The 52,097-nt window shown below is 49.9% G+C and carries 51 protein-coding genes and 1 pseudogene; 28 read left to right on the top strand and 24 right to left on the bottom strand.

From position 1 onward, the window contains the following. Positions 1–109 precede the first annotated feature (109 nt). The 3 genes from tnpA to IE064_RS05925 all read right to left on the bottom strand — a co-directional run bounded on the left by tnpA (position 110) and on the right by IE064_RS05925 (position 2,205). Complete coding sequence (gene tnpA / locus IE064_RS05935) at positions 110–568, bottom strand: IS200/IS605 family transposase (protein WP_189617047.1); 459 nt, start codon at positions 566–568, stop codon at positions 110–112. 187 nt (positions 569–755) lie between these two features. Beyond that, positions 756–1,334, bottom strand: a complete 579-nt coding sequence (gene nfuA, locus IE064_RS05930) for a Fe-S biogenesis protein NfuA (RefSeq protein WP_133038961.1) — start codon at positions 1,332–1,334, stop codon at positions 756–758. A gap of 142 nt (positions 1,335–1,476) precedes the next feature. After that, on the bottom strand, positions 1,477–2,205 hold the full coding sequence (locus IE064_RS05925) for a ComF family protein (RefSeq protein WP_229799871.1): 729 nt from the start codon (positions 2,203–2,205) through the stop codon (positions 1,477–1,479). Positions 2,206–2,229: 24 nt separating this feature from the next. Between IE064_RS05925 and bioH the strand changes: the two genes are divergently transcribed. Both bioH and IE064_RS05915 read left to right on the top strand, forming a co-directional pair. Beyond that, positions 2,230–3,015: a pimeloyl-ACP methyl ester esterase BioH gene (gene bioH, locus IE064_RS05920; protein WP_189617046.1), complete on the top strand. Its 786-nt coding sequence runs from the start codon at positions 2,230–2,232 to the stop codon at positions 3,013–3,015. 37 nt (positions 3,016–3,052) lie between these two features. After that, positions 3,053–3,553 carry a hypothetical protein gene (locus IE064_RS05915; RefSeq protein ID WP_133038963.1) on the top strand — a complete coding sequence of 167 codons (501 nt, stop codon included), beginning with the start codon at positions 3,053–3,055 and terminating at the stop codon, positions 3,551–3,553. 22 nt (positions 3,554–3,575) lie between these two features. On the opposite strand, the pseudogene IE064_RS05910 reads toward IE064_RS05915, so the two are convergent. The 3 genes and pseudogenes from IE064_RS05910 to glnK all read right to left on the bottom strand — a co-directional run. After that, positions 3,576–3,671, bottom strand: a pseudogene (locus IE064_RS05910) (transposase); the annotation flags it as partial. A gap of 189 nt (positions 3,672–3,860) precedes the next feature. Further along, the gene (amtB, locus tag IE064_RS05905; RefSeq protein ID WP_133039787.1) at positions 3,861–5,108 is read right to left on the bottom strand and encodes an ammonium transporter AmtB; all 1,248 of its coding nucleotides are present in this window, start codon (positions 5,106–5,108) and stop codon (positions 3,861–3,863) included. An 11-nt stretch (positions 5,109–5,119) separates the two neighbouring features. Next, entirely contained in the window at positions 5,120–5,458 is a 339-nt protein-coding gene (gene glnK, locus IE064_RS05900) for a P-II family nitrogen regulator (RefSeq protein WP_133039788.1), read from the bottom strand. Positions 5,459–5,712: 254 nt separating this feature from the next. On the opposite strand from glnK, the gene IE064_RS05895 reads away from it, so the two are divergent. Then, the gene (locus IE064_RS05895) at positions 5,713–6,255 is read left to right on the top strand and encodes a hydrolase (protein ID WP_189617045.1); all 543 of its coding nucleotides are present in this window, start codon (positions 5,713–5,715) and stop codon (positions 6,253–6,255) included. A gap of 52 nt (positions 6,256–6,307) precedes the next feature. On the opposite strand, the gene nrfA is transcribed toward IE064_RS05895, so the two are convergent. After that, positions 6,308–7,711, bottom strand: a complete 1,404-nt coding sequence (nrfA, locus tag IE064_RS05890) for an ammonia-forming cytochrome c nitrite reductase (RefSeq protein ID WP_189617044.1) — start codon at positions 7,709–7,711, stop codon at positions 6,308–6,310. Between the two features lie 314 nt (positions 7,712–8,025). Here nrfA and narQ point away from each other — a divergent pair, with 314 nt between their 5' ends. Beyond that, complete coding sequence (gene narQ / locus IE064_RS05885) at positions 8,026–9,732, top strand: nitrate/nitrite two-component system sensor histidine kinase NarQ (RefSeq protein WP_189617043.1); 1,707 nt, start codon at positions 8,026–8,028, stop codon at positions 9,730–9,732. After that, positions 9,725–10,351 (top strand): response regulator, encoded by a 627-nt coding sequence (locus IE064_RS05880; protein WP_189617042.1) that lies wholly within the window; start codon positions 9,725–9,727, stop codon positions 10,349–10,351. Before narQ ends, IE064_RS05880 begins: the two co-directional genes overlap by 8 nt. Before the next feature lie 56 nt (positions 10,352–10,407). Here the strand turns inward: IE064_RS05880 and IE064_RS05875 are convergent, their stop codons facing one another. Next, positions 10,408–10,782: a YacL family protein gene (locus IE064_RS05875; RefSeq protein WP_189617041.1), complete on the bottom strand. Its 375-nt coding sequence runs from the start codon at positions 10,780–10,782 to the stop codon at positions 10,408–10,410. Between the two features lie 141 nt (positions 10,783–10,923). On the opposite strand from IE064_RS05875, the gene IE064_RS05870 reads away from it, so the two are divergent. Next, positions 10,924–11,892, top strand: coding sequence for a zinc transporter ZntB (locus IE064_RS05870; protein ID WP_189617040.1), 969 nt, complete (start codon positions 10,924–10,926; stop codon positions 11,890–11,892). 72 nt (positions 11,893–11,964) lie between these two features. Here the strand turns inward: IE064_RS05870 and fkpA are convergent, their stop codons facing one another. Further along, on the bottom strand, positions 11,965–12,741 hold the full coding sequence (fkpA, locus tag IE064_RS05865) for an FKBP-type peptidyl-prolyl cis-trans isomerase (protein ID WP_189617039.1): 777 nt from the start codon (positions 12,739–12,741) through the stop codon (positions 11,965–11,967). A 227-nt stretch (positions 12,742–12,968) separates the two neighbouring features. Here fkpA and IE064_RS05860 point away from each other — a divergent pair, with 227 nt between their 5' ends. The 7 genes from IE064_RS05860 (at position 12,969) to IE064_RS05830 (ending at position 19,667) form a co-directional block, all read left to right on the top strand. After that, positions 12,969–13,886: a WD40 repeat domain-containing protein gene (locus IE064_RS05860; protein ID WP_189617038.1), complete on the top strand. Its 918-nt coding sequence runs from the start codon at positions 12,969–12,971 to the stop codon at positions 13,884–13,886. 3 nt (positions 13,887–13,889) lie between these two features. Beyond that, on the top strand, positions 13,890–14,102 hold the full coding sequence (locus IE064_RS05855; protein WP_133039797.1) for a SlyX family protein: 213 nt from the start codon (positions 13,890–13,892) through the stop codon (positions 14,100–14,102). A gap of 39 nt (positions 14,103–14,141) precedes the next feature. Next, a complete protein-coding gene (def, locus tag IE064_RS05850) occupies positions 14,142–14,627 on the top strand; it encodes a peptide deformylase (RefSeq protein ID WP_189617037.1) in 486 nt (161 codons plus the stop codon). Then, positions 14,624–15,985, top strand: a complete 1,362-nt coding sequence (locus IE064_RS05845; RefSeq protein WP_189617036.1) for a COG3014 family protein — start codon at positions 14,624–14,626, stop codon at positions 15,983–15,985. The genes def and IE064_RS05845 overlap by 4 nt, the downstream gene beginning before the upstream one ends. Positions 15,986–16,007: 22 nt before the next feature. Next, positions 16,008–16,601, top strand: a complete 594-nt coding sequence (gene lpoB / locus IE064_RS05840) for a penicillin-binding protein activator LpoB (RefSeq protein ID WP_133039800.1) — start codon at positions 16,008–16,010, stop codon at positions 16,599–16,601. Between the two features lie 157 nt (positions 16,602–16,758). Continuing rightward, on the top strand, positions 16,759–19,398 hold the full coding sequence (pepN, locus tag IE064_RS05835; protein WP_189617060.1) for an aminopeptidase N: 2,640 nt from the start codon (positions 16,759–16,761) through the stop codon (positions 19,396–19,398). Positions 19,399–19,457: 59 nt separating this feature from the next. Beyond that, the gene (locus IE064_RS05830; RefSeq protein ID WP_133039801.1) at positions 19,458–19,667 is read left to right on the top strand and encodes a Z-ring associated ZapG family protein; all 210 of its coding nucleotides are present in this window, start codon (positions 19,458–19,460) and stop codon (positions 19,665–19,667) included. Positions 19,668–19,716: 49 nt separating this feature from the next. Here IE064_RS05830 and IE064_RS05825 read toward each other — a convergent pair whose 3' ends face one another. Continuing rightward, positions 19,717–20,283, bottom strand: coding sequence for a phosphoribosyltransferase (locus tag IE064_RS05825; protein WP_133039802.1), 567 nt, complete (start codon positions 20,281–20,283; stop codon positions 19,717–19,719). Between the two features lie 298 nt (positions 20,284–20,581). Here IE064_RS05825 and nfsB point away from each other — a divergent pair, with 298 nt between their 5' ends. The 3 genes from nfsB to IE064_RS05810 all read left to right on the top strand — a co-directional run bounded on the left by nfsB (position 20,582) and on the right by IE064_RS05810 (position 22,850). Next, a complete protein-coding gene (gene nfsB, locus IE064_RS05820) occupies positions 20,582–21,235 on the top strand; it encodes an oxygen-insensitive NAD(P)H nitroreductase (protein WP_189617035.1) in 654 nt (217 codons plus the stop codon). 116 nt (positions 21,236–21,351) lie between these two features. Continuing rightward, on the top strand, positions 21,352–22,002 hold the full coding sequence (locus IE064_RS05815; RefSeq protein ID WP_189617034.1) for a DNA-J related domain-containing protein: 651 nt from the start codon (positions 21,352–21,354) through the stop codon (positions 22,000–22,002). Positions 22,003–22,127: 125 nt separating this feature from the next. Next, on the top strand, positions 22,128–22,850 hold the full coding sequence (locus IE064_RS05810; RefSeq protein WP_189617033.1) for a DsbA family protein: 723 nt from the start codon (positions 22,128–22,130) through the stop codon (positions 22,848–22,850). Between the two features lie 70 nt (positions 22,851–22,920). Here the strand turns inward: IE064_RS05810 and mrcB are convergent, their stop codons facing one another. Beyond that, positions 22,921–25,239: a penicillin-binding protein 1B gene (gene mrcB / locus IE064_RS05805; protein ID WP_189617032.1), complete on the bottom strand. Its 2,319-nt coding sequence runs from the start codon at positions 25,237–25,239 to the stop codon at positions 22,921–22,923. A 12-nt stretch (positions 25,240–25,251) separates the two neighbouring features. Continuing rightward, positions 25,252–27,792: an ATP-dependent helicase HrpB gene (gene hrpB, locus IE064_RS05800; protein WP_189617031.1), complete on the bottom strand. Its 2,541-nt coding sequence runs from the start codon at positions 27,790–27,792 to the stop codon at positions 25,252–25,254. 129 nt (positions 27,793–27,921) lie between these two features. Between hrpB and thpR the strand changes: the two genes are divergently transcribed. Next, positions 27,922–28,446, top strand: coding sequence for an RNA 2',3'-cyclic phosphodiesterase (thpR, locus tag IE064_RS05795; protein ID WP_189617030.1), 525 nt, complete (start codon positions 27,922–27,924; stop codon positions 28,444–28,446). A gap of 9 nt (positions 28,447–28,455) precedes the next feature. Here thpR and IE064_RS05790 read toward each other — a convergent pair whose 3' ends face one another. Together IE064_RS05790 and pepB are read right to left on the bottom strand one after the other, a co-directional pair. Continuing rightward, positions 28,456–28,917: a GNAT family N-acetyltransferase gene (locus IE064_RS05790; protein WP_165900151.1), complete on the bottom strand. Its 462-nt coding sequence runs from the start codon at positions 28,915–28,917 to the stop codon at positions 28,456–28,458. 73 nt (positions 28,918–28,990) lie between these two features. Beyond that, positions 28,991–30,268 (bottom strand): aminopeptidase PepB, encoded by a 1,278-nt coding sequence (gene pepB / locus IE064_RS05785; RefSeq protein WP_189617029.1) that lies wholly within the window; start codon positions 30,266–30,268, stop codon positions 28,991–28,993. Between the two features lie 174 nt (positions 30,269–30,442). On the opposite strand from pepB, the gene sfsA reads away from it, so the two are divergent. The 8 genes from sfsA to IE064_RS05745 all read left to right on the top strand — a co-directional run bounded on the left by sfsA (position 30,443) and on the right by IE064_RS05745 (position 37,074). Beyond that, positions 30,443–31,159 (top strand): DNA/RNA nuclease SfsA, encoded by a 717-nt coding sequence (sfsA, locus tag IE064_RS05780; RefSeq protein ID WP_189617028.1) that lies wholly within the window; start codon positions 30,443–30,445, stop codon positions 31,157–31,159. Positions 31,160–31,314: 155 nt separating this feature from the next. Continuing rightward, positions 31,315–31,758 (top strand): RNA polymerase-binding protein DksA, encoded by a 444-nt coding sequence (gene dksA / locus IE064_RS05775; RefSeq protein WP_133039812.1) that lies wholly within the window; start codon positions 31,315–31,317, stop codon positions 31,756–31,758. Between the two features lie 60 nt (positions 31,759–31,818). After that, the gene (gene gluQRS / locus IE064_RS05770; RefSeq protein ID WP_189617027.1) at positions 31,819–32,697 is read left to right on the top strand and encodes a tRNA glutamyl-Q(34) synthetase GluQRS; all 879 of its coding nucleotides are present in this window, start codon (positions 31,819–31,821) and stop codon (positions 32,695–32,697) included. A gap of 186 nt (positions 32,698–32,883) precedes the next feature. Then, the gene (pcnB, locus tag IE064_RS05765; protein WP_189617059.1) at positions 32,884–34,197 is read left to right on the top strand and encodes a polynucleotide adenylyltransferase PcnB; all 1,314 of its coding nucleotides are present in this window, start codon (positions 32,884–32,886) and stop codon (positions 34,195–34,197) included. 1 nt (position 34,198) lies between these two features. Next, complete coding sequence (folK, locus tag IE064_RS05760) at positions 34,199–34,684, top strand: 2-amino-4-hydroxy-6-hydroxymethyldihydropteridine diphosphokinase (RefSeq protein ID WP_189617026.1); 486 nt, start codon at positions 34,199–34,201, stop codon at positions 34,682–34,684. Positions 34,685–34,762: 78 nt separating this feature from the next. After that, entirely contained in the window at positions 34,763–35,557 is a 795-nt protein-coding gene (panB, locus tag IE064_RS05755; RefSeq protein WP_189617025.1) for a 3-methyl-2-oxobutanoate hydroxymethyltransferase, read from the top strand. Positions 35,558–35,580: 23 nt separating this feature from the next. After that, the gene (gene panC / locus IE064_RS05750; protein WP_189617024.1) at positions 35,581–36,426 is read left to right on the top strand and encodes a pantoate--beta-alanine ligase; all 846 of its coding nucleotides are present in this window, start codon (positions 35,581–35,583) and stop codon (positions 36,424–36,426) included. Between the two features lie 147 nt (positions 36,427–36,573). After that, positions 36,574–37,074 carry a DUF4124 domain-containing protein gene (locus IE064_RS05745; protein ID WP_133039817.1) on the top strand — a complete coding sequence of 167 codons (501 nt, stop codon included), beginning with the start codon at positions 36,574–36,576 and terminating at the stop codon, positions 37,072–37,074. A gap of 23 nt (positions 37,075–37,097) precedes the next feature. Here the strand turns inward: IE064_RS05745 and IE064_RS05740 are convergent, their stop codons facing one another. The 5 genes from IE064_RS05740 to mpl form a co-directional block, all read right to left on the bottom strand. Continuing rightward, positions 37,098–37,868, bottom strand: a complete 771-nt coding sequence (locus tag IE064_RS05740) for an ABC transporter permease (protein WP_133039818.1) — start codon at positions 37,866–37,868, stop codon at positions 37,098–37,100. Continuing rightward, complete coding sequence (locus tag IE064_RS05735) at positions 37,865–38,800, bottom strand: ABC transporter ATP-binding protein (protein WP_189617023.1); 936 nt, start codon at positions 38,798–38,800, stop codon at positions 37,865–37,867. Before IE064_RS05735 ends, IE064_RS05740 begins: the two co-directional genes overlap by 4 nt. An 81-nt stretch (positions 38,801–38,881) precedes the next feature. Beyond that, entirely contained in the window at positions 38,882–39,412 is a 531-nt protein-coding gene (hpt, locus tag IE064_RS05730) for a hypoxanthine phosphoribosyltransferase (protein ID WP_189617022.1), read from the bottom strand. 7 nt (positions 39,413–39,419) lie between these two features. Beyond that, on the bottom strand, positions 39,420–40,046 hold the full coding sequence (locus IE064_RS05725) for a flavin prenyltransferase UbiX (RefSeq protein ID WP_189617021.1): 627 nt from the start codon (positions 40,044–40,046) through the stop codon (positions 39,420–39,422). Then, positions 40,043–41,428: a UDP-N-acetylmuramate:L-alanyl-gamma-D-glutamyl-meso-diaminopimelate ligase gene (mpl, locus tag IE064_RS05720; protein ID WP_189617020.1), complete on the bottom strand. Its 1,386-nt coding sequence runs from the start codon at positions 41,426–41,428 to the stop codon at positions 40,043–40,045. Before mpl ends, IE064_RS05725 begins: the two co-directional genes overlap by 4 nt. Positions 41,429–41,693: 265 nt before the next feature. On the opposite strand from mpl, the gene IE064_RS05715 reads away from it, so the two are divergent. Continuing rightward, positions 41,694–43,025: a Na+/H+ antiporter NhaC family protein gene (locus IE064_RS05715; RefSeq protein ID WP_189617019.1), complete on the top strand. Its 1,332-nt coding sequence runs from the start codon at positions 41,694–41,696 to the stop codon at positions 43,023–43,025. Between the two features lie 65 nt (positions 43,026–43,090). Here the strand turns inward: IE064_RS05715 and fba are convergent, their stop codons facing one another. The 4 genes from fba to tkt form a co-directional block, all read right to left on the bottom strand. Then, positions 43,091–44,158, bottom strand: a complete 1,068-nt coding sequence (fba, locus tag IE064_RS05710) for a class II fructose-bisphosphate aldolase (RefSeq protein WP_133039824.1) — start codon at positions 44,156–44,158, stop codon at positions 43,091–43,093. A gap of 109 nt (positions 44,159–44,267) precedes the next feature. Then, positions 44,268–45,443: a phosphoglycerate kinase gene (locus tag IE064_RS05705; RefSeq protein ID WP_189617018.1), complete on the bottom strand. Its 1,176-nt coding sequence runs from the start codon at positions 45,441–45,443 to the stop codon at positions 44,268–44,270. 69 nt (positions 45,444–45,512) lie between these two features. Next, positions 45,513–46,526, bottom strand: a complete 1,014-nt coding sequence (epd, locus tag IE064_RS05700) for an erythrose-4-phosphate dehydrogenase (protein WP_189617017.1) — start codon at positions 46,524–46,526, stop codon at positions 45,513–45,515. A gap of 114 nt (positions 46,527–46,640) precedes the next feature. Beyond that, positions 46,641–48,635 carry a transketolase gene (tkt, locus tag IE064_RS05695; protein WP_189617016.1) on the bottom strand — a complete coding sequence of 665 codons (1,995 nt, stop codon included), beginning with the start codon at positions 48,633–48,635 and terminating at the stop codon, positions 46,641–46,643. Between the two features lie 583 nt (positions 48,636–49,218). On the opposite strand from tkt, the gene metK reads away from it, so the two are divergent. After that, a complete protein-coding gene (gene metK, locus IE064_RS05690; protein ID WP_189617015.1) occupies positions 49,219–50,370 on the top strand; it encodes a methionine adenosyltransferase in 1,152 nt (383 codons plus the stop codon). A gap of 51 nt (positions 50,371–50,421) precedes the next feature. Here metK and IE064_RS05685 read toward each other — a convergent pair whose 3' ends face one another. Continuing rightward, positions 50,422–50,772: a hypothetical protein gene (locus IE064_RS05685; protein WP_133039829.1), complete on the bottom strand. Its 351-nt coding sequence runs from the start codon at positions 50,770–50,772 to the stop codon at positions 50,422–50,424. Between the two features lie 323 nt (positions 50,773–51,095). Here IE064_RS05685 and IE064_RS05680 point away from each other — a divergent pair, with 323 nt between their 5' ends. After that, on the top strand, positions 51,096–52,040 hold the full coding sequence (locus IE064_RS05680) for a GGDEF domain-containing protein (RefSeq protein WP_133039830.1): 945 nt from the start codon (positions 51,096–51,098) through the stop codon (positions 52,038–52,040). Positions 52,041–52,097: the final 57 nt, after the last annotated feature.

Genomic DNA, 52,097 nt, shown 5'->3' with positions numbered 1-52,097 from the left:
AAAAAAATATCCTCCGGCATAGCCGGAGGTTTTTCATATGCGCCTATAAGGCTCTCCTACCAGCAGCGCCCTAGCAGGCGCATCGCGATCTGACATTTGCATAAAGCGATTACTTACGGCCCGTAAACGGGCTTCCTGCATACGGTATTGAGAGTTGTTCTCCCAATTTATCCTGCTCTAACTGGTGTTTTATATAGCTTTGTATTTTCGAAGTATTTTTTCCTACCGTATCTACATAATACCCTCGGCACCAAAACTCTCGATTTCGATATTTGAACTTCAAGTCTCCAAACTGCTCGTAAAGCATCAGGCTACTCTTACCTTTCAGATACCCCATAAAACCTGAAACGCTCATTTTCGGCGGTATTTCAACAAGCATATGGATATGATCTATACAGCACTCCGCTTCCAGAATATTCAAACTTTTCCATTCACATAGCTTTCTTAATATTCCACCAACTGACCTTCGTTTTTCTCCATAAAACGCCTGCCTTCGGTATTTTGGAGCAAATACTATGTGATATTTACAGTTCCATCGCGTGTGCGCTAAGCTCTTTTCGTCCTCCATTGGGACCCCCTTTCAATTTTGTTTAACCCTTGTAGTTGCCAGACCGCAAGCCGTTTTAACAAATTGAAAGGGGTTTTATAACTGACTCATAGCTGAAAGCTTAACGGAACCCCCAGCCTAGCTGGGGGTTTTCACTGCTACAAAAAAAATGGTGCCATCAGGCACCATTCTCCACTAAACCCAACGTTTACTGGTATGAGTGTGAGCCGTGTTGATGTTCAGTCACATCCTGAACCCCAGTCAACTCGCCAGGGAAACGTTCCAGCATCTGAGTTTCGATACCATCTTTCAGGGTAACATCGACCATAGAACATCCATTACAACCACCGCCGAATTGCAACACTGCAATACCATCATCGGTGATCTCCACCAGCATGATATGACCACCATGGCTGGCTAATTGTGGATTGATTTCAGATTGGATCAGATATTCCACCCGATCACGTAGCGGCGCATCGTCTGCCACTTTACGCATCTTAGCATTTGGCGCTTTCAGCGTTAACTGCGAACCGAGCTGATCGGTCACTAGGTCGATACTGGCATCTTCCAAAAATGGTGCGCTTTTTTCATCCACCATGGCTTTAAAACCGTTGAACTCCAGTTCAATATCATCGCTTTCAATCGCGTCTGGTGGGCAGTAAGACACGCCACACTCAGCCTGGGCGGTACCAGGGCTGATAACAAATACGCGGATGTTGGTACCTTGCGGTTGGTCAGCCAACAGTTTGACAAAGTGGGCCTGTGCTGATTCGGAAATACTAATCATGAAAAACCTGCTCCGTCAGGATAAACCTGAGTGAATTGGTAAGAATTAGGCTAATGATACTCCTGATAACGTTAGCTTTGTAGTCCCTTTAATCTCAGGTTTCATTTTTCCCATTGAGCTTTGAACTATCCTGACATCTTGATCACATTCCAGGAGCTTCTGCCCGAGCCAGACACCATACCTGCAGATCTGGCGTCCAGGGGGATAGTGTCCGGGCGATTTCATCAACAGTGGTGCCTGTAGTGACCACATCATCAATTAAGGCAATACGTTGATAAGGCAGTGCCGCTTTCAGTACAAAAGCGCCGCGCAGATTACGCCGGCGCGCTTGACCATCCAGTCCAGCCTGCGGCACGGTTGCCACCACTCGCTGCAACAGACTATCGTCCACCGGCAACTGTAGTTGTTGTCCCAGCATACTGGCAATCATCCACGCTTGATTGAAGCCTCGTTCGCGTATTCTTTGCGGATGCAAAGGCACCGGTAGTAGCACTTGGGGTAACGCAATAATGTTATGGGAAACCAACGTTGATACGCTATGTGCCAAAGCCCGTACCAGGGGTGGTAATGCAGTAAATTGCGCCTGATATTTTATCCTGGGAATTAAAGGACCCAGCAGTGAGTGGTAACTCGCTGGCGCGACCACGGGTATGGGCTGCGATGTTAAGCAACCGCCGCAATAACGTTGTAACGTTTGCAGTGGTCGGCCACACCCGAGACAAACTGGGCAGGAATAAAGACAGGCTTGCAGACAAGTTTTACAGATACCGGACCCAGGCGGACACAGCTGTTGATGACACAACAGACAACGATTAGGTAAACTGGCGATCAATGCTCGGCATCCTGCCACTAATGAGTCAAAGATATTCACTGTGTTGTATTCAGGCCGTAAATCATGACATCTTCCTTGTTTTATCACGTTTCTGGAGACGGCCAGCCACTGGTTTGGCTGCATGGTTGGGGCGTCAATGGCAGTATTTTTCTGCCTACAGTAGCGCAACTTCCCCAGTATAGAAGCTACTGTGTTGATCTGCCGGGTTTTGGTGATAGCCAACCGCAGCCGGGAACCCTGGACGACTGGGCAGAGCGGTTGTTCGAGCAGCTGCCAACCAACGCTATTTGGCTCGGTTGGTCGCTCGGCGGGCTGGTCGCCACCCGTATAGCTCAGCGTTGGCCACAACAAGTACGCGGTTTGGTCACCATTGCATCCTCCCCACGCTTTATGGCGCAAGCAACACCGCCTTGGCCAGGTATCGCTGCAGCAGTAATGCAGCAGTTTGCTGAGCAATTACGTCAGGATTTACAACAGACTGTAGAAAGATTCCTAGCACTGCAGGCCATGGGCAGTGCCAGTGCCCGGGATGATATTCGCCATATTAAAGAGTTGGTTTTATCAAAGCCGCAGCCCGATGCCTTGGCCTTGGCTCAGGGATTAAACATGCTGCAACAGGTTGACTTGCGCAGCGATCTATCACTGATAACGCTGCCGTGGCTAAGACTTTGGGGGAAACTTGACGGTTTAGTGCCGAGAAAAATAGCAACCCTGTTGCCGCAAACCCCACAATCGCAGGATATCATCTTACTCAAGGCGTCTCATGCACCTTTCATTTCGCATTCTGAGGATTTTTTAGACAATTTGCGTAGTTGGCTGCAAATAAAGGGGTTTAATTCTGGACAATAGTTGCCTACAATTTGTGCAGTAACCGAAAGGACTTGCCATGCAACTTGTTTCTAACTACCCACAAGTTCCACTTGCCACCAGCAACCCTGCGACTGATGCCGCTAGAGTTGAGGGGCAGCAACGGCCTCCGGTTATTCCACCACAGCAACCGGCGAAGGGCCATGAAGAACGCGCCTTTAACCCGCAGAATGAACGTACGGCCGATACCGCCCAGCAAAATGCGCGTTTAGCCTCACAAGTGCATGAGCGGCAACAGCAATCTAACCAGCAGCAACAGCAACAAAACTCTCAAGAACAGAAACAGCAAGGCAAATCCTTGTTTGCCGCCATGCTGGTTAAGCCCGCATTAGATAGAAAAGATATTCGTAACGCGGTAAATACACCAACGGCTCAGGCAGCCCAACAACAGGATAAGCAGCAACATCCCCTGCCAGGACAATCCGATGACTTCTACCGTGATCTCGGCAGTCGCATCGGTGACTATTACCGGCAGCAGACATCGCCAGCATCCGCCGCAAGCCTTGACGCAAAAGCCTAGCTAACTATAAATAAACCGGGGNTTCTCCATAAAACGCCTGCCTTCGGTATTTTGGAGCAAATACTATGTGATATTTACAGTTCCATCGCGTGTGCGCTAAGCTCTTTTCGTCCTCCATTGGGACCCCCTTTCAATTTTGTTTAACCCTTGCAGTTGCCAGACCGCAAGCCGTTTTAACAAATTGAAAGGGGTTTTATAACTGACTCATAGCTGAAAGCTTAACGGAACCCCCAGCCTAGCTGGGGGTTTTCACTGCTACAAAAAAACAGGGTCAAAACTGACCCTGTTTCATTATACACCCAAGTTATTAGGCGTTTTTGACAGTCACAAACTCTGGGTAGGCATCTACGCCACAATCTACGGCATCCACACCGTTGTATTCTTCTTCTTCACTCACACGGATACCCATAGTGGCCTTCAGAATCACCCAAACCACTAGAGACGTGACGAATACCCAACCGAAAATACAAACGGCCCCCAGAGCCTGGGCACCGAAGGTCGCATCAGCGTTGGATACCGGCACCATCATGACCCCAAACAAGCCACATACACCATGGACTGAAGTAGCACCTACTGGGTCGTCGATCTTGATACGATCGAAGAACACGATAGAGAACACGACCAGTGCACCAGCAACCAAACCTATGATACCGGCCATGACTAATGATGGGCTGAGCGGATCAGCTGTAATCGCCACTAGGCCAGCTAAAGCACCGTTGAGGATCATGGTCAGATCGGCCTTGCCCCACACCATCTTACAGACGATCAATGCGGCAACGGCCCCAAATGCTGCTGCTGAGTTAGTGTTCACAAACACCTTACCTACGGCGCTGGCATCCGCCATGCTGGATATTGCCAATTGTGAACCACCGTTAAATCCAAACCATCCCATCCACAGAATGATAGTACCTAAGGTCGCTAACGGCAGGTTACATCCAGGAATGGGGGTAACCGAACCATCTGCGGCAAACTTGCCTTTACGAGCACCTAACAGTAATACCCCTGCTAATGCCGCGGAAGCCCCGGCTAAATGCACAATACCGGAACCAGCAAAGTCAGAGAAGCCAGCGGCTTTAAGGAAGCCACCACCCCAGGTCCAGTAGCCTTCAACAGGATAGATAAACGCCGTCATCACTACACTGAAAGCCAGAAATGCCCACAGTTTCATACGTTCAGCAACGGCTCCAGAGACAATAGACATAGCAGTTGCTACAAACACGACCTGGAAAAAGAAATCGGATTCAAGCGAGTGCGATGCATCAGCAGCTTGAGTACCAATCAGTCCACCGAAACTAGGTAACCAGCCACCTTCGCTATTATCAACGTACATAATGTAGTAACCCACCAGTAGATAAGTCACACAGGAAATGGCATACAGCACAACGTTCTTAGTCAGAATTTCTGTGGTATTTTTTGCTCTGACTAGACCGGCTTCAAGCATCGCAAACCCCGCGGCCATCCACATCACCAGTGCACCGGAAATCAGCAGATAAAACGTATCCAGTGCAAAGCGCAACTCTGATACAGAAGTCCCCAACTTGGTTAATTCTTCCATTATTTTCCCCCTTAAAGCGCTTCGTTATCAGTTTCGCCAGTACGGATACGGATAACCTGTTCCAGATCAGTGACAAAGATCTTACCGTCACCAATCTTACCGGTGTGAGCCGCATTGGTAATGGCCTCAAGCAGGTGGTCAAGATTCTCGTCCTTGGTGGCAATTTCCAGTTTCACTTTTGGTAAAAAGTCCACCTGATACTCCGCTCCACGATAAAGCTCTGTATGACCTTTCTGACGACCAAACCCTTTCACTTCAGTGACAGTCATACCTTCGATGCCAATGCCCGCAATCGCCTCGCGGACATCATCAAGCTTAAATGGCTTGATGATTGCGCTGACTAATTTCATCCAGACCTCCCAAATCGCCGTTATATGTGTGTGATATTGCTTGGTACAATTCAATCATTAGGCCAAGATGTTAAATTTTTGTTTTATAATAACTTAACTAAAAAACGTTGCGTTATTGCATGGTGAAATGCACCAAAATGGTTCAATGGTTCCATGCCTGCACAATTTTGAAGCGCCAGAGTCGACTTTGGCCTTATTGGTAACACTCCTAGAACAGGTTAATTTGTCAGGGATTATTCGCGATGGAGGGAGTTATGTTGCAAAGCACAGAAACCATTCTGGTGATTGTGGATGTGCAGGGTAAGCTTGCGCGCATCATGTCGCAGACAGAACAGCTACACCAGCGTTTGCAGGTCTTGGCGCAAGCCATGCCGCTGTTTGATATTCCAGTCTTATGGCTAGAGCAACTACCGGACAAGCTTGGACACACCAGTCCTGAACTAGCAACGCTTTTGCAAGCGTACACTCAGCCGATTGCTAAACAGCATTTCAGTGGCTGGCAGTGTGATAGTTTTCGGCAGCAGTTGCAGGCAAGTGGCCGTCGTCAAGTGTTGCTGGCGGGGATCGAAACACATATCTGTGTCTATCAGACTTGTTGTGATTTGCTGAATGAAGGGTTAGAGGTGCACGTTATCGCCGACGCAGTAGACTCACGTCATCAGGAAAATCGTGTACTTGGGCTGCAGATGATGCAACAACGCGGCGCTTGGCTAACACAAACAGAGTCGTTATTGTTTGAACTGCAACAGCAGGCCTCTGGCGAGCGTTTCCGGCAGTTGCTGTCACTGATCAAGTAACGGCATAAAAAAGTCCCCGCAACCGCAGGGACTTTGACTTCACCTTAAGTTCTTACTTGTAAGTCGCTTCGCGTTTTTTCGCTTCGGCATCCCATACAGGTAACACTTCTTTCTTAAATGCTTCTTTCTCAGACACCAGCTTAGTCATATCCAAGCCAACGGCAGCTTGGGCTTTGGCTTTGGTTGAAATATCTGGGATCGCAACCGGTTGTTTAACCCCTTTAGCCGATAACAACTGTGCTAGTTTGATACGAGCATTACCGGCGATTTCGACGGCAGACCCGAGAATACGCAATGCTTCAGTTGGGTTGTGCGCATATACACCATGAGATGCAATGGCATAATCCCAACGCCACTGTGCATGGCGGATATCGGTCAGGATCGGTTTCATCTCATCGGCAGAAGTGCCTGCTGCCCAAGCGGCACCGGCTTCAAAGTGAGCATGCACCAACTGCTCTTCGGCTCTCGCTTTCAGCTCTTTCACTTTTTGCTTACCTGCTTCGTATTGCCCCAGCATGGTTTCTTTGCTGGCACTATGGCAACGAGCACAAGTTTCTTCAAAACGATCAAATGGATTGCCGACTTTATGATCAGTAAAGCGTTTGCCTTCAGCATTGGTCACTTTCGGCATATGGCAATCTACACAGGTGACATTGTTTTGGCCGTGAACACTCAGAGACCAAGTTTCATAACCTGGGTGCTGCGCTTTCAGCATCGGGGTTTTAGAAATTTTGTTAGTCCAGTCGGCAAAATCCAGCTTGTCATAATAGGCTTCCATCTTTTCAACGGTCACGCCATCATCCCACGGAAACTTAACAAACCCTTTACGTCCGTCAACTTTCTCAAAGTAATATTCCACATGACACTGACCACACACCATAGATTGCTTGTCGGCATGCGAGGCTTTATCGAATGGCTTGCCGATTGTCTCGAAAGCGCGCTCAGCAAATGGGCGGCTCACCCGCAGTTTTGGTGACCCTTTTTCGTGGCAGTCTGAACAACCAATAGTGTTAGTAATCTCTGCCCCACCTTTAAACCATTTTCCAGTAAAGTAACCAGATTCGCCCTGCTCTTCGATCATTCTGGGAACGTCTGGACTTTTACAGCTCCAACAGGCCATTGGCATCGGGCCGTCATCGGCACTGCGAGGCGCACCAGTACGCAAGGTGTTGCGCACGTCAGTAACAGCATACATATGCCCCCGTGGCGCGTTGTAATCTTTGGCAAAACCGTAACCTGCCCATAAGATCACCAGATTAGGATCTGCTGCCAGCAAATCCGTGTTTTCAGTGCTCTTGGCGGTATCATGCCAGCTATTGTATTGCTTACTGAATTTATCTTTGTAGATATCGCTGCGTGGCTCAGTTTTATCACTGGCGAAAGCGCCTGCAGCCATGGCAGAAGCAGCAACCAGTACACCGAGTGCAACAGCTTTTTTGCTGAAATTGTTCACCATCTCATCTCCGAGTCATTTTATTGTATGGGCTAAAACCACGACATTTACAGGGTGAAATTAGCCACAAAAAGCTTCCTTCAAAATACCTCTAAGGGGATATTGGGGAGCAAATATGCGCCAGATCAAAATGTGAAGGCGATGTTGGTCACATTTTTAAGCTTTTGTTAAGTAACTTTATTAAACGCTAAAATAGCCACATGTTATGTAGCACTCTTTTTATGGATTTACCAAATTGCTCTGTTAAGCTTTTGCCATTCGTAGTTGCTGAAACGCTTATATTTTTTACGTAATCAGCTGATGTTGGAGTGAACCTGATGAAACGCGGTAGCCTTACCACCTCCATCTTCGGTCTGATGTTGCTGTTGATTCTGCTGTCCAGCGGTCTTGCAACATTTGCCATTATTAATCTGAGTTACAGTTTGGGGGATGCTAAAGCTATAAACGCCTCAGGTTCCTTGCGCATGCAAAGTTACCGTTTGCTGTTCTATGCCAATTCTGGCAGTGAGCAGGCTGATGCAAAAATCCGCGAATTTGAAGCAACGCTTTATTCCGATGCACTCAAGCGTTCCATGGACTGGTCATCTCCCAAGGCGTTGAAACAGCAATACCAATTGGTGATCCGTAAGTGGCAGGTGATGAAAGCTTATGTGCAACAAGAAAACTCCCGGGACTATGCCGCGTCAGTGAAAGATTTTGTCGACACCATCGACATGCTGGTTTCTGAGATGGAGCACCACGCCGCATTCAAACTGCGCCTGCTGGTGATCAGCCAAGTTATCGGCCTTGGTCTGATGCTGGTGATTGCATTTATCACTGTGCGTTTTATGCGTCGTAAAGTGGCAACACCGTTGCGACAGATGATGGAATCTGCCAACACCATTGCCAAAGGAGATTTTAATGTCACGCTGCCGGAGACTGAATACATTGAGCTAAGTGCCTTATCGGAGGCGCTGCATTATACCGTGAAGGAGTTGGCTGCCCTGTACGGAGGATTAGAATCACAGGTGCAGGAAAAAACGCTGGCACTGACCAAAGCCAACAATGAACTGACATTTCTCTACGACAACCTGATTATGTTGAACTCAGGTAAGCTCAATATAGAGCTGATGCGAAAATCACTCATTAAGTTGAGAAACTATGAACAACTCTGTCATTTACGCCTGATTATTCAACAAGATGATGAAGATATGGACATCATCTCTGCGGATGATGAATGGCCACAAGACAAACCCGCCACCCGCTTTGAAGTGAAGTTTGAAGGCAAGCAGTTGGGTTATCTGGAAGTGGTATCGCCAAGAGCGTTAAACACGGCGCTGTTTGAGAATTTTGCCATCATGCTGGCACGTTCCATCATTATCCATAACGCCAGTGAAGAGCGGCAGCAATTGGCATTGCTTGAAGAACGTGCAGTCATCGCCCGCGAACTTCATGACTCACTCGGACAACTGTTGTCATTTTTGAAGATCCAGATCAGCCTGTTGCGCAAAAGTCTCGATGCCAGTTGCCGCACCGATAAAGTCGATAAACAGCTGAATGAACTCAATGACGGCGTCAGCACCGCCTATGTGCAGTTGCGCGAACTGCTATCAACTTTTCGGCTGACGGTTAAGGAACCCAACCTGCGCAACGCCTTGGAAGCGATGTTAGAGCAGTTACGCTCACAAACAACCACACAGATTGTCTTGGACTACAAACTCCCCTCGCACTTGCTCGCTGCACATCAGCATATTCATATTCTGCAACTGACGAGAGAAGCCACGCTAAACGCCATCAAACACGCAAATGCCAATCAAATCAAAGTTTCGTGCGAAAGAAATGCTGATAATATGGTGCAGATTACCATCTGTGACGATGGTATTGGTCTCAGTCATCTCAAGGAAAGAGATCAGCATTTTGGCATAGGGATTATGCATGAACGTGCCAGCCGCCTTGCGGGGGAAGTGAGTTTTTCCAGCAACGAAGCTGGTGGTACTTCGGTCACGCTGATATTTCCGCCCCAAACGGAGTCTGACAATGGTTAAACCCTATTCTGTGCTAGTGGTCGATGATCACCCGTTGTTGCGTCGAGGCATCTGCCAACTGCTGGAGTCAGACGGCGACTTTTCCCTGTTTGGCGAAGCCGGTAGCGGTATTGATGCACTGTCAGCAACCGCCGAGGATGAACCTGATATTGTCTTGCTCGATCTTAATATGAAAGGCATGTCAGGGCTGGATACTCTCAACGCACTCAGACAAGAAGGCGTAACCTCACGCATTGTGATTTTGACAGTTTCCGATGCCAAACAGGATGTCGTGAGATTGTTGAAAGCTGGTGCCGATGGCTATCTGCTCAAAGATACTGAGCCAGACCTGTTATTAGAACAGTTGAAAAAAGCCATGTCCGGGCAACGGGTGGTAAGTAGTGAAGTCGCTGAATTTATACTGGAGATGAACGGCACCGGTGAAGAAGATTGGGTTGATGCCCTGACACCACGAGAACTGCAACTGCTGCAACATTTGGCCGAAGGGCTGAGCAACCGCATGTTATCTGAAGTACTGCATATCAGCGAAGGCACGGTAAAAGTTCACGTCAAAAATCTACTACGTAAAGCCAACGCCAAGTCCCGCACAGAAATGGCGGTACGTTATCTAAACCGTTAATCAGTCCCCAATAAACCAAGCCAGCGCCAAATGCTGGCTTGTTAAAGGTGACCACGTCAGTGCCCAGCAAGATAGTCACACCAACTGTTAAGTGCCGTCTGAAAATCTTCCAAGCCACAATCTGCGGCAGATTCCGCATCATAAAGCGACAGGCCTTCTTCTGCAGTTTCTTCGGGGTTTTCGTCACTCAATATGTTGGCAAACACCCGCACCTGTTCGCTGTCCATTTCTAGCGTCAGATCATGCCCAACCCAACGCCATTCCTGAAGTTTTCCCTGCTGCAGCGCCACAATTGCCGTATGTAACTGCTCGCACAGCGTTTGATCTTCTGCCAATTCATCTGAAAACCAGCGCCCAAGAACTTCATGTTCCATACTGAAAATGGCCAACGGCAGACCGGTAATAGGATTGCGCCGAAATTCGTAGTCCATGGATTTTCTCACGCAAATAAATTCGTCAGTGTTAATTTTAACTCAGCCACAGCAGGAATGCTGTTCAATCCTTACACCAACACTTCTTTTTCTGGCCTGACTGCGTTAGTTTTTGGCTATCAAACGTGATTAGGAGCTTCCATGCCTGAAGGACTCATCAGCAGTTTACTGCTTAACGGTACTAACGCCGGTCAACACCTCACGCACGAACAAGCGGGAAACTGGCAACCTCAGGATGGCCTGTTATGGCTGCATTTTGACTACAAACACAAAAAAACCCGCAACTGGCTGAAAAACATCTGCAAACTTCCTCCACTGGAAACCGAAGCACTGCTGGTGCAGGATACCCGACCTCGCATTGTCCGTGCAGGCAACGGTCTGTTACTGGCGCTGCGCGGAATTAACCTCAACCCCGGTGCCGATCCAGAAGACATGGTGTCAATTCGGCTGTATATCGATCAGCAACGGATCATCAGTACCTGCAGTCGCCAATTATTAGCCGTTAAAGAACTACAGCAGGCCATCAGTGACGGTAGCGGACCGCAAAGCAGCGGTGATTTTTTGCTGTCACTCTGTGACAAACTCACGGATAGGAAAATCGATTTCATCGATCAGTTGGAAGACAAACTGGCCGATATGGAAGAGCTGCTGGTATCCGGTGAGGGACGAGAGTTAAGAGTCGATGTGGCGGAACTCAGGCGCCAAACCGTCGTATTACGCCGTTATCTAGCACCGCAACGGGAAGCTTATATTAAGTTGCTCAACGACTCAGCGAGTCTGTTTGATGACAGTCAAAAACGGCGCTTTGGTGAGATCAGTGACACGCTCATACGGGGCATTGAAGACCTAGACTCCATCCGTGAACGCGCCACGGTGGCACAGGAAGAGCTGCAAAATCGGCAGACCGAGGCACTAAATCAGCGCTTGTATTTTCTGGCGTTGATCAGCGCTATTTTCCTGCCATTGGGTTTTCTCACCGGGTTATTAGGCGTCAATATCGCCGGGATCCCTGGGGCCGACAGCCATTGGGCATTTGCCGCCTTTTGCGGGTTTCTACTGCTATTGGTGGGGTTTCAGCTGTGGTTGTTTTACCGCTTTCGTTGGTTATAAGGTTTCGATTAATACCGTCATACAGAAAAGGGACGGCAAGCGTCCCTTTTTTATTGGATTTTGCATTCGCAGTTATTTGCTCGCATCAGCCGCAGGTTTTTCGGCCTCAGCAGCAGGCGTGATGCCCAGCAATTCCACTTCGAAAATCAGAGTAGAGTTGGCAGGAATAGTTCCCATATCGCGGTCACCGTAAGCCAGTTCTGCGGGGATCACAAAGCGGTACTTAGCCCCAACGGACATCAACTGCACCCCTTCAGTCCAACCAGGAATCACACGATTGAGCGGAAACTCGATAGGTTCGCCGCCGTGCTTTTCTGTACTGTCAAATTCAGTACCGTCGATCAGCATCCCTTTGTATTTCACTTTTACAGTGTCTTCTGCTTTTGGCTTAGCACCAGTGCCTTCTTGCAGCACTTCATACTGTAAACCTGACTCAGTGGTTTTCACCCCAGCTTTGTTTTTGTTCTGTTCCAGATAGCTCTGACCGTCTTTCAGATTCTTTTCTGACACTTCTTTGGCTTTAGTCTGGCGTTTGTCATTCACTTTTTTATCCAGCGCTTCAAGGATCTTCTGCATTTCATCATCCTTGAGTTGGATTTTGCCATCCAGACCCTGTTTAAAGCCGGCAATAATCAAATCACGATCAACCGGGATCCCCAATTCTTCCTGTTCCTTGATATGACCAGCCATGTAACGTCCGATGGAAGCCCCAACACTGTATGCCTCTTTCTGAGTGTCAGTGTTCAGTTGCACATTGGTATCACTTGCAGCGGTTTTCTGTTCCTGGTTACAAGCCGCTAGCCCAAGCACTGCCAGCGCTACCAATGAAATTTTGTAAAATGGTTTCATGAAAAGCTTCCTCAGGATCTTCAGTTGGTTACAATTAACCTAAAATAGTTAGAGCGACTCACTTTATACCAGTTGCCGATAACTTACAAAGCGTGCATAACGGCAGCTGCATGATTGTGGCAACGATGCATAGTTTACGGAAAACAGACCATTAACGGCGGGACAAGTTCATGGATTTTTACCGTTTGTTGCAATTTTGTTCAGTACTGTTTTCAGGGATGATACTGATGAGCTGTTCACCCTCACCACTGAGCAGCAAGGCACTACTGAAAGAACCCAGTTATAGCGCCAGTTTGTCACAGGATGGTCAGTACGCACTGATCAGCAATAAAGATGGTATTTTCTTCTGGGATGTTAATCAGCCACAAGCGCGTTATCACTGGATCCAAGGTAGTCGCAACAATGATGTGATTGCCACCGACATTTCACCCAACAATCAATATGCCATAACGCTGAGCAATGATTCGGTAGCACTGTGGCACACGACCGACGGTGCCGCCCTTGGCTGGTGGTCATTACCGGTAACCGCGCAATGTGTTGCTGTTGCTAATAACGGTCAGTTTCTGGTGGGCTTGGCAGATGGCAGTGTCATGGCACTCAATCCGCAGCATCAAGTATTGATAAAATTTCTAGGCCATAACGAAAAGGTCAATAGTGTTGCTATCTCCGCCGACGGCAGTTTGGCATTAACTGCGGACAATGCAGCCAAGGTGTTGTTATGGCGCACTGACAGCGCGCAGATACAACAACAGTGGCAACTACAATCACGCGCGCTGAATGTGACCATGAGTACCGATAGTCGCTTGTTATTCATGTCAGACAGTACAGGTAATGCTTGGATCCGCGATAGCCAAAGCGGCAACATCATCAGCGAATTGAAAATTACCACCCGGCAGATGAACTTTTCGAGCGCCCGCTTTATCCAAAACAACACGCGCTTGCTTACCGGAACACCTGCACGGGAACTGCAGTTATGGCAAACTGCAACCGGCAAAAAAATCGCCAGTTGGCAGGTTTCTTTGCCAGACAAACCACTGCCACAGAGCGCAGTGGTTTACTCTGTGTCACAATGGCAAGGGAATAGTGTACAGAGCCTTAGCAGCACCAGTCTGCTGGAGCGCTGGCAAATACCGGAGCAGAGGTAGAAAATGCAACAAATGGTGAACAGGATTGAAGAGCTAGAAACCAAACTGGCGTTTCAGGAAATCACGGTGGAAGAACTGAATCAGGAAGTGATTGCCCTGAATAAGGTCGTGGCTGAACAGCAATTCCAGTTACAATTGATCACCTCGAAACTGAAAGCTATTGAGCCAAGCAACATCGCCAGTCAAGGGGAGGAAACACCACCGCCACATTACTGATGTCGGCAGTGGCTTTCACCACAAACTAAGGGATAACGGATGCTGACTATAGTAACCCACGGACAAGCCGTATTGCTGCAAACTGCGGCACCTGTGACAGTATTTGATGACTCGTTGCGCGCATTGGCTGAGGAGATGCTGCAAGTCATGAAGGCGGCTAATGGTGTTGGTATTGCAGCACCGCAGGTTAATCGTAGTCTGCGGTTATTTATCATGGCCTCACATCCCAATCCCCGCTACCCGGATGCGCCAGTAATGCCGCCTCAAGTGGTGATTAACCCGCAAGTGCTGCACTGTTCGGCGAAAATGGTGGACGGCGATGAAGGCTGCCTATCATTGCCGGGAGAGCGTTGCAGTATTCGACGTCACCAGTCACTGGAAGTGCGCTATCAGGATTTGACTGGAGAGTGGTGTCAGGAACAACTAACGGGATTTATCGCACGCATCTTTCAGCATGAATATGATCATCTCAACGGCATCACGCTCAGGGAAAGACTGGCGTTGCAACAGGAGACTCAACAGTGAAATTACGCCGTTTTCGCTGCGGGCCGTTGGTGTTGTTGCTGGTATTGTTGCAGGGTTGTGCCTATAACAGCGTACTGATTGCCTATCCAACCCAACTCGCCGACACCAAAAAGGCGTTGAACTCTGCGGAACCTAAAGCGACTATCGATAAGCTGGCGGACGGCATCAACAGCCGTGACGGCCTGCTTTATGCCGAAGAGGCTGGCCGTGTGGCTCAAATAGCTGGGGATTTTGCAGCCAGCAAGGATTTTTACCAGAGTGCAGTGCAAGATTATGAAAAATTTGACGATAAGGCAGTGATTAGTCTGTCTGACGTTGGAGCCAAAGGCAGCAGTCTGCTAGTAAACGATAATGTTATTCCTTATCGCGGCCCTGGCTATGAACGTATCTTGCTACATCAGTATCAGGCGCTCAATTACCTGTTCAGCGGTGACATGACGGGTGCCTTGGTAGAAGTGCGCCGCAGTAATGAACTGCAACAAATCGAACAGCAACGTTATGAATCATCAAGTAAAACGGTGCAACAGATGGAAAACGGCACCGTCAGCGCCGAAATGGATCGTCTCAGTCAGGCCTCAGGTAATCTGACCAGCTCATTTCTAAGCGCTTACAGCTACTATATGACCGGCCTATTACACGAACTGCTGGGTGAAGCCAACGATGCCTTTATCGACTATCGTAAAGCGGCGCAGTTGGCGCCTGACAACTCCTATATACAACAGGACTTGGTCAGACTCGCGAAGGCATTACAGATGCCACAATATGATGACTTCCGCCAGCGGTGGGGGGATGCACCACAGCCGGGTGCCAACCAAGGGAAAGTGGTGTTTATTGTTGAGCAGGGATTTGTACCTTACAAAGACAGTTTTGGCGTGCCGTTTACCATCAATGGTAACTGGCAAACCATTGCCCTGCCGACCTATCGAGAAAATTACCTAACGCCCGGTGGCGATACGATTAACGGGCTAGGCACCCCCTTAGTAACCGCACCTGTAGTCAATATTGGCGCGTTAGCCATTACCGCATTGAAAGAACAACTACCCTGGATACTGGCGCGACAAGTGGCACGAGTGTACGCCAAATCTGAGATGGCACGTCAGGCAGAAGGCCGCGACGGCCAGACAGTTGGTAGTGTGTTGATGCAGATTTTTAATGTGGTAACTGAACAAGCAGATCGTCGTAGTTGGTTAACCCTGCCAGCTGAGGCGCAGATTGCCCACAGTTATTTAAACGCAGGCAATTATCAGATAAATCTGCTGCATGGTACTACAGAGATTCAGGTTCAGCGTGGTAAAACTACGTTGGTTTGGGTAATAGATACTGGCAATGTAACGCGGTTTTATACTAGATTGATTTGACAACATGGAAATGGAACGGACTATGAAACACTTTAAGCTGCTTATGCTGATGGCAATGGCCATTGGGCTCACCGCCTGCCAATCCAAGGTGGAATATGGCGATGCCACCGAAGTGGAAACCGTCAATGAGAATTTCGGCTCTACCGATCTGCAAGCGATTACTGACAAGATGGTCGATAGCATGATGACCTTCCCGTCGGTGGTGGCGCTGACAGCTAACAGCCGACCGATTATCTTCGTTGACTCCATCAAAAATAAAACCTCAGAGCATATCGATACTGAATCTGTCACTGATTCTATCAGCAACAAATTGTTGCGTTCCGGTAAGTTCCGCTTCATCGATATGACCAAGGTTGATTCAGTCCGTAAACAGCTGGATTACCAGAACAATGCGGGAATGGTTGACCCTTCAACTGCTATCAAGTTTGGTCGCCAGATCGGTGCGCAATATATGCTATACGGCAACTTGTCCAGCATCGTGAAACAGGATGGCAGTACCAAAGATGTCTACTACAAGATGACCATGCGCCTGATGGATCTGGAAACCGGACTGATCGAATGGTCAGACGAGAAAGAGATCCGCAAAACCCGCAGCAAATCGTTCCTCGGGATGTAACCTAAAACTGACACAGGAGCCGCCAAACTGGCGGCTTTTTTGTAACATTTCTGTTTTGGTATTTAACGGCGTTTGACGTAACTTATAACCCAGAGCCAAATGGCCACCTTCAACACAATCACAACAAAACAGCAAGGAATCAACAGTGAAGTCGCTTATGCGGATCAAGCAGTTTGGCATCATAGTGCTGGCCACCGCCGCCCTCAGTGCCTGCAGCTCCAACAATACCCAAATTACCTCGCGGGATGACTCTCCCTATCTGACACAGGCACAGGCGATGGCGCGCTCCGCCAGAGTGAGCAATGTCAGTTACGATCTAGATTTTAAACTTGATGGGAGTGATAGCTTTGCCAACCAGACCACGATTCGTTTCACGTTAAGTGATAACAGCAGCCCGCTGACACTGGATCTGAATAAAGCCAATATCCAACGGCTAGAGATCAACGGTCATGTGCTATATCCGAATTACAATGGCCTGTATCTAAGCCTAAATCCCAAACTACTGCTCAACGGTGATAACCTAGTCAAAGTCAGCTTCACCCGCAAACATTCCACCAATGGTGAAGGACTGCATCGCTTTGTTGATCCCGTTGATGGCAAAGTTTATCTGTACTCCCATTTTGAGCCAGCTGCCGCCCAACAGATGTTTGCGGTATTTGACCAACCGGATATCAAAGCCACCTACAAGCTTACTGTTCGTGCCCCCGCAGACTGGCAGGTGATCAGCGCCACCAGAGAAGACAACATCGTCAATGACGGTGACTTCCGGGTCTGGCATTTTCCAGTCAGCCCTAAGCTAAGTCCCTATAACTTCTCACTGCATGCAGGTCCGTACCATATGTGGCAGGACGACAAGAGCGGTCCTTACCCCATGCGCTTGTTTGCCCGCCAATCAGTGGCATCGCAGGTTTACCCACAGGATTGGTTCCGCTATACCGCTGCGGGACTTAAATTTTTTGAAAACTATTTTGGCGTAAAATACCCCTTCAAAAAGTACGATCAGGTGCTAGTACCTGACTTCCTGTATGGTGCCATGGAAAACGCCGGAGCCATTACCTTTGCCGAGGGCCGTTTCCTTTATAAAGCCAAAATGACCAAGGATCAGCAACAGATGTTAGCTGGAGTGATCCTGCATGAAATGGCACACCAGTGGTTTGGTGATCTGGTGACCATGAAGTGGTGGAACGGCTTATGGCTGAACGAAAGTTTCGCGTCTTTTATGGGAACGCTAGCCACCGCTAACGCCACCGAATTTGACTATGCGTGGCGCAGCTTTTACGCCGGAGGTAAACAAGGCGCCTATGACAAGGACAGTCGCGTTACAACGCACCCGATTGAAGTGCCGGTTCCAACCACAGGCAACGCATTTGATAACATCGATGCCATCACCTATTCCAAGGGGGCATCCGTCCTAAAACAACTGCGCCATCTGTTAGGCGAAGAGGTATTCCGCAAAGGTGTTAGTGAATATCTGCATACCTATGCTTGGCAAAATGCCACATTAATTGATTTCATCGGCAGCTTAGCCAAGGCAGCTAACCGCGATTTAAGCCAATGGACTCAGGACTGGCTGTATACCGCTGGCGTCAATACTTTGGAAGCCAATTTCCAGTGCAGTAATGGTGCCATCAGCAGCTTTACACTTATCCAGACAGCAGCCGTTACTGGACAACCCGTCTTACGCGAGCAGAAAGTACAGATCGCGCTATTACGCAAACACCGCCAACAGTTAGCACTGACTAAGACTGTCGCCGTAACCTACCAAGGTGCCAGCACCCAAGTGCCTGCACTGATAGGTGAACAATGCCCAGATCTGGTATATCCCAACTACGACGATTGGGGATTTGTCAAAGTAAAACTGGACGATAGATCATTTGCAACCGCTCGTAACCAGTTGGCTAGCGTAACCGATCCATTGTTGCGTTCTATGTTATGGCAAAGTCTGTGGGATAGCGTCATGGCTGGCAATCTGCCATTGAATCACTATCTCGACACCGTGTTTGTCAACCTGCCGAAAGAACATGACTATACGCTAATCGGGCAAATTCTACGGACGTTGCATACCAGTCAACACTGGTTGGCACAGATGGCACCACTACATGCCGATTATCGTGATCAGGTGGCTCGCGCGCTGGCACAGATGAGTCTGCGACTGACAATGGAAACCGCTGGTAATAGCGATCTGCAACGCCGCTGGTTTGATGCCTACATTGACTTTGCCAGTGACGCTGAGTCTTTGGCACACCTCAATGAGCTGCTGGATGGCAAAGCTAAACTGGATGGCATCATTTTGGATCAAGACACTCGTTGGCATATTGTGCGACAGTTAAATCGTTATGATTATCCAGGCAGTAAAGCATTACTAAAACAGGAAGCTGCCAAAGATAACAGCGATACTGGCATCAAGGCAGCGATTGCCGCGACCGTTATCCGTCCCGAAGCCGAAATCAAGCGTGAATGGCTTGGTCGCATCCAGCATCAGAGTGGAGAAGCCTTTCCGAAATTGCGTATTGCCATGGCTAACCTATATCCGGCAGAACAGCAATTATTGAACTCCGCGACTGCGGAAGAAAGGCTCGATACCCTAGCACAGATGGATCAGAGTAAAGGCCCGGTATTTATGCGTAGCTACGCCCCGACCCTGATCCCAACCGAGTGTAACCACAGTTCCGTCAACCGGTTGCAGCAGGCGGTGAAAGACAATCCAACACTGTCAGTCATCACGATGCGAACACTGAAAGAACTGCTACAAGAGGAACAACGTTGCGTGGTAGTTTCTGAGAAAATCACCCGCTAACTAAGCGATGGCCGTATCCACCTAGGACGGCCATGTTCTTTGGGCTAAAGGAGGCCACAATGAGCTTAATTTCCCTGATTGCCATCATTGTTGTTGGCTACTTCATTGTCAGCCTGGTTAAGGATTATAACGGACGACAACAACAGGACTCACGTCAACTCGAAGCGTTACAGCAGGAAGTGGCGGATCTGAAACAGCGCGTGGTCACGCTGGAAGCCATAGTGGTGGAGAGGGATGAAGCACTGCGGCAGAAATTCCGCGATCTGTAATCCCCCACAAAAAGGGCACTCGTCAGTGCCCTTTTTGTGACCGACAAACTTAGACAAACAGATCTCGAATATTGTGCAGATCGCTTTTACCTTCACTGAGTTCTTCCGGCGTCAGACCAGAAACTTCATGCGGAAACACCAACCATTCATCGGAAGAATGGATATAGTAATCTGGTTTCATCGGCACCATAGTATTTTTGGGCTTGTAATACGGGCACGCAATACGAATATCCCGCGGCAAGTTTAACCGCATCATTTGTGACAGCTTTTCTTTCAACGCAAACACGCTACGACCTGAATCAAACACGTCGTCAACGATCAACAACCTGTCATCAGCCCCAGCATTTTCAACAATATAGTGAAGGCCGTGTACCTTGATCTCTTTACTCTGTTTATCGTTGCCAATGCCATAATAAGACGAGGTGCGCACGGCGATATGGTCAGTTTCGACTTTTTTGAAATCAAAATATTCCTGTACAGCAATACCGATTGGAGCACCACCGCGCCAGATCCCCACAATAAACTGTGGGCGAAAGCCACTGTTATAAACCTGAGCGGCTAGGCGGAATGAATCTTCCAGTAATTCCTGAGCGGTGATATAGCGTTTTTCGATCATTGCAACGACCCCATCATGTAACATGCCAATTCCCAGCCGCCCCAACTGTGCGAAACAACAGTTATCTGTCACCCGAGGTGTATTGAAAAGACGGTCTACGGTTTGGGCGCGCATTTTATACCAATTTAGCTGCTGCTGCCTTGTTTTATGCAGCTGCTTTTGTGAAATGCAGCAAAAGTATCTGTAAAAAAACCAACCATCCGCTTAAGCCTCACCTGCTGTTCACTTTAAGCATTGTAAAACAGTGGCGACATCGTAGAATGCATGATCGCTGTTTAGTGTCATACAGGAATAGAAAATGACTGATTTAACAACAATTGTTAAGCGCCGCTATACCAGCAAGGCGCTGGATCCTAACCAAAAGATCCCCCAGGAAAAGATTGATCAGCTAAAAACCCTGTTGCAGTTTGCACCATCATCGGTCAACTCCCAGCCTTGGCATTTTGTTATTGCGGCGACTGCTGAAGGTAAAGCCAAAGTTGCCGAATCCACTGTCAACTATGCGTTTAACACCCCGAAAATCCTAAACGCCTCCCATGTAGTAGTGTTGTGTACCCGTAATTACATCACCGATGAATACTTGGAGCATCTGGCTGACCAGGAACAACAAGATGGCAGAATTTCTGATGAAGCCGCCAAACAAGCACTGCAAAATGGCCGCAAATTTTTCGTCAATATGCATCGTTATGAGCTGAAAGATCTACAACACTGGATGGAAAAACAGACCTATCTGGCACTGGGGACGTTGCTGCTGGGTGCTAGTGTCTTAGAGATTGGCGCTACACCGATAGAAGGATTTGACGCGACAACCCTCAATGCAGTACTGGGACTGCGTGAGCAAGGACTTAACGCCAGTGTTATTGTGGCACTCGGTTACAGTGATGCCACGGATTTTAATGCCAAGCTGCCTAAGTCTCGCTTACCACAGCATGAGATCATCAACGAAATTTAAGTAAGTTAAGGGAACAGCATACGGCTGTTCCCTGCTATTTCTGGGCACTTTTAACTTGCTCCGCTAGCGAGCTGTGGCATAGTAGGTTTTATCGCCAGTTCAGGAAGAATGACGCTATGCTGCTTGCCAGAACCGCTATCCCCCACTCTGCCAATGAGGCTTCGGATATCTGCCGCCATCATGAGGACAATCCGTTAATATGGCCGCTAATGACGCTGTTAAAAGCCTCGGTACACAGCTGGAAAGTGCATCACCTTGCTGCCGAATTGCAGCAGCGAGGGCTAATGAGCCAACTTGATGACAATCCCGAAAAAGACCTGTTTAAACGTAACTTTCTATTGATGAATGCGCTCTATGAATTGCAGGAAATGCTGTTGCCGCAGCAATGGCTGCAAGTGCAATCGATGGATATTAAACTGTACCGAATCGCCCCCGCCAACCCACGCATGTTGCAACGCCAGGATCAGGCATTGCGGGATTATTATCTGGACTGGCGCAATTACGACACGTGTGCCAATGTCGTCAAAGAGATGCTAGCGTCATTCTGGCACTCGTATCAGCAGTATATTGGTGCGGTACCGGAACGGCTCGCTTATCTGGAAGCGTTACAGGTCATGGAGCTGGAAGGCGATGCTAGTGAGCGCGACATCCGCCGCCAATGGCGAAAACTGGCGTTGCGCTGGCATCCAGATCGGCCCAATGGTGATGCGGCAAGGTTTCGTGAAGTATGTGAAGCATGGCAGGTGTTACGTGGCAGTTTAGCATGAGTTATCTCACATCTTAGCGGTCAGTTTACACGCTGCATCAGTAAATTAAGTGATAATTAAGCGTGCCAACCTAAGCTCGGCACCTGCAGTTCTGACGATATTCAACAGCGAATAAGGAGTCTATTTTGCTCAAGCCCATTCTGGTCGCAGTGGTCATTTCCGTTGCATCTCTCTCCGCTCAGGCAGCGGATTTTATTGAAGGTAAACACTATACCCAGATTGCCGATAAAGGCAGTGCGACTCCCAACGTAAGCGAATTTTTCTCGTTCTATTGCCCACACTGTTACCAGATGTCACAAAAGTATTTGCCTTTCATCAAAGCCAACCTGAAACCAGGAGTGGCGTTTGAAAGCAAACACGTGGACTTTATGAACAGTGACTTGGGAACCGAAGTCATGAAGTCTCTCGCGGTCATGGAGCAACTCGGGCTAGAAAAACAGCTGGCTCATGAGATGTTCGCGGCAATTCAAGGCGATGCAGATCATAGCCAGGCAGGTCACCAGCATCAGTCGACCATCAACAGCCGAGACGACATTAAAGCCATTTTTGCCAAAGCAGGCGTTGCTGCAGCGAAGTATGATGAAGTTGCAGACAGCAGTGCCGTCAACGACACCATCAAGCTATGGCGCAAACAACAAAATGATTTCCGTATCGACAGCGTACCGACCTTTATCGTTAATGATAAGTACATGATTAATCTTTCAGAAATGCATAGTGTCAAAGACCTAGTAGATATTATTAACTATCTGGCGACCGAAAAGGATGCGAAAAAATCAGGCGGCAGCATCGGCTGGTTATTTATTGCCCTGTGCGGCTTGGCAGCACTGACACGTCGTCGCATTGCGTGATTTCTGTAAGACAGACATAAAGAAAAGGGCCGCCAATGGCCCTTTTCTACATTCAGACGTCGATGTTTGGTTACCCACCAAACATCCGCTGCCACCAAGGTCGCGACTCGCCACAATTAGCCGCAGGATGATAACTGTCTGCCAAGGCCGGTGCCGCCACGACATCACTGCAATCGGGTTGTTTTGCCACCCCGGTATCACGATCAAAATAGCCCTGAACCACACCATTCACCGGTGGTAAACGCAATGACAGCGGGGCACGACTATTCAGGAAGCTACGGTAAATTGCCATAGCGCCACTGCTACCATACAAACCGGTTTTACCGTTATCGTCCCTGCCAACCCAGATTGCGGCCACATTACGTTCATCAAATCCAGCAAACCAGGAGTCGCGTTGATCGTTACTGGTACCGGTTTTACCTGCCAGCTTAACACCGGGGAACGCGGCCCCGAGCCTGGCAGCAGTACCGGTTTGCACCACCTGAGTCAACGCATACTGCACCAGATAATTTACGGCAGGATCGATGGCTTCCGTTTGTGGCAAATGGCTGACAGGCAGTGGCTGATTGTCTTTATCCAGCACAGCCGTTACTGCATACAATTGCCGATAACGGCCGTTGTTTGCCAGCGTCTGGTATACCTGCGCCACCATCAGCGGTGAACCGTTGACAGCCCCCAATAACATTGACGGATAGGCAGCAACAGGCTCATTCCAACCGGCTTGCTGCAAGGTCGTCGCGACGGCCTCTAGGCCAACGGCCATCCCCAGATTCACCGTAGGCACATTCATGGAGTTTGTCAGTGCCGCCAGCAAGGAAACCTGACCACTAAACTGCCGATCATCATTTTTTGGTGACCAAGTCTGCCCCTGTTCGTTTTTAAGGGTAATCGGTTGATCTTTCAAGGGCGTCAACAGATTGTAGTTGTTACCCTGTGCTAAGGCAGTAGCATAGACAAAGGGTTTCACCAGCGAACCGATAGGCCGACGGATCTCTTCAGCACGATCGTAACCGTCATATCCTGGATTACGATCACCAACCATCGCCGCAATGCCATAGGTATAACGTTCAGTGACCACCATGCCAGCCTGCAATCCGCTATTTTTACTGTCCAGGGCAGAAATAGTAGCGCTGACGGCTTTCTCTGCCGCCTCCTGCGCCAACGGATCCAGGGTGGTATACACCTTAATACCGGATTGCTTGAGCAGAGCATCACCGTAACGGTCGCGCAGTTCCTGCTTCACCCGTGCGAAAAACGCTGGCAATTTCTGGTGTACAGGGCGGGCAGCATTACGTAATCCCAACGGGGAGGCTGCTGCTACTTTATACTGTTCAACGCTGATTTTGTTACCTTCCATCATCAGCCGCAGAACCAGATCACGTCGTTCCTGCGCCCGCTGCGGATAACGCCAAGGATTGTAATAGGATGGGCCTTTGATCTCCGCCACCAGCAGTGCCTGCTGCGCCAACGTCAGTTCGCCAATGGGGCGACCAAAATAAAACTGTGAGGCTAGCCCCATACCGTGGATCGCCCGGTTATGATCCTGCCCCATATACACTTCGTTAAGATACGCTTCGAGGATCTCCTCTTTGCTGTAGCGCGCATCAATAATGATTGCCATCAGCGCTTCGCGGATCTTACGGATGAGAGAACGCTCACTGGTAAGAAAGAAATTCTTGGCTAACTGTTGGGTCAGGGTGGAGCCGCCCTGTACTGTGCGCCCAGCACTGAGATTGACCATGGCTGCCCGCACAATCGCTAGCGGATTAATCCCGTAATGTTCATAAAAGCTGCGATCTTCCGTGAGCAGTAGACCATCGACCACAGATTTAGGGATCTCCGCGGTTGGCACAAACAATCGATCTTCTCCATCGCCGGTAACAATGCGATCCAGTAACACAGGTTCCAGATGAAACACGGCCAGTTGCCGGTGATCGCTTAAACGCTCAACCGAAGCCACGCCATTGCTGTCAAAACTCACCATCACCTGTTGTGCAGGCTGCGGACCTTCTGGATGTAAAAAAGGTCTGCGCCACAGCTCTACCCGGGTAGATGACGCAGAAAACTCGCCAATTTGGCGAGGGTTAGCCACTTTGCGATACCCCAGCAGCTTGAGTTCATCAATAAACTGCGAGTGACTCACCGGGGCGCTGGGATAAAGAGGCATCGAACGGCTGAAGATCTGTGCTGGCAGATACCACTTTTGACCTTCAAATTTACGAGCGATGATCTGATCTAAATAAATACAGTAGATCGCCAACACCGCCACGATAACCAGCGTCAATTTCCAGCCAAAGGACCACAACTGACGCCATAAACCACCCGTTGATTTCGAGGTGGTTTTACTACTTTTAGCGCTATTTTTCCGGTTATTCTTCGCAGTTACCATGATAATTCCACGTCAGGACAGCTTTGCCTCAGTTTTCTTCTTGGTGTATTTCGTTGGCAGGGTATTGGCTGGATCATCCGGCCACAGATGTTTGGGATAACGACCACGCATCTCTTTTTTAACGTCGGTGTACGGCCCTTGCCAGAAACTGCCAAGATCCGCCGTCAATGCCAAAGGTCTGTGCGCCGGCGACAACAGTTCCATGGTGATCACCAGTTTACCTTGCAGCAACCGCGGACTGTCTGACATGCCCAACGCCTCTTGTAGTCGCACACTTAATAACGCGCGACCATTCTCATCATAACGAATGGGTGCCCGAGTGCCGGTGACCATAGGCCAATGTGTTGGTAACCATTCATCCAGTTGTTGCCGAGCCTGCCAAGGCAAACGGTTGAGTAGCAGTGAGTAAATGTCCAAGGTTGCCAATTGCTTGAGTTGCGATACATCATCCAGATAAGGCGCTAGCCACTGCTCCAATGATGCTAGCAGCGCAGCGTCACTGACATCTGGAAACTGTATGGGATCTACAGATTGTGCGAGTCGTAACCTGAACTGTAACTGTCTAACACTATCGTCCATGTTCAACAGGCCAAGACCTCGTTGCCTTATCAGTGTCAGCAGCGCTTTGCGTTTAAGTGCATTGTCGGGTTGGGGCAACTGCTCACGTTTCAGCACCAATTTACCTAAGCAAAGTTGTCGCTCTGCCAAAAAACGCCCTTTATTGTCATCCCAAGCAGCGTCTTCACGCCACTCAGTGAGAAATGCCAGTTCATTATCCAGCAGCCCAGCAGGTAGCATTGCCGCTAGGTAGGCTCGACCACTGCTGCGGCCTTCCTGCTCTTGAAAATCGGCGATGACCAGCCACTCGGCACTAGCCAGAGCATCGTCGTGCTCCAAAACCACGCCGGTGCCATTTGCTAGCACAAAACCTGCAGCACCTCGGGCTCTAGCTATCCGGTCTGGAAATGCCAGCGCCAGCAACCATGCCACGTCCTGATTATTGGCGGCATGCAGATAACGCGCAGGCTCTTCGGGTAACTGGCATCGGCGTAACCATAATTTTGCCTGTTTAGCTTCAGGCCCGCGCAATAACTGTGGCAGTTTATCCAGCACATCACATCCGGCACCTCGGCTGCGGGCTTCTAGCAACGCCGCTAGTAAACAGGCCAGCCCTAATAACTGCTTGTCACTACTCTCAGCGACCCGCGTCTGTGCTTTGACCAACATATGTGCTAGCCGTGGTGAAGCGGCGCCGAACTGATAGGCCGCACGGCCATGTGCGGTCAATTTGTGCTGCCTATCCACCAATTCCAATGTCTGCAACAGTTCCCAAGCGACAGCCTCGTTCGCAGCGTTTGCTGGGGTCAATAACGGCAGCTGGGATAATGATTTCACACCCCAGTTTGCGGCTTCCAATACGGCGGGCAACAACTCACCACACTGAATTTCCGGTTCATCAGCAGCGGCTAAGCGGCCTTGTTCTTCCTGCGACCACAATCGCAGACAAAAACCTGCAGCTAAACGTCCGGCGCGCCCCGCACGCTGCTGCGCTGACGCCTGACTGATCCGCTTCAACCCCAATCGAGTCACCCCAGTGCGTGGATTAAAACTTGCCTGGCGCCGATAACCGCAATCTACCACCATAGTAATACCTTCAATGGTGAGACTGGATTCGGCAACATTAGTAGACAGTACCAGCTTGCGCTTTCCTGTTATGGGGAGCGCGATTGCCGCATCCTGCAATTCAGCGGGTAAATCGCCATACATAAGGTAAATCTGCACATCATCGGGTAACCGGCCTGTGAGATACTCCTGCAATTTGATAATTTCCGCCCGTCCCGGCAGAAAAGCCAACATAGCGCCCTGGCGCTGCATAGTCGTCAATTCAGGGAGATCATCGGAGCCAGCGAACATAGCGACAATAGATTTGCCCATATGGCTAAGCCAAGCAGGTAGCGCACTGCGCGCTTGCACGTTAGCAGGCACTGCGCGATAAGCAACGCTGACCGGGAAACTGCGACCTTCGCTGCTTAATGTGATGGCATCCGGCATCAGTTGCACCAGCGGCAGCCCCTGCAGGGTGGCCGACATCGCCAAGATTTTAAGATCATCTCTGACGGATGTTTGCACTTCAAGCGCCAAAGCCAGCCCCAAATCGGTGGTGAGATGGCGTTCATGGATCTCATCAAAAATCACCATTGCCACACCGTCAAGCGTGGGATCTTTCTGGATCATCCGCGTCAAAATACCTTCGGTGATGATTTCCAACCTAGTATTGCGGCTCACTTGTGTTTCACCGCGAACCCGATAGCCTATTGTCTGCCCTAGAGGTTGCTGCCGACAACGTGCCAGATAGGCGGCAATACTGCGGGCAGCGACGCGACGCGGTTCCAGCATCAATATGCGACCGTTAATTTCCGGCCAGTCGAGCAGTGCCAACGGCAATGCCGTAGACTTACCAGCACCGGTCGGTGCTTGTAGAATCAACTGATTAGCGGTTGTTAGTGCCTGCCGCAACTCCGGCAGCAACTGGGTGATGGGTAACGCGTTCAAATTGACCTGTCTAACTACAAAAAACTGGCGACAGTGTACCGATTTTCAGCGCGACTGGCTAACCGCAGCCCATAACCTGCGAACTGGAGGTTATGATGAGCCTTATCCAAAGCACACTAAGGAGCCATCTTGGAGGAAAATACCCAGCGGTTATTTCTCGGATTTGCGCTTGAAACACAACAACAAGAGGTCAATGCGCTGCAGCAACGCTGTGTTGCGGCCTGTCCTGGCGCACGGATGGTGGCAGCCAAAAATCTGCATATGACACTGGTATTTCTTGGTCAGACACCCGCGGCAACCAAGCCGCAGTTATTGCAGCAGGTGCCACAATTACCGCTACGGCGCTTTACAGTCACGCTGGACCAAATAGTGCTGTGGCCTAAACCTCAGATTTTATGTCTGACAGGTGAGGCAGATGAACCGCTGCTAACGCTGGCAAATGCGGCGGCCAATTTATCTGAACAACTCGGTTTGGCCCCCAAAGAGTACAGTTACCGGCCACATATCACTTTGTTGAGAAAAGCCAAGCATCAGCCCTCATCTCTGCCGCCTACAGCGCTGCAATTAGCACCGACGACCTTAAATCTTTATCACTCGCTCAGCAGCACATCAGGGGTAGAGTATCGGGTTCTCCATCGTTGGCCGTTGCTATGACAACCACCACTACAAGTTTTTCTCCATCAATATGCAGTCCAAAGCCATCCCTTTAGGCGAGTGATAGCGACTATGGCCGAGCGACTGCCAACCACAATGCTGGTAAAAAGGCGCCGCATTCAGCGAGGATTCCAGCGACAAGTGGTGGATATTACAAGCCTTCGCCTGCCGTTCCAAATATTGCAGCATCAAGCGCCCATACCCTTTGCCCATAACCTTGGGCTGGACAAATAAGGCCTCAAGTTTGCAGTTGGGTTGATCCAATTGGCCACATGCCAAGATCTCATGTTGCAGTTCCAGCACATAAAAACCGGCGGACACCAGATCTTCAAAACCAACCGGCATTGGGTCTTCCGTCCAGCGTGATAACACGGCCGGTGAATAATGGCCCCGACAACCGGTGACAATCGCTTGATGACGCAATTCCCACAGAAATTCAGCATCATGTGCGGTAGCGGCTCGGATCAGCATATGCTGTCTCCTTTTGTCATTAACGTGATAAAAAAAGGCCGCCATCGTGGCGGCCTATGTTACCGCTAAGGACTCAATCCATCAGTATTTCAGCGATAGTCAGCATACCGTGAGTGGTCGCACCGGCAGCCCACATTGAGCCTGCATCATCTTCAAATGCTGCGGCCAGATCGATGTGTAGCCACGGGATATCCTTACCCACAAAACGCCACAGAAATGCGGCAGCGTTGGAAGCACCACCGGCCCCACCGCCTTTTACTGGCCGACTGTTGGCGGTGTCAGCATAGGCCGAAGGACACATCTCTTTATGCCAAGGTTCTAACGGCAAAGGCCAGACATGTTCCGCAACGCTTTGCGCTTTCTCTTCAGCAAACTGCAACATGGCTTTCTGTGGTGAAAAAATCGCATTGTAATTGCTGCTGACCGCCATCACCGCCGCACCGGTTAATGTGGCGGCATCAATAATCAGTCCGGCTTGGGCTTCAGTAGCCGCCTGTAGACCATCTGCCAGCACCAGTCGACCTTCAGCGTCAGTGTTGACGACTTCAACGGTTGTCCCATTTTTATAGGTGATAATGTCGCCGAGTTTATAGGCACGACCACTCACCAGATTTTCAGCACAGCACAGGTAAAGTTTTACCCGTTTATTGAGACCACGCTGAATAGCCAGCCCCAACGCTGCGGCAACAGTCGCGGCACCGCCCATGTCGGCCTTCATGCCCAGCATTCCTTGAGAGCTTTTAAGACTATAGCCACCAGAATCAAACGTGATCCCCTTACCGACCAACGCAACCGCTACCGGCGCATCCACGCCAGCTGGATTGTAATCCAGCTCCAGCATTGCCGGAGCGCGCTCACTGCCACGCCCTACGGCATAAATTCCCGCCCACTGCTGTGCCAGTAGCTCTTCACCTTCTATAATGCGATAGCTGATACGAGCACCACCCAATTGTTGCAACCAAGCCGCCGCCGCTAGCGCCAGTTTTACTGGAGACAAATTTTCTGGCGTTTCGTTAATCAACTGCCGTGCAAACTGACTGCAAGCCGCACGAAGTTGCAGTTCCTGCTGTGCTTTGTCGCTGCCACTCCAGTGTATAACGTGGCCGCCTTTGGCGGTGACAAACCCCTGATGAAAGGCCCATTGGCTATCGATATCCCACAATTGCCCTTCCAGTTTAACCTGGCTCACCCCCTGAGTGCGCAGTTTACGGGCGGCTTTCTGCACACTCCGTAACGGCATCTCTTCCGGCAGGTGGATCAACGCGCCATCACCGGTGAAACTCAGTTCGGTCTTACCCCATACGGCGGCTGCAGCCTGATCGGTCAGCACTACCTTCATTACTTGATCCATGATTTATCCTTCTCACTGTGGGTACCACTGCAGATACCCTTTGGCAGCAAGTGTATAGCATTGCACCGAGCTGCTAAAGTTATCCAGAGCGTGATATTTGTGAGAAAGCGTAAACCCTGCTAGGCTGTGGCGTTTCTATATTTAGGCTTGTGGTAAAAATAGAGATTTAGCGGCATGAAATTCACTTCGCCATTGCAACAGGCAGTATTGCTGAAGCGCTATAAGCGGTTTTTAGCCGATGTGCAGTTGCCGGATGGCAGTGAAACAACGCTGCATTGCCCGAACACAGGTTCCATGAAGAATTGTCAGTTTCCTGGGCAACCCGTGTGGTACTCAGTGTCGGACAATACTAAGCGTAAATATCCCGGCACCTGGGAGCTGATGCAAAATCCACAAGGACAATTGATAGGCGTTAATACTGGCCGGGCTAACGAATTGGTGGCGGAAGCTATCAGCAACGGCATCATTGCTGAGTTACAAGGTTATCAATCCTTGCGCCGGGAAGTGAAATATGGCGAAGAAAATAGTCGTATTGACATATTTCTGAGCAATGGTGTTCGCCCTGACTGTTACGTGGAAGTCAAGAACACCACCTTGCTGGAAGGCGATTGTGGTTATTTTCCAGACGCAGTCACCACTCGCGGGCAAAAACATCTGCGAGAATTGATGGCAGTAGTGGAAAAAGGTCAACGGGGAGTGTTAATGTTCCTCGTCCAGCACACAGGCATAAAAAAGGTGGCTGCAGCTCGGCATATTGACCCAGATTATGCGGATTTACTTGTACAGGCGGTAGCGCACGGTGTTGAGGTACTGGTTTACGCCACGTCCCTGAGCCCTGAAGCTTTTCAGGTGGAAAAGCGCTTACCCTTCCTGGAAGGAAACCGGGAATAATAACGTAAAAATTTGCTCAAAAGGAAATTAGCAGACATATTCAAAGATATGATCACCGATTTTTGGAAATGTTTGCCTAGGTAAATAGATTCTGCTATAGATAGCGGCCGTTCGCAAAAACGCCCTATGACGCAAATTGAAACAGGAGATGCGTTATGCCTGAAGGCACTAAAACACTTGGTGTACTCGCTATCGCTGGTCTGAGTCCTTATCAGGAACAACCTGGTGAGGAATACATGAACCCTCAACAGTTGGCTCACTTCAGAGCCATTCTGGAAGCCTGGCGTAAACAGCTGCGTCACGAAGTTGATCGTACCGTAACGCACATGCAGGACGAAGCGGCTAACTTTCCTGATCCAGTAGATAGAGCTGCGCAGGAAGAAGAGTTCAGTCTCGAACTGCGGGCTCGTGACCGTGAGCGTAAGCTGATCAAGAAAATTGAGAAAACACTGAAAAAGATTGAAGACGATGATTTCGGCTTTTGCGAATCTTGTGGGGTTGAAATAGGTATCCGTCGCTTGGAAGCTCGTCCTACGGCAGATCTGTGTATCGACTGCAAGACGCTCGCTGAGATCAAAGAAAAACAGATGGCAGGTTAATTCCTGCCCCAACAACCGCGGGGCACACTACCCCGCGTTGATGTTGCCGTTGCTCAGGATATGAATATCACCACCAGCCCGGCCTACGTCGGACGCTTTGCGCCATCTCCATCCGGTTCCCTGCATTTTGGTTCTCTTATTGCCGCTCTCGGTAGCTTTTTGCGTGCCCGATCCTGTGGCGGCAAGTGGCTGCTACGTATCGAAGATATTGACCCTCCAAGAGAAATAGAAGGGGCAGCAGACGATATTCGCCGCACGCTGGAGCTCTATGGATTGCATTGGGACGACAAAGTGTTGTATCAGAGCCAGCGCTTCAACGCTTATCAAGCGTGTATCGATCAATTATTGGCGCAGGGAGAGGCTTACTTCTGTCAATGCAGTCGCAAGACCATTCAGGAACAGATGCACGGACTCTACAACGGTCACTGTCGTCAGTTGGCACTGCCAGAAGGCGCAGTGCGAATATATAACCAGCAACAGGTCGCCAGTTTTGATGATCTGTTACTTGGCAAAATCCAGGTCACCAGTGACTTTGCCAGTGAAGATTTTATCATTCAGCGCAGCGATGGCTTGTATGCGTACCAACTGGCAGTAGTGCTGGATGATGCTTACCAGGAGGTGACAGAGATAGTGCGCGGAGCCGACTTACTAGAAGCCAGCTGCCGCCAGTTGAGCTTATATCGGCAACTCGGCTTGCCGTTACCACAATTTTTACATCTGCCGCTGGCAGTGCTCAAACCCGGTTTTAAACTTTCCAAGCAGAACCATGCTGAAGCGCTGGATAAAAAACGGCCCCATATTGCGCTACAACAGGCATTAGCCTTTCTCGGACAACCTCCCGTCACTGTTGATATGCCCGAGCGCATGCTGGCGCAAGCGGTCGCACAGTTTGATCTGCAGCGGATCCCCAAACAAACCGAGATCCTCATCGGCAGCTGAATATACTCATCCCTCGCTAATTGGTATATGATAGCCGCCAGTTTTGTTCCCAAACTTTGTGATCACACTTAGAGGTGCCCTATTTTTCGCCGTATCACACAGTTCTGTAAGCAGTTGTTTGACGATGGCCCAGCTGCCAAACTTCCCGAAGAAGCCTATACAGACACAGCACTCAGTCTAGAGATCATTCCCCGCGATGGTCATAGTATCTCCCGCAAGCAGATCAGCGATAACGCGCTGAAAGTGTTATATCGCCTGCATAAATCTGGCTATCAGGCCTATCTGGTAGGCGGCGGTGTGCGTGACTTGCTGCTGGGATTGGAGCCGAAAGATTTTGACGTGGTCACCAATGCCACCCCGGAAGACATCAAAAAACTGTTCCGCAATTGCCGATTAGTGGGACGTCGTTTCCGCCTAGCACATATTGTATTTGGACGAGATGTAATCGAAGTTGCAACGTTCCGCGGTCATCATGGCGAAAACAGCGAGACGATTTCTAAGGTCAATGCTGCAGGGCGACTACTGCGAGACAATGTTTACGGCGATATCGATCAGGACGCAGAGCGCCGAGACTTCACCGTCAACGCCCTGTATTACAGCATTGAAGACTACAGTATCCGCAGCTATGGCGGCGGCTTGCAAGATCTGCAAAATCGTACGCTAAGACTGATTGGCGATCCAGAAACCCGTTACCGTGAAGATCCGGTGCGCATGCTTAGAGCCGTGCGCTTTGCGGGCAAATTAGGTATGCAGATTGAGGCGCATACTGCCGCGCCCATTAAGGCGCTGGCAGGGTTGCTGAAAGATATTCCGGCCGCACGCATGTATGAAGAGATATTGAAGCTGTTTTTTGCCGGTAAAGCCGGGCAGAACCTGCGACTAATGCGTGAGTATCATTTATTTGAGCCATTATTCCCGTTAGTGGAAGCACAGTTGCACGATGACCCCAAGGGGCCAGCCATGCGCATGCTAACGGAAGTGATGCACAGTACTGATGTGCGCATTAACGAGGACAAACCGGTCACCCCGGCTTATTTCTTCGCTGCGCTGTTATGGTATCCCTTGCAAGCTCGTGCGCAGGATATCGCCTCCGAAAGCGGTCTGAGTCATTACGATGCCTTTTATGCCGCCATGGGCGACGTACTGGAACAACAGTGCCAGACCATCAGTATTCCGCGACGCTTTAGCACACCCGCACGCGATATTTGGCAATTGCAGTTACGTTTTGAACGGTCTAAAGGTGGTCGAGCATTCAAGCTGCTGGAACACCCCAAATTCCGTGCTGCCTATGACTTACTGTTGATGCGCGCCAATGCTGAAGGTGGCAATCTAGCAAAACTGGCTGCTTGGTGGCAGCAGTTTGTGGATGCCGATGAAGAGCAGCGCCGCGAACTGGCAAGCGACAGCAACAAAGGCAATCAACGCAACCGTAACGCCAGTCAGCGTCGCCGTCGACCTCGCCGTGGCAAAACTGAAAACACGCCAGAGGCCGCCGAATAAGATGCCACAGGTTTATGTGGCACTAGGCGCCAATCTGGCTGAGCCCAAACAGCAGCTGGAACAGGCAAAAGCCGCACTAACGCAATTAGCAGGCAATAACAGCCTGCGTTTGTCATCCTATTATCGCAGTGCCCCTATGGGCGATGTACCACAACCGGAATACCTCAATGCCGTTGCCTGTTTCGACACCGACCTTGAACCACTGGCACTGCTGGATGCACTACAAGCCATAGAAGCCGCACAAGGACGGACCCGCGAAGTGCGTTGGGGACCGCGCACATTGGACCTGGATCTGCTGCTGTATGGCTCACAGATCATCGATATGCCACGACTAAAGGTACCACACTACGGCATGAAACAACGGGCATTCGTACTGGTACCGTTAGCGGAACTTTCGCCCCATTTACGGCTACCCTGTGGTACATTAATCAGCGATTTGATCGACGCTGACATGCAACGCGCTGTACAGCCGTTACCCTCAACATGAGCCAACGTCGATAGCCATTGCCAGATGCTGGCGGATGGCATATAACTCAGTTCACCCACGTGTTTGGAAGACAAGCTTATGTCCAAAGTCACAATCGCCACACTGCTCAAATACAAGCAGGAAGGCAAGAAATTCGCCTCGCTCACCGCCTATGATGCCAGCTTTGCCAAAGCCTTCGATGAACAAGGTATTGATGTCGTGCTCATCGGTGACTCTCTGGGGATGGTGCTGCAAGGGCAAGACGATACACTGCCCGTTACCCTTGATGACATGTGTTACCACACCCGTTGTGTTCGCCGCGGTATCAGCCGGGCATTACTGGTTGCCGATCTGCCATTTATGGCATACGCCACGCCGGAACAGGCCCTCAGCAACTGTGCCAAGGTGATGCAGGCAGGTGCCGCTATGGTAAAACTGGAAGGTGGTCACTGGCTAATGCCCACCGTCAAAATGCTCACTGAACGCGGTATCCCAGTATGTGCTCACATTGGTCTGACACCGCAGTCCGTACATGTGTTTGGTGGCTTTAAGATTCAGGGACGAGATGAAGACAACGCTAAACGCATCCTTGATGAAGCAAAGGGCTTTGAAGCTGCTGGGGCACAATTACTGGTACTCGAATGTATTCCTGCTGCGCTGGCTAAAGCAGTCACTGAAGCCGTGCGCATTCCAGTGATTGGTATCGGTGCTGGCAAAGACACCGATGGACAAATTCTGGTGATGCACGATGTGCTGGGCATCTCTTCCGGCTATATTCCTAAATTCTCCAAAAATTACCTCAAGCAAACCGGTGATATCCGCGCAGCAATTAGCGCTTATATTGAGGAAGTACAGCAGGGACTGTTCCCCGCTGATGAGCATACATTCAACTGAACACCTTTTGGATCATTACGTAAATGTTGACAACCGCTAAGATAGAGGAAATCCGCGCCCGGATTAAAACCTGGAAAAACAAGGGAGAAAGTGTTGCCTTTGTTCCCACAATGGGTAATCTGCACGCGGGCCATATCAGCCTGATCACCGAAGGCAGACGCCGCGCCGATCATGTCGTCGCCTCAATCTTCGTCAACCCGATGCAATTCGGGCCGAATGAAGATCTCGCTGGCTATCCAAGGACACTGGAAGCTGATCAGCAGAAACTAGTGGAAGCAGGCTGCGAACTGCTGTTTTTACCAACGCCAGAGATTATCTATCCCCGAGGTCTAGCAGCACAAACGTTTGTTGAAGTTCCTGGGATCTCAGAACAGCTGTGCGGTGCCACCCGTCCCGGTCATTTCCGCGGTGCCGCCACCATCGTCTGCAAACTGTTCAACATCGTACAGCCTGATATTGCCCTATTTGGCCGTAAAGATTATCAGCAGTTGCAGATTATTCGCACCATGGTTGAAGACTTGTCACTGCCAGTGGAAGTGATGGGCGTTGATACCGTGCGAGAATCTTCGGGGCTGGCACTGAGTAGCCGTAATGGTTATCTCACCGCAGAAGAACGCGCCAAAGCGCCAGCGCTAAAAAGAACGCTGGATGATCTGGCGGAGGCAATCAAAGCGGGTAACGCCGTTGATAGTGCCATCAACAGCGCCAAAGCCGCATTGCAGGCGGCCGGATTAACGCCAGATTATATTGAGCTTCGCCAGGCACAAACGCTGACACCAGCGACAGATAAAGATAAAGAGTTAGTGCTGCTTGCTGCAGCATATCTCGGTAAAGCCCGTCTGATCGACAATCTGGTGTTTAATCGTTAACGCCCAGCCACCAGTTGCCATATTAAAACCGCAACTGGTGGCACCTCTCAAGCAGTCGTTGCCAAATTACTGTCACAGCCAAAAAACTGGCCTCACGTAACAAATTGGGCCATGATAATTAACATTGTAAATCTGGCTGACAGTGCAATGTTATCAACTAATCGATGCTGCTTGTTGGGGGTATTACTGCTTGCTGGCACGAGTGCCTCGGCCGAGGACAGCAAGCTCATCTATAAATGCACGGCTCAGGATCAGGTAATTTTCAGCCAGCAACCGTGTCCATCTGACTACACTCAACATCAGCTCGAATACCATTATGGCCTTGCCACCGAGACTGCCACGCAAAATCCAGCAGATGACCCACTGTTAAGGCTCCTAGCGCAGAAAAATCTCACTGAGGCGCAGTTACGACGTTGGCTAGAAACAGAAATTTATCGGCTGCAGCAAGAACACAGTTACCTAGAAATGTTGCGGACAGGCGAGTTACAAAAGTTAGATCGAGAACGCTACTGGGAACATATTGCCGCCTCCGCACCAGCGTTTTTGCAGAAACAGCGTAAAATAAACCAACATTACGATGGCTTGCAGCAAAGCAACCAGCAACAGCTAACACGGTTACAAGAATACAAATTACAGTTGGCAGAATAAGGCTCATCCCTGAGCTAGGTATATCAGGTGCGCAAACCAATGCCTCGCGACACCAGATAGTATGCCAGTAACCATAGACCAACACAGAAACCGACGATTACTAGCATGGATAACCCGACACTGATATCGGCAAAGCCAAGAAAGCCGTAGCGGAATACGTTGATCATATAGACTATCGGATTTAACGCCGACACCCCACGCCAAAAATCCGGTAACAAAGATAGCGAATAAAACACGCCGCCTAAATAGGTCAACGGTGTCAGTACAAAGGTGGGAATAATACTGATGTCATCAAAATTACGGGCAAATACTGCGTTAATCAGACCGCCTAGAGCAAACAGCACTGAGGTTAGAAACACCGTGACCACCACCAGCAATGGATGCTGCAGATGCAGATCCACAAAGAACATGGCCACTAAGGTGACAATCAGCCCCACCAGCAAACCGCGAGCCACACCACCGGCCACATAGCCGCCAATCATGACATAATGTGGCACCGGTGCTACCAGCAGTTCTTCCAGATTGCGCTGAAACTTGGCACTGAAAAAGGACGAAGCCACATTGGAATAGGAGTTAGTGATTACTGACATCATGATCAGCCCAGGGGCGATAAATTCCATATAGGATACGCCACCCATCTCGCCAATCCGGCTGCCGACCAAGCTGCCAAAAATCAGAAAATACAGTGTCATAGTGATAGCAGGGGGCAGCAGTGTTTGGATCCAAATCCGGCTAAAGCGAGTGATCTCTTTAATGACAATGCTTTTGAAGGCGATAAAATACAGGCCTCTCATGCGCTGGCTCCTTTGTCCCGTTCCACCAATTCCACAAACAGTTCCTCTAACCGATTGGTCTTGTTACGCATTGACAATACATCAATGCCCTGTGCGGTCAGTGCAGCAAACACGCTATTGAGGCTATTGGACTTGGCGACATCCACCTCCAGCGTATTAGGGTCAATAAGCCGTGCCTGAATACCTGTGAGTGCAGGTAGCTGTGCCTGCGACTGCTTAAGATCCAACACAAAGGTTTCCATATCCAGTTTCGCCAGCAAGGCTTTCATGCTGGTGCATTCCACCAGCACCCCGTTATCGATAATGCCGATGTTGCGGCAAAGCATTTCAGCTTCTTCCAGATAATGAGTGGTCAGAATAATAGTGACACCTTCCTGATTAATGCGTTGCAGGAACTCCCACATGGAGCGCCGCAATTCAATATCCACCCCAGCAGTCGGTTCATCAAGGATCAACAGTTGTGGTTCATGCATCAGCGCTCTGGCAATCATGAGTCGCCGTTTCATGCCGCCTGAGAGTTCCCGAGCTTTGGCATCGCGTTTTTGCCACAAATCCAGTTGAGTCAGATACTTCTTTGCCCGAATATGAGCTTCTGCCCGCGGCACACCATAGTAACCCGCCTGATTCACCACAATCTGCAGTACGGTTTCAAACTGGTTGAAATTAAACTCCTGCGGCACCAAACCGATACACAGCTTGGCCAATTCCAGTTCTTTATCCAGATCGTGACCAAACACCTCAACCTTGCCACTGGTTTTATGTACCAGCGAACTGATAATACCGATGGTGGTAGATTTGCCTGCCCCGTTGGGGCCCAGCAAGGCGAAGAAATCTCCTTGCTTTACCTTGAGATTGATACCTTTGACGGCCTCGACGCCGCCCTTGTAGGTTTTTCTAAGGTTTTCCAGCGCCAGCGCCACACCTGCTGTCATCTGTTGAGTCCTCTGTTGGATAAAACAAAACTCCCGCTATTGCGGGAGTCAGATCGCCTGCTAAAACCGCTCAATGCAGTTTTATTCCTGAGGGATAACCCGGGCGATATAAGGGAGATTGCGGTATTGCTCCGCATAGTCGATGCCATAACCTACCACAAATTCGTCGGGAATGGTAAAGCCGACAAAATCAACCGGCACATCCACTTCACGACGGTCAGGCTTATCCAGCAAAGTACACAGTGCCAAGCTCTTAGGATCGCGTAACCGCAGCATTTCGCGCACTTTATTGAGAGTGTTGCCCGAATCAATAAGGTCTTCCACAATCAACACATGGCGCCCGGCAATATCGGACTGCACATCTTTGAGAATTTTTACATCGCGGGAACTGGTCATGGTATTGCCATAGCTAGACACCGACATAAAGTCGATCTCCACATGGCCCTTGATACGACGGCATAAGTCCGCCATAAACACCACAGAACCTTTAAGCAAGCCCACCATCAGCAGCTTATCGGTATCCTGGTAATGGGCGTTAATGCGCGCAGCCAGTTCATCCAGTTTGCTATTTATCTCCTCAGCAGAGATCATCATTTCGATGGTGTGTTTCATACTCGTCTCAGTCTTCGATACTACCGCCATCTGGTGTGTCATAACCCCAGCGGTGCGTTAATGAATGTGCAATACCCAGATGGTCGAGGATCCGGGCGACGACGAAGTCTATCAGATCCTGAACCGTTTGGGGATGGTGATAAAACCCTGGAGCCGCAGGCAGAATAACGGCGCCCAACTGGGTCAAACTCAGCATATGTTGCAAGTGAATCGCGTTGAACGGCGTTTCTCTGGGCACCAGCAGTAGCTGACCATGTTCTTTCAATACCACATCGGCCGCACGTTCCAACAGATTGTTGCTCATCCCAGTTGCCACTGCCGCCAAGGTGCCAGTGGAGCAAGGACAGATCACCATCTGTTTCGGTGCCGCCGAGCCTGACGCTGGAGGCGAGAACCACTCATCCTTACCCAGTACGCGCAACACACCAGTTGCTGGCATAATAGCTCGCAGTTGCTCAGTGGCTTTGTCTGGCGCGGCGCTGAGTTTAATGTCCAATTCTTGAGCCAACACCACTCTAGCAGCACTGGAGATCATCAGAAACACCTGATACTCCGCCTGCAGCAAACACTGCAGCAGCTTCAGTCCATAAGGTGCGCCAGAAGCTCCGGTCCACGCTAGGCTGATGCTTTTCATCGCTGGGCCTCCGCGTTAAATTTGGCATCGAGTGCCGTCAGCAACTTGCCATGAATGCCACCAAAACCGCCATTACTCATGATCACTATGGTGTCGCCGGGTTTAGCTTCCGCCGCCACTTTCAGCACTACATCATGAATACTGTACATCACAGTGATTGGAATACTGGCATGATCCATTGCGGCCGCAATATCCCAATGGATGTTATCGGCCTGATACAGCACAGCGTTGTCGGCATCACGCATAGACTCCGCCAGCGTAGCTTTGTGCACGCCACTCTTCATGGTGTTGGAACGGGGCTCTAGCACCACTGTGATATGCCCCTTGCCCATTTTGGCGCGCAGGCCTTGCAGAGTCGTGGCAATGGCGGTCGGATGATGTGCAAAATCATCAAAAACCTGTACCCCGTGAATATTACCTATCAGCTCCAGTCGCCGTTTAGGCGGAATAAAATCCGCTAGTGCGGCAATGGCATCGGCAGGTTTTACGCCAACATGCCGCGCCGCCGCCACGGCCATCAAGGCATTTTCCATATTATGTTTACCGAGTAACGACCATTCCAGCACGCCTTGCGATTCCCCGGCAAGATGCAGCTCAAAACGGTGTCCATCTTCGGCCAAGGGCTGCACTTGCCAATCGCCCTTGCCAGCACTGTGACTGATGGTTTCCTGCTCGCTCCAACACCCTTGGGCTAACACTGCGGCCACCGCATCACTGTCTTGCGGCCAGATCACCCGCCCATTGCCCGGCACAATGCGCAGTAGATGATGAAACTGTTTCTGGATGGCATGCAAGTCTTCAAAAATATCCGCATGATCATATTCCAGATTATTGATCACCAAGGTCCGCGGCTGGTAATGCACAAACTTCGAACGCTTATCAAAAAAAGCACTGTCATATTCATCGGCTTCTACAACAAAAAAAGGGGAATCCCCCAAACGCGCCGATACGCCAAAATTGCGCGGTATGCCACCGATAAGAAAACCGGGTTGGTAACCACAAGACTCTAAGATCCACGCCAACATGCTGGAGGTAGACGTTTTGCCATGGGTACCGGAAACCGCCAGCACCCAGCGCCCTGGCAGAATGTAATCGTGCAAAAACTGTGGGCCTGAGGTGTATTTCAGCCCCTGCTCCAGCACGGCCTCCACGCAAGGATTACCACGGCTCATGGCATTGCCGATCACCACTAAATCCGGTGCGGGTTGCAGCTGTGATGCTTCAAATCCCTGGATCAAGGTGATGCCTTGTTGCTCCAATTGGGTACTCATCGGCGGGTATACATTAGCGTCGGCCCCCGTCACTTTGTGGCCCATGGCGCGCGCCAGTATGGCCAATCCCCCCATAAAGGTGCCGCAAATCCCTAAAATATGTATATGCATAAAGCCATTCCTGCGCGTGACAACTGGCGCTTATTCTACCCATTGCTGATGGGAATGTCAGTGTAACTGCGGTGTTGATAAGTGGAACCATAAACAAAACGCCATATATAGAAGTAAAAACATCTAGATGGCTAAATTGACAGCTTCCGACTGATCCCCTATGCTGCGCCAATAACTGCAATAGTAAGTGCAGTCGTCGCCACACAGCTACACCGTCAGCAAACTGCCGTTTGCACCGCGGACAGAACATACTGAGAAGAAGATTTTGACAACAAATACCCAAGCCACTGTCGCACCATCGGCAATAGCACTGTTACCCCTATTATTGTTTTTGCTGCTGTTTATCGGCGCCGGACTGTATTTTCAAGCCAATGGCGTAGCGATGGCGTTTTACCAATTGCCCAGTCCAGTCGCTATTTTGCCAGCAATTGTGCTGGCCGTGCTGCTGTCCAAGCAGCAATTAAATCAAACGCTGGATACCTTTATGGCCGGGATTGGCCACAGCAATATTATTGCGATGTGTTTGATCTACCTGCTGGCAGGTGCTTTTGCTTCGGTTGCCAAAGCAACCGGTGGTGTGGATGCCACCGTGGCACTGGGGTTGCAGTTTATACCGTCCCAATTGCTGTTACCCGGCTTTTTTGTGATTGCCGCCTTTATTGCTACCGCCATGGGCACCTCTATGGGCACCATCGCTGCTGTAGCGCCGATAGCGCTAGGCATTGCCGAAGAAGCCAATATTGATCTAACACTCATGGCAGGGGCCGTAATGTCTGGCGCACTCTTTGGTGACAACCTGTCGATTATTTCCGATACCACCATTGCCGCGACCCGCACTCAGGGGTGCTATATGCGCGACAAATTCCGTGAAAACCTGATTTTCGCCATTCCATCCGCCATCATCACGTTGGTGTTATTTGTTCTAGCATCGACTGGCAGTGCCAGCATTCCCGCGCAACCAATAGACGTGGTGAAAGTGCTACCTTACGTCAGTATTTTGCTGCTTGCGGTGGCAGGCGTGAACGTATTCGTGGTGCTGGTATTAGGCATTTTATTTGCGGGTGGCGTGGGCCTCTACAGCGGTGATTATGGCCTGGTCGCCTTTAGCAACGACATCTACCAAGGTTTTGGCAATATGCAGGAGATCTTTATACTGTCGATGTTAGTGGGCGGGCTGGCAGCATTGATGCAGCAACAAGGCGGGCTGGCATATATCAGTCGGCACATCGAAGCCTTAATCCGTCGCTTCTCTCACAGTCGTGGTGATAACTCCAGCAGAGCCGCTGAACTGGGGATGGCTGGAATGGTAGCACTCACCAACACCTGTGTTGCCAACAATACCGTGTCCATCGTGATCAATGGTGATATTGCCCGGGATTTAGCGCGGCAGAATGCCGTCAGTGCCAAACGTGCCGCTAGCTTGTTAGATATTTTTGCCTGTATTATTCAAGGGCTAATTCCATACGGCGCACAAGCCTTGTTAATCGCCTCTCACTTCAAAATATCACCACTGCAGGCCGTTTCCGATGTTTGGTATTGCATGGTATTGGCGCTGGTCTCCATTGTTGTCATTATGTGGCGCCCGCGCAGTGATTAAAACCGTTAGCCTGTGCCATAAAAAGAAGCCCGCATTAGCGGGCTTCTTTGATCATTACCGAGTTATCAACGGTTAACTTGAGGATCCAATTCCCCAGTCTGATAACGCTTATACATAGCCTGCAGCGACAGCGGCTTGATCTTGGAGCCCATGCCAGCGCAACCGAACGCTTCATAGCGTTCCACACAGATTTCGGCCATAGCGTCCATGGAAGCTTTAAGGAATTTGCGAGGGTCAAACTCCCGCGGATTTTCCGCCAGGAATTTACGCACCGCGCCAGTTGATGCTAGACGCAGGTCGGTATCAATATTCACTTTGCGCACGCCGTGTTTGATGCCTTCGACAATCTCTTCGACTGGAACACCATAAGTTTCTGGCATATCACCACCGTACTGATTGATGATCTGCAACCATTTTTGCGGTACCGATGAAGAACCGTGCATCACCAGATGGGTGTTAGGAATACGGGCGTGGATCTCTTTGATGCGGTCGATACGCAGGACATCACCAGTAGGTTTACGGCTGAACTTGTAAGCACCGTGGCTAGTGCCAATAGCAATGGCCAACGCATCCACATGGGTATCAGCCACAAAACGAGCGGCTTCATCTGGGCTGGTCAACATCTGATCATGGCTCAGGGTACCTTCAGCACCAATGCCATCTTCTTCACCCGCAGTTCCGGTTTCCAGACTGCCAAGGCAGCCGATTTCACCTTCTACAGACACCCCACAAGCGTGGGCAAAGGCTACAGTTGTGCGAGTGACATGCACGTTGTAATCATAAGTGGCCGGAGTTTTGCCGTCTGACATCAGTGAGCCATCCATCATCACTGATGACATACCCAGTTGGATAGAGCGCTGACATACGTCTGGGTGAGTACCGTGGTCCTGATGGATACACACGGGGATATCGGGGTACTGTTCCAGCGCGGCGGTCATCAGATATTTCAGAAATTGTGGGCGAGCATATTTACGAGCACCGGCAGAGGCTTGCACGATGACAGGACTGTCAGTCGCTTCAGCCGCCTGCATAATAGCGCGCATCTGTTCCAAGTTATTCACGTTAAACGCTGGCACGCCATAACCGTGTTCGGCAGCGTGGTCCAGCAACTGACGCAGGGAAATTAAGGCCATAATCTGTTATCTCCTTTCATGGGCAATGGTGATTGCCCGGGTCCAATTGTCTATAAGCTGTAAATAGCGCTGCCGGTCATGGCCGACAGCTTATGATAAATTTTTTATGTCAGTTGCCACGAGCCTGCAACATCGCCACCGCTGGTAGCTCTTTCCCTTCCAAAAACTCCAGGAACGCACCACCACCGGTTGAAATGTAAGAAACCTGATCAGCAATGCCGTATTTATCCACCGCTGCCAGAGTGTCACCACCACCGGCAATAGAAAATGCTGGAGATGCGGCAATTGCTTCGGCAATACACTTTGTGCCAGCGCCAAACTGATCAAATTCGAATACGCCCACCGGACCATTCCACACGATAGTACCGGCATTCATAATAATGTCAGACAGCACTTCAGCGCTGTCGGGGCCAATATCGAAAATCATGTCATCATCGGCGACATCGGTTACGTCTTTTAACGTGGCAACCGCATCAGCGCTGAATTCTTTGCCCACAACCACATCGGTTGGCACTGGAATATCGCCACCACGACTCTGAGCATTGGCCACCAGCCGTTTGGCCTCATCAAGTAAGTCGGCTTCGTACAGCGATTTACCGACATTGTGACCGGCAGCGGCGATAAAGGTGTTGGCAATACCGCCGCCCACCACTAACTGATCAACGATTTTGGACAAGCTTTCCAGCACCGTCAGCTTGGTAGACACTTTGGAGCCACCGACAATGGCGACCAATGGCCGTTTCGGGTTATCCATCGCCTTAGCCAGCGCTTCCAGTTCGGCCGCAAGCAGTGGGCCAGCACAGGCCACAGGAGCAAACATCCCCACGCCGTGGGTAGATGCTTGCGCGCGATGGGCGGTACCAAAAGCATCCATCACATAAACATCACAAAGCGCTGCCATTTTTTTCGACAACGCGTCATCATTTTTCTTTTCACCTTTGTTAAAACGGACGTTTTCAAACACCACCACTTCGCCCACGGCAACGTCAACACCGTCCAGGTAATCGGTCTCAAGACGCACCGGGCAATCCAGCGCTTTAGCAAGATAATCCACTACCGGCTGCAGCGAAAATTCTGCATTATATTCCCCTTCTGTTGGCCGCCCTAAGTGAGACATCACCATCACCGCGGCACCTTTTTCCAGTGCCAGCTTGATAGTGGGCAAAGAGGCACGCAAACGTGCATCACTGGTCACCACCCCATCGGCAACTGGCACGTTGAGATCTTCACGGATAAGCACGCGCTTTCCCTGCAGATCCAGATCTGACATTTTGATAATCGCCATGTTCATGCTTCCTGTAGTAACTATAAATTTGCGCTTGTCTTGGTAGCGGTCAAGCACTACCCCAAAAAGTTATGCCTCTGGCGGAAACATCGCCAGCGCCGTGTCCAACATCCGATTGGCAAAACCCCATTCGTTATCACACCACAGTAACAGTTTGATCAGATGACCGTCACTGACACGGGTCTGGGTACCATCCACCACACTGGAGCGCGGATCATGATTAAAGTCGCATGATACCAAAGGCTCATCGGTAAAGCCCAGAATGCCATCAAGACGGCCACGGGTGGCCTCAAGCAATACTTGGTTAACAGTGGCAATATTCACCCGTTTATCCACGGTCAGCGACACGTCAATAGCGGTGACATTGACGGTTGGCACTCGCACCGAGATAGCTTCAAACTTGTCTTTCATCTGCGGCAAAATTCGCTCAATACCACGCGCCAACTTGGTATCGACCGGAATAATCGACTGACTGGCCGCACGGGTACGACGCAAATCATCGTGATAGGCATCGATCACCTGCTGATCATTCATTGAGGCGTGAATCGTGGTAATCGCGCCACTGCGAATACCAAAATGACGATCCAGTTCGGAAATCACCGGGATCACACAGTTGGTGGTGCATGAAGCGTTAGACACCACGGTATGTTCGGGGGTCAACAGTTCATCATTGACGCCATACACAATGGTAGCATCGACATCCGCTGACGCCGGGTGGCTTATCAATACCTTACGCGCGCCCGCCAGCAGATGCGTAGCACAGGCGGCGCGGTCATGCAGTGCCCCTGTGCATTCCAATACCAAATCTACATCCAGTTGCTGCCAAGGTAACTTACTGGCATCCGCTTGGTGCAGCAGGGTAATAGCATCATTGCCCACCTGCATCTGCTCCTGTTCCAGACTGGCACGGAGCGAGAAGCGGCCGTGCGTGGTGTCATAGTTTGTCAGATGTACCATGGCTTCAGGTTTTGCCAACTCGTTAATCGCGACAATTTGCAACTGCTGGCGCTTGCCGGATTCATACAATGCCCGTAATACGGAGCGGCCAATGCGGCCATAACCATTGATAGCAACTCTGATCATCGGTAATTCATATCCCTCTATTTCAGGGCGATAAAACAACGGCCTATCATAAGACAGGCCGTTATGAATGGCGAGCAAAGCAAAGCCCTGTCAGGCCTTTCGTTCAGTTACGGTTCATGCCAGTAATGACTTCGCCGTTGCCACTACGTTATCGACGGTAAAGCCGAACTCTGCAAACAGCTCACCCGCTGGCGCTGACTCACCAAAAGTCGTCATACCAACAATCTTGCCGTTAAGACCGATGTACTTGTACCAGTAATCGGCAATGCCCGCTTCCACCGCCACACGTTTGCTGACCGCAGCGGGTAACACCGCTTCTTTATAAGCGGCATCCTGTTTGTCAAACACATCAGTGGCTGGCATGGAAACCACTCGCACCTTATGACCAGCTGCGGTCAATTCAGCCTGGGCTTTTACCGCCAGTTCCACTTCGGAACCGGTGGCGATGAAAATCAGTTCAGGTGTACCGTCACAATCCACCAGCACGTAACCGCCTTTTGCCACATCGGCCAACTGCGCCGCAGTACGTGGCATCTGTGTTAGATTCTGGCGAGAGAAAATTAACGAGGTTGGCCCATCCTGACGTTCAATGGCATATTTCCAGGCGATAGCGGATTCCACCTGATCGCATGGGCGCCAAGTACTCATATTAGGCATCAAACGCAACGTAGCGGTTTGCTCCACTGGTTGATGGGTTGGGCCGTCTTCACCCAGACCAATGGAGTCGTGAGTGTAAACAAAGATCACCCGTTGTTTCATCAGCGCGGCCATACGTAGGGCGTTACGGGCATATTCCATAAACATCAGGAAAGTCGCACCATAAGGCACAAAACCACCATGCAGTGCGATACCATTCATCATCGCCGACATACCGAACTCACGCACCCCGTAGTGCAGATAGTTACCGGATGCATCATCGCGGCTGATGGACTTGGAAGCGGAATACATAGTCAGATTAGAAGGCGCTAAGTCAGCACTGCCACCGAGAAATTCTGGCAGTAATTTACCGAAGGCTTCCAATGCATTTTGCGATGCCTTGCGTGAGGCGATATTGGCAGGATTAGCCTGCAACTGTTCGATATACGCCTGCGCGCCTGCCGCAAAATCCGCTGGCAGTTGGCCGCTGACACGGCGTTTCAATTCAACTGCCAATTCGGGATAAGCAGCGGCGTATGCAGCCAACTGAGTTTCCCAGTCCGCTTCCGCGGCACTACCTGCGGCCTTTGCGTCCCACGCGCTATAAATCTCGGCGGGAATTTCAAACGGTGCATACGGCCAGCCCAAAAATTCGCGAGAAGCTGCCACTTCAGCATCACCCAGTGGTGAGCCGTGACAATCATGGGAGCCGGATTTGTTAGGTGAGCCATAACCAATGATGGTTTTACAGCAGATCAGTGATGGTCGTGGATCGGCTTTAGCTTGCTCGATAGCCGCGTTAATCGCTTCAGCATTATGACCATCTACCGCCGGGATCACCTGCCAGCCATAGGCTTCAAAGCGTTTCGCAGTGTCGTCACTGAACCAACCGTCTACATGACCGTCAATTGAAATACCGTTGTCATCCCAGAAAGCAATCAGCTTGCCTAAGCCCAGCGTCCCCGCCAGTGAACAAGCTTCGTGCGAAATCCCTTCCATCATGCAGCCATCGCCCATGAACACATAAGTGTGGTGATCCACAATCTCATGTCCTGCACGATTGAATTGCGCCGCTAACACTTTTTCAGCAATCGCCATCCCCACGGCATTGGTGATGCCCTGCCCCAACGGCCCGGTAGTGGTTTCTACCCCTGGCGCATAGCCGTATTCTGGATGACCGGGAGTACGCGAGTGCAACTGGCGAAATTGCTTCAGATCATCAATGCTCAGATCATAGCCAGACAGATGCAGCAGCGAATAAAGCAGCATAGAACCATGGCCGTTGGATAGCACGAAACGGTCGCGGTTAGCCCATTGTGGATTAAGTGGATTATGCCGCAGATGTCCGCGCCAAAGGACTTCTGCAATATCTGCCATGCCCATTGGGGCACCTGGATGGCCGGATTTAGCTTTTTGCACAGCATCCATACTTAACACACGAATAGCGTTAGCGAGTTCTTTACTGGAAGACATGCTTTCTCCTGCGTAGTGGGTCTTGAGATTTGTCGGGCGGAAATTGGCGGTTATTTTCCCGCAGAGGGGCAGTTGACGCAAATATATTTCCGGCTTTGCGACCTAGATAAGTGTTCTTAATACCAGATCACAGAGGCCATTCCCAACGTCGACACACATAACCCCATCCATGGGGCTCCACCGCGTCATCCCTGACACGGAGGGTCGACTTATCGGAATAGCCACTATTCCTCGAATGAAACGCAATTAGGAACAGCTATTTAGATCCGACGAGCAAAGTCAGCACGAATGGCCATAACTTAGTATAAAAACCTTCATGTGTTACAGACTCATCAAACCGAGGTGTAAAGCTGACAAGACAAAAAGCTAACGAGTACTTACTATCAGATGGTTAAAAGCTGCTGATATCAATAAAGAAATTACTGGACATTGGTAACAGCGATGGGGCGTACTGCACAAATATCAGCAAAAGGGGTTTTATAAAACCCAAATTAAATTAAAATAGACGTCTAGATGTAGATGCTTCTATACGGATATAGTTGCAGCTAAAGGTTTTTCTATTAATCACGAGATTTTCCAGACTATGGCAAGACACCTCTTTACTTCTGAATCTGTGTCAGAAGGACATCCTGATAAAATCGCCGATCAGATTTCTGATGCGGTGCTCGACGCCATTCTCACCCAAGACCCTAAGGCCCGTGTTGCCTGTGAAACCTATGTCAAAACCGGCATGGTGATGGTAGGTGGTGAGATTACCACTTCTGCTTGGGTGGATATTGAAGAACTGACCCGTAACACCGTACGTGAAATCGGTTATACCAGTTCCGATATGGGCTTTGATGCTAACTCCTGCGCGGTACTCAGCGCCATTGGTAAGCAGTCACCCGATATCAATCAAGGGGTTGACCGTAAGGATCCCAAAGAACAGGGCGCCGGTGATCAAGGGTTGATGTTCGGATACGCCAGTAACGAAACCGACGTGCTGATGCCTGCCCCCATCACTTACGCACATGCTTTGGTGAAACGCCAGTCACAAGTACGTAAGCAGGGACTGTTGCCTTGGCTGCGTCCCGATGCGAAATCGCAAGTGACTTTTGTTTACGATAATGATCAGATCGTGGGTATTGATGCTGTGGTGCTGTCAACTCAGCATAGCGATGCAATCAGCCTGAAAGAATTGCAAGAAGGCGTGATGGAAACCATCATCAAGCCAGTATTACCTCAGCAGTGGCTGACCAAAGACACCAAATTCTTTATCAACCCAACCGGTCGTTTTGTGATTGGTGGTCCTATGGGTGACTGTGGTCTCACTGGCCGCAAAATTATCGTCGACACATACGGTGGTATGGCGCGTCACGGTGGTGGTGCATTCTCCGGTAAAGATCCATCCAAAGTAGATCGTAGCGCTGCTTACGCGGCTCGTTATGTCGCCAAGAACATTGTCGCTGCCGGGTTGGCAGATCGTTGTGAGATCCAGATTTCTTATGCCATTGGGGTAGCAGAGCCGACTTCTATCAGTGTGGAAACCTTTGGTACTGGCAGATTACCGGAAGACAAGCTGATCGCGCTGGTGCGTCGTCACTTTGACCTGCGTCCATATGGGTTAACCGAAATGTTGGATCTGGCCCGTCCGATCTACCAGGCAACAGCGGCTTATGGTCACTTTGGTCGTAATGAATTCCCTTGGGAACAGACCAATAAGGCTGACGCGCTGCGCGACGACGCCGGATTGTAAGTCGTTGGCTGTAAAAAAACCGCCAGTTGGCGGTTTTTTTACATCTGCGTCTTAGTAACAATGATCGAAATGAGCACTTTCCATACACATAAACGCTAATTGCTGCGGAGGTAATGGCGTCACAGTTACCGTTTCTGCCGCTTTCACCTGTGATTCTTCGGTCACCAGCGTCAGTTGGCTGTGGTAATTATTGCTGCGACCACAATCAAAAATGCTGTCTAGCGCAAACACCAGAAAGCGCCGCCCTTCCTTACCCTGAACACTCGCCTCAACTACCCGGCATTTCTGCTGCTGTAATGTCAGCAATGACACCAGCCAACGGGCCATATCAAAAGAAGATAATCTCAAGGTTTTGCTGAGCCTCAGTAACGACTCCTGTGTATGTAATTTCTGAGTTTCCATCGTGTTCTTACTCACACAGTTGATGATGCTTTAAGGCTAGCAAATCCTGTGTCATCCGCATATAAGTCCGTTGCTACAACCAGAAATTTTCCAGCAAGGTACATCAACAGCACCAGGAGATATTTGTATATTAACTTTAACAATCATCGCACTACGACTGATAATCCACATTTTACATAGATTCAGAGTACAAATATTCCCTTTGATAGCTACGGTTGTTGCACTGACATTGACAATAAGTGGAACATCACCTACTCAAAGTTGCAAAATAACTATAACAACTCCACACTTAATGCCTATCGCCCCTCACAAAGGATAAGGCCATGCTGCCTGAATCGGTTAAACCGGGAATTAGTTTGCTGGAAAATGACAATCATGGCCTGAATCTGGTGCGTTGGATGCACCAGTGTGAGCTGATGAAACACTATTATCAGGCTGACAAAGTGTTTGTACTGCAAAAAATAGATGCGGGTTATGAAGTGATTGTCAGCGCCGCGGACAACAGCATGCAGTTGGCACCAGGCAAAATCTTTGATGCCGATACTTCGCTATTGCAGCGCATGGCCTACAGTAGCCCCGACGGCCTGAATCTGGATCTGACACAAGGCACTGCGGATGAATATCCAGATGAGTTTCGCAGTATCCTGTGTATCCTGTCTCGCCCAGTACATTGGCCGGATGGTTCAGTCTTTGGATGTTTATGCGTGCTGAATGCTCGTGCCAACGAGAACCAGCATGTCAGCCCACTGATGTTAGAACCCTTTCAGATCCTACTGCAGCAGGATCTGGCGTTATTCTGTCAAAATCACCGCATTGAAGCGCTGTCGATGCGAGATGCCAATACCGGCATGCTCAACCATTATGGTTTTATTATGATGGCCCCACGGCAACTCAATCTCGGCCGTCGCTTTGGCGCTCACTGTGGGGTGATTTTCTTTGAGCTGGAACCAACAGGTGATATCAATGATGAAGTGTTAAAACGCAGCCATCAGGAGTTAGCCAATTTGCTGCTTTCCACCCTGAGAGCGGCGGATATTGCCGCACATTATGATGACACTAAATTTGTGTTGCTGGTATTTGTGGATCTAGAACGGGATTTGGAACATATCGTGCGACGGGTGGAGCGAATCTTCAACCAATCGCCGCTACCTATGTCACTGGATTACAGCTATCGCTTTTTCACCCCAGATTCGACAGCCAAGCTGGTAGCCATGGTGGATGAAGCCAAATCTGGATTACGCTCGTCGCAGCCCCATCACGACGATTAACATTTTTGTGGGCGATGTTCACGCCAAGCTAACATCGCCCGATATCCCGTAACCTAT

The sequence above is a fragment of the Shewanella fodinae genome, assembly GCF_014651955.1.
Taxonomy (GTDB): Bacteria; Pseudomonadota; Gammaproteobacteria; order Enterobacterales; family Shewanellaceae; genus Shewanella; species Shewanella fodinae.
The sequence above is the reverse complement of the archived record's forward strand: the minus strand, read 5'-3'. Positions and strand labels throughout refer to the sequence as shown.

Coding starts and splice junctions, on each gene's coding strand:
- epd (WP_189617017.1), bottom strand. CDS start 46,526: ATGATCAGAGTTGCTATCAATGGTTATGGCCGCATTGGCCGCTCCGTA.
- IE064_RS05815 (WP_189617034.1), top strand. CDS start 21,352: ATGCTGCTTGCCAGAACCGCTATCCCCCACTCTGCCAATGAGGCTTCG.
- glnK (WP_133039788.1), bottom strand. CDS start 5,458: ATGAAATTAGTCAGCGCAATCATCAAGCCATTTAAGCTTGATGATGTC.
- IE064_RS05860 (WP_189617038.1), top strand. CDS start 12,969: ATGAGCTGTTCACCCTCACCACTGAGCAGCAAGGCACTACTGAAAGAA.
- IE064_RS05740 (WP_133039818.1), bottom strand. CDS start 37,868: ATGAGAGGCCTGTATTTTATCGCCTTCAAAAGCATTGTCATTAAAGAG.
- IE064_RS05735 (WP_189617023.1), bottom strand. CDS start 38,800: ATGACAGCAGGTGTGGCGCTGGCGCTGGAAAACCTTAGAAAAACCTAC.
- nfsB (WP_189617035.1), top strand. CDS start 20,582: ATGACTGATTTAACAACAATTGTTAAGCGCCGCTATACCAGCAAGGCG.
- narQ (WP_189617043.1), top strand. CDS start 8,026: ATGAAACGCGGTAGCCTTACCACCTCCATCTTCGGTCTGATGTTGCTG.
- nfuA (WP_133038961.1), bottom strand. CDS start 1,334: ATGATTAGTATTTCCGAATCAGCACAGGCCCACTTTGTCAAACTGTTG.
- def (WP_189617037.1), top strand. CDS start 14,142: ATGCTGACTATAGTAACCCACGGACAAGCCGTATTGCTGCAAACTGCG.
- hpt (WP_189617022.1), bottom strand. CDS start 39,412: ATGAAACACACCATCGAAATGATGATCTCTGCTGAGGAGATAAATAGC.
- IE064_RS05790 (WP_165900151.1), bottom strand. CDS start 28,917: ATGCTGATCCGAGCCGCTACCGCACATGATGCTGAATTTCTGTGGGAA.
- IE064_RS05895 (WP_189617045.1), top strand. CDS start 5,713: ATGTTGCAAAGCACAGAAACCATTCTGGTGATTGTGGATGTGCAGGGT.
- fkpA (WP_189617039.1), bottom strand. CDS start 12,741: ATGAAACCATTTTACAAAATTTCATTGGTAGCGCTGGCAGTGCTTGGG.
- mpl (WP_189617020.1), bottom strand. CDS start 41,428: ATGCATATACATATTTTAGGGATTTGCGGCACCTTTATGGGGGGATTG.
- folK (WP_189617026.1), top strand. CDS start 34,199: ATGCCACAGGTTTATGTGGCACTAGGCGCCAATCTGGCTGAGCCCAAA.
- IE064_RS05915 (WP_133038963.1), top strand. CDS start 3,053: ATGCAACTTGTTTCTAACTACCCACAAGTTCCACTTGCCACCAGCAAC.
- IE064_RS05685 (WP_133039829.1), bottom strand. CDS start 50,772: ATGGAAACTCAGAAATTACATACACAGGAGTCGTTACTGAGGCTCAGC.
- sfsA (WP_189617028.1), top strand. CDS start 30,443: ATGAAATTCACTTCGCCATTGCAACAGGCAGTATTGCTGAAGCGCTAT.
- lpoB (WP_133039800.1), top strand. CDS start 16,008: ATGAAACACTTTAAGCTGCTTATGCTGATGGCAATGGCCATTGGGCTC.
- bioH (WP_189617046.1), top strand. CDS start 2,230: ATGACATCTTCCTTGTTTTATCACGTTTCTGGAGACGGCCAGCCACTG.
- tkt (WP_189617016.1), bottom strand. CDS start 48,635: ATGTCTTCCAGTAAAGAACTCGCTAACGCTATTCGTGTGTTAAGTATG.
- IE064_RS05855 (WP_133039797.1), top strand. CDS start 13,890: ATGCAACAAATGGTGAACAGGATTGAAGAGCTAGAAACCAAACTGGCG.
- IE064_RS05705 (WP_189617018.1), bottom strand. CDS start 45,443: ATGGCGATTATCAAAATGTCAGATCTGGATCTGCAGGGAAAGCGCGTG.
- panC (WP_189617024.1), top strand. CDS start 35,581: ATGTTGACAACCGCTAAGATAGAGGAAATCCGCGCCCGGATTAAAACC.
- IE064_RS05725 (WP_189617021.1), bottom strand. CDS start 40,046: ATGAAAAGCATCAGCCTAGCGTGGACCGGAGCTTCTGGCGCACCTTAT.
- IE064_RS05875 (WP_189617041.1), bottom strand. CDS start 10,782: ATGGACTACGAATTTCGGCGCAATCCTATTACCGGTCTGCCGTTGGCC.
- fba (WP_133039824.1), bottom strand. CDS start 44,158: ATGGCCTTAATTTCCCTGCGTCAGTTGCTGGACCACGCTGCCGAACAC.
- panB (WP_189617025.1), top strand. CDS start 34,763: ATGTCCAAAGTCACAATCGCCACACTGCTCAAATACAAGCAGGAAGGC.
- tnpA (WP_189617047.1), bottom strand. CDS start 568: ATGGAGGACGAAAAGAGCTTAGCGCACACGCGATGGAACTGTAAATAT.
- IE064_RS05680 (WP_133039830.1), top strand. CDS start 51,096: ATGCTGCCTGAATCGGTTAAACCGGGAATTAGTTTGCTGGAAAATGAC.
- amtB (WP_133039787.1), bottom strand. CDS start 5,108: ATGGAAGAATTAACCAAGTTGGGGACTTCTGTATCAGAGTTGCGCTTT.
- mrcB (WP_189617032.1), bottom strand. CDS start 25,239: ATGGTAACTGCGAAGAATAACCGGAAAAATAGCGCTAAAAGTAGTAAA.
- IE064_RS05870 (WP_189617040.1), top strand. CDS start 10,924: ATGCCTGAAGGACTCATCAGCAGTTTACTGCTTAACGGTACTAACGCC.
- IE064_RS05745 (WP_133039817.1), top strand. CDS start 36,574: ATGTTATCAACTAATCGATGCTGCTTGTTGGGGGTATTACTGCTTGCT.
- pepB (WP_189617029.1), bottom strand. CDS start 30,268: ATGGATCAAGTAATGAAGGTAGTGCTGACCGATCAGGCTGCAGCCGCC.
- metK (WP_189617015.1), top strand. CDS start 49,219: ATGGCAAGACACCTCTTTACTTCTGAATCTGTGTCAGAAGGACATCCT.
- IE064_RS05825 (WP_133039802.1), bottom strand. CDS start 20,283: ATGATCGAAAAACGCTATATCACCGCTCAGGAATTACTGGAAGATTCA.
- IE064_RS05880 (WP_189617042.1), top strand. CDS start 9,725: ATGGTTAAACCCTATTCTGTGCTAGTGGTCGATGATCACCCGTTGTTG.
- nrfA (WP_189617044.1), bottom strand. CDS start 7,711: ATGGTGAACAATTTCAGCAAAAAAGCTGTTGCACTCGGTGTACTGGTT.
- IE064_RS05830 (WP_133039801.1), top strand. CDS start 19,458: ATGAGCTTAATTTCCCTGATTGCCATCATTGTTGTTGGCTACTTCATT.
- pepN (WP_189617060.1), top strand. CDS start 16,759: ATGCGGATCAAGCAGTTTGGCATCATAGTGCTGGCCACCGCCGCCCTC.
- dksA (WP_133039812.1), top strand. CDS start 31,315: ATGCCTGAAGGCACTAAAACACTTGGTGTACTCGCTATCGCTGGTCTG.
- gluQRS (WP_189617027.1), top strand. CDS start 31,819: ATGAATATCACCACCAGCCCGGCCTACGTCGGACGCTTTGCGCCATCT.